At 68.4% G+C, this 57,671-nt stretch carries 49 protein-coding genes and 1 tRNA gene (2 of these 50 only partly in view); 35 read left to right on the forward strand and 15 right to left on the reverse strand.

Translation table 11 applies throughout. The annotated features are described in order from the left end of the window. Positions 1-895 carry the 5' portion of an ABC transporter substrate-binding protein gene (locus tag V7Z82_RS05355; protein ID WP_334148774.1) on the reverse strand. The gene continues 248 nt to the left of window position 1, outside the view, so only the first 895 of its 1,143 coding nucleotides appear in the window; its start codon is at positions 893-895; its stop codon lies beyond the left edge, outside the window. A 128-nt stretch (positions 896-1,023) separates the two neighbouring features. Next, positions 1,024-1,536, reverse strand: a complete 513-nt coding sequence (locus V7Z82_RS05360) for a GNAT family N-acetyltransferase (protein WP_334148777.1) — start codon at positions 1,534-1,536, stop codon at positions 1,024-1,026. Between the two features lie 107 nt (positions 1,537-1,643). Here V7Z82_RS05360 and V7Z82_RS05365 point away from each other — a divergent pair, with 107 nt between their 5' ends. Further along, a complete protein-coding gene (locus tag V7Z82_RS05365) occupies positions 1,644-2,426 on the forward strand; it encodes a sulfite exporter TauE/SafE family protein (protein ID WP_442927594.1) in 783 nt (260 codons plus the stop codon). Positions 2,427-2,571: 145 nt separating this feature from the next. Here the strand turns inward: V7Z82_RS05365 and aspS are convergent, their stop codons facing one another. Continuing rightward, on the reverse strand, positions 2,572-4,353 hold the full coding sequence (gene aspS / locus V7Z82_RS05370; protein ID WP_334148779.1) for an aspartate--tRNA ligase: 1,782 nt from the start codon (positions 4,351-4,353) through the stop codon (positions 2,572-2,574). Between the two features lie 141 nt (positions 4,354-4,494). Here aspS and V7Z82_RS05375 point away from each other — a divergent pair, with 141 nt between their 5' ends. Further along, positions 4,495-4,869: a DUF5684 domain-containing protein gene (locus tag V7Z82_RS05375; RefSeq protein ID WP_334148781.1), complete on the forward strand. Its 375-nt coding sequence runs from the start codon at positions 4,495-4,497 to the stop codon at positions 4,867-4,869. A 1-nt stretch (position 4,870) separates the two neighbouring features. Then, positions 4,871-5,500 carry a histidine phosphatase family protein gene (locus V7Z82_RS05380; protein WP_334148783.1) on the forward strand — a complete coding sequence of 210 codons (630 nt, stop codon included), beginning with the start codon at positions 4,871-4,873 and terminating at the stop codon, positions 5,498-5,500. Positions 5,501-5,528: 28 nt separating this feature from the next. Here V7Z82_RS05380 and V7Z82_RS05385 read toward each other — a convergent pair whose 3' ends face one another. Continuing rightward, positions 5,529-6,434: an NAD(P)/FAD-dependent oxidoreductase gene (locus V7Z82_RS05385; RefSeq protein WP_334148785.1), complete on the reverse strand. Its 906-nt coding sequence runs from the start codon at positions 6,432-6,434 to the stop codon at positions 5,529-5,531. A gap of 60 nt (positions 6,435-6,494) precedes the next feature. On the opposite strand from V7Z82_RS05385, the gene V7Z82_RS05390 reads away from it, so the two are divergent. From V7Z82_RS05390 to ccsB, 5 genes are all read left to right on the forward strand, one after another. After that, positions 6,495-6,899, forward strand: a complete 405-nt coding sequence (locus V7Z82_RS05390) for a MerR family transcriptional regulator (protein WP_334148787.1) — start codon at positions 6,495-6,497, stop codon at positions 6,897-6,899. Between the two features lie 64 nt (positions 6,900-6,963). Then, complete coding sequence (locus V7Z82_RS05395; RefSeq protein ID WP_442927590.1) at positions 6,964-7,632, forward strand: TlpA family protein disulfide reductase; 669 nt, start codon at positions 6,964-6,966, stop codon at positions 7,630-7,632. A 16-nt stretch (positions 7,633-7,648) separates the two neighbouring features. Next, positions 7,649-8,407 carry a cytochrome c biogenesis CcdA family protein gene (locus tag V7Z82_RS05400; protein ID WP_334148789.1) on the forward strand — a complete coding sequence of 253 codons (759 nt, stop codon included), beginning with the start codon at positions 7,649-7,651 and terminating at the stop codon, positions 8,405-8,407. Beyond that, positions 8,388-10,286, forward strand: coding sequence for a cytochrome c biogenesis protein ResB (gene resB / locus V7Z82_RS05405; protein ID WP_334148791.1), 1,899 nt, complete (start codon positions 8,388-8,390; stop codon positions 10,284-10,286). The genes V7Z82_RS05400 and resB overlap by 20 nt, the downstream gene beginning before the upstream one ends. Positions 10,287-10,290: 4 nt before the next feature. Further along, entirely contained in the window at positions 10,291-11,277 is a 987-nt protein-coding gene (gene ccsB / locus V7Z82_RS05410; protein WP_334148793.1) for a c-type cytochrome biogenesis protein CcsB, read from the forward strand. Between the two features lie 27 nt (positions 11,278-11,304). Here ccsB and V7Z82_RS05415 read toward each other — a convergent pair whose 3' ends face one another. The 3 genes from V7Z82_RS05415 to V7Z82_RS05425 all read right to left on the reverse strand — a co-directional run bounded on the left by V7Z82_RS05415 (position 11,305) and on the right by V7Z82_RS05425 (position 16,776). Then, a complete protein-coding gene (locus tag V7Z82_RS05415) occupies positions 11,305-11,901 on the reverse strand; it encodes a 2'-5' RNA ligase family protein (RefSeq protein ID WP_334148795.1) in 597 nt (198 codons plus the stop codon). A gap of 136 nt (positions 11,902-12,037) precedes the next feature. Next, positions 12,038-14,008, reverse strand: coding sequence for a YhgE/Pip family protein (locus tag V7Z82_RS05420; RefSeq protein ID WP_334148797.1), 1,971 nt, complete (start codon positions 14,006-14,008; stop codon positions 12,038-12,040). Next, positions 14,005-16,776 (reverse strand): efflux RND transporter permease subunit, encoded by a 2,772-nt coding sequence (locus tag V7Z82_RS05425; protein WP_334148799.1) that lies wholly within the window; start codon positions 16,774-16,776, stop codon positions 14,005-14,007. The genes V7Z82_RS05420 and V7Z82_RS05425 overlap by 4 nt, the downstream gene beginning before the upstream one ends. Before the next feature lie 132 nt (positions 16,777-16,908). On the opposite strand from V7Z82_RS05425, the gene V7Z82_RS05430 reads away from it, so the two are divergent. After that, positions 16,909-17,532, forward strand: a complete 624-nt coding sequence (locus V7Z82_RS05430; RefSeq protein WP_334148801.1) for a TetR/AcrR family transcriptional regulator — start codon at positions 16,909-16,911, stop codon at positions 17,530-17,532. A 1-nt stretch (position 17,533) separates the two neighbouring features. Here the strand turns inward: V7Z82_RS05430 and V7Z82_RS05435 are convergent, their stop codons facing one another. After that, positions 17,534-18,931, reverse strand: coding sequence for an MFS transporter (locus V7Z82_RS05435; RefSeq protein WP_334148803.1), 1,398 nt, complete (start codon positions 18,929-18,931; stop codon positions 17,534-17,536). 77 nt (positions 18,932-19,008) lie between these two features. Here V7Z82_RS05435 and V7Z82_RS05440 point away from each other — a divergent pair, with 77 nt between their 5' ends. The 3 genes from V7Z82_RS05440 to V7Z82_RS05450 are packed head-to-tail and all read left to right on the forward strand — an operon-like array spanning position 19,009 to position 21,706. Then, positions 19,009-19,653: a helix-turn-helix domain-containing protein gene (locus V7Z82_RS05440; RefSeq protein ID WP_334148805.1), complete on the forward strand. Its 645-nt coding sequence runs from the start codon at positions 19,009-19,011 to the stop codon at positions 19,651-19,653. Positions 19,654-19,684: 31 nt separating this feature from the next. Continuing rightward, a complete protein-coding gene (locus V7Z82_RS05445) occupies positions 19,685-20,389 on the forward strand; it encodes a TetR/AcrR family transcriptional regulator (RefSeq protein WP_334148807.1) in 705 nt (234 codons plus the stop codon). Between the two features lie 57 nt (positions 20,390-20,446). Further along, positions 20,447-21,706, forward strand: coding sequence for an MFS transporter (locus V7Z82_RS05450; RefSeq protein ID WP_334148809.1), 1,260 nt, complete (start codon positions 20,447-20,449; stop codon positions 21,704-21,706). 6 nt (positions 21,707-21,712) lie between these two features. Here the strand turns inward: V7Z82_RS05450 and V7Z82_RS05455 are convergent, their stop codons facing one another. Beyond that, positions 21,713-22,696 carry an o-succinylbenzoate synthase gene (locus V7Z82_RS05455; protein ID WP_334148811.1) on the reverse strand — a complete coding sequence of 328 codons (984 nt, stop codon included), beginning with the start codon at positions 22,694-22,696 and terminating at the stop codon, positions 21,713-21,715. 253 nt (positions 22,697-22,949) lie between these two features. Here V7Z82_RS05455 and V7Z82_RS05460 point away from each other — a divergent pair, with 253 nt between their 5' ends. The 9 genes from V7Z82_RS05460 (at position 22,950) to V7Z82_RS05500 (ending at position 31,558) form a co-directional block, all read left to right on the forward strand. Then, complete coding sequence (locus V7Z82_RS05460; RefSeq protein WP_334148813.1) at positions 22,950-23,882, forward strand: 1,4-dihydroxy-2-naphthoyl-CoA synthase; 933 nt, start codon at positions 22,950-22,952, stop codon at positions 23,880-23,882. Between the two features lie 18 nt (positions 23,883-23,900). Then, on the forward strand, positions 23,901-25,058 hold the full coding sequence (locus tag V7Z82_RS05465; RefSeq protein WP_334148815.1) for an AMP-binding protein: 1,158 nt from the start codon (positions 23,901-23,903) through the stop codon (positions 25,056-25,058). A 19-nt stretch (positions 25,059-25,077) separates the two neighbouring features. Further along, complete coding sequence (locus tag V7Z82_RS05470) at positions 25,078-25,869, forward strand: class I SAM-dependent methyltransferase (RefSeq protein ID WP_334148817.1); 792 nt, start codon at positions 25,078-25,080, stop codon at positions 25,867-25,869. Positions 25,870-25,938: 69 nt separating this feature from the next. Beyond that, the gene (locus V7Z82_RS05475; protein WP_334148819.1) at positions 25,939-27,138 is read left to right on the forward strand and encodes a sensor histidine kinase; all 1,200 of its coding nucleotides are present in this window, start codon (positions 25,939-25,941) and stop codon (positions 27,136-27,138) included. A gap of 28 nt (positions 27,139-27,166) precedes the next feature. Then, positions 27,167-27,802, forward strand: coding sequence for a response regulator transcription factor (locus tag V7Z82_RS05480; RefSeq protein WP_334148822.1), 636 nt, complete (start codon positions 27,167-27,169; stop codon positions 27,800-27,802). A gap of 197 nt (positions 27,803-27,999) precedes the next feature. Beyond that, positions 28,000-28,761 carry an ABC transporter ATP-binding protein gene (locus V7Z82_RS05485; RefSeq protein ID WP_334148824.1) on the forward strand — a complete coding sequence of 254 codons (762 nt, stop codon included), beginning with the start codon at positions 28,000-28,002 and terminating at the stop codon, positions 28,759-28,761. Continuing rightward, positions 28,758-30,215, forward strand: a complete 1,458-nt coding sequence (locus V7Z82_RS05490; protein ID WP_334148826.1) for an ABC transporter permease — start codon at positions 28,758-28,760, stop codon at positions 30,213-30,215. Before V7Z82_RS05485 ends, V7Z82_RS05490 begins: the two co-directional genes overlap by 4 nt. Positions 30,216-30,273: 58 nt before the next feature. Then, on the forward strand, positions 30,274-30,900 hold the full coding sequence (locus tag V7Z82_RS05495; RefSeq protein ID WP_334148828.1) for a 2-phosphosulfolactate phosphatase: 627 nt from the start codon (positions 30,274-30,276) through the stop codon (positions 30,898-30,900). A gap of 160 nt (positions 30,901-31,060) precedes the next feature. Continuing rightward, entirely contained in the window at positions 31,061-31,558 is a 498-nt protein-coding gene (locus V7Z82_RS05500; protein ID WP_334148830.1) for a DUF3054 domain-containing protein, read from the forward strand. 29 nt (positions 31,559-31,587) lie between these two features. Here the strand turns inward: V7Z82_RS05500 and V7Z82_RS05505 are convergent, their stop codons facing one another. From V7Z82_RS05505 to V7Z82_RS05520, 4 genes are all read right to left on the reverse strand, one after another. After that, positions 31,588-32,076 carry a SprT-like domain-containing protein gene (locus tag V7Z82_RS05505; protein ID WP_334148834.1) on the reverse strand — a complete coding sequence of 163 codons (489 nt, stop codon included), beginning with the start codon at positions 32,074-32,076 and terminating at the stop codon, positions 31,588-31,590. A 56-nt stretch (positions 32,077-32,132) separates the two neighbouring features. Continuing rightward, positions 32,133-32,660 (reverse strand): hypothetical protein, encoded by a 528-nt coding sequence (locus V7Z82_RS05510; protein ID WP_334148836.1) that lies wholly within the window; start codon positions 32,658-32,660, stop codon positions 32,133-32,135. Between the two features lie 69 nt (positions 32,661-32,729). Next, complete coding sequence (locus V7Z82_RS05515) at positions 32,730-33,590, reverse strand: spermidine synthase (protein WP_334148838.1); 861 nt, start codon at positions 33,588-33,590, stop codon at positions 32,730-32,732. Between the two features lie 32 nt (positions 33,591-33,622). Further along, positions 33,623-34,882: an LCP family protein gene (locus V7Z82_RS05520; RefSeq protein ID WP_334148840.1), complete on the reverse strand. Its 1,260-nt coding sequence runs from the start codon at positions 34,880-34,882 to the stop codon at positions 33,623-33,625. A gap of 147 nt (positions 34,883-35,029) precedes the next feature. Between V7Z82_RS05520 and V7Z82_RS05525 the strand changes: the two genes are divergently transcribed. The 5 genes from V7Z82_RS05525 to V7Z82_RS05545 are packed head-to-tail and all read left to right on the forward strand — an operon-like array spanning position 35,030 to position 40,522. Further along, entirely contained in the window at positions 35,030-36,322 is a 1,293-nt protein-coding gene (locus V7Z82_RS05525; protein ID WP_334148842.1) for a sugar ABC transporter substrate-binding protein, read from the forward strand. A 15-nt stretch (positions 36,323-36,337) separates the two neighbouring features. After that, the gene (locus tag V7Z82_RS05530; protein WP_334148846.1) at positions 36,338-37,315 is read left to right on the forward strand and encodes a carbohydrate ABC transporter permease; all 978 of its coding nucleotides are present in this window, start codon (positions 36,338-36,340) and stop codon (positions 37,313-37,315) included. Next, the gene (locus V7Z82_RS05535) at positions 37,312-38,145 is read left to right on the forward strand and encodes a carbohydrate ABC transporter permease (protein WP_334148847.1); all 834 of its coding nucleotides are present in this window, start codon (positions 37,312-37,314) and stop codon (positions 38,143-38,145) included. Before V7Z82_RS05530 ends, V7Z82_RS05535 begins: the two co-directional genes overlap by 4 nt. After that, complete coding sequence (locus tag V7Z82_RS05540) at positions 38,142-39,626, forward strand: glycoside hydrolase family 3 N-terminal domain-containing protein (protein WP_334148850.1); 1,485 nt, start codon at positions 38,142-38,144, stop codon at positions 39,624-39,626. Before V7Z82_RS05535 ends, V7Z82_RS05540 begins: the two co-directional genes overlap by 4 nt. Before the next feature lie 11 nt (positions 39,627-39,637). Then, positions 39,638-40,522 (forward strand): MurR/RpiR family transcriptional regulator, encoded by an 885-nt coding sequence (locus tag V7Z82_RS05545; protein WP_334148852.1) that lies wholly within the window; start codon positions 39,638-39,640, stop codon positions 40,520-40,522. A gap of 21 nt (positions 40,523-40,543) precedes the next feature. On the opposite strand, the gene V7Z82_RS05550 is transcribed toward V7Z82_RS05545, so the two are convergent. After that, entirely contained in the window at positions 40,544-41,464 is a 921-nt protein-coding gene (locus tag V7Z82_RS05550; protein ID WP_334148853.1) for a sugar kinase, read from the reverse strand. Between the two features lie 170 nt (positions 41,465-41,634). Here V7Z82_RS05550 and V7Z82_RS05555 point away from each other — a divergent pair, with 170 nt between their 5' ends. From V7Z82_RS05555 to rpoC, 6 genes are all read left to right on the forward strand, one after another. After that, on the forward strand, positions 41,635-43,308 hold the full coding sequence (locus V7Z82_RS05555) for an ABC transporter substrate-binding protein (protein ID WP_334148855.1): 1,674 nt from the start codon (positions 41,635-41,637) through the stop codon (positions 43,306-43,308). Positions 43,309-43,396: 88 nt separating this feature from the next. Further along, a complete protein-coding gene (locus V7Z82_RS05560; protein ID WP_334148857.1) occupies positions 43,397-44,401 on the forward strand; it encodes an ABC transporter permease in 1,005 nt (334 codons plus the stop codon). A 34-nt stretch (positions 44,402-44,435) separates the two neighbouring features. Further along, positions 44,436-45,386 (forward strand): ABC transporter permease, encoded by a 951-nt coding sequence (locus V7Z82_RS05565; protein WP_334148859.1) that lies wholly within the window; start codon positions 44,436-44,438, stop codon positions 45,384-45,386. Beyond that, positions 45,383-47,122 carry an ABC transporter ATP-binding protein gene (locus tag V7Z82_RS05570; protein WP_334148863.1) on the forward strand — a complete coding sequence of 580 codons (1,740 nt, stop codon included), beginning with the start codon at positions 45,383-45,385 and terminating at the stop codon, positions 47,120-47,122. The genes V7Z82_RS05565 and V7Z82_RS05570 overlap by 4 nt, the downstream gene beginning before the upstream one ends. 232 nt (positions 47,123-47,354) lie before the next feature. After that, the gene (gene rpoB / locus V7Z82_RS05575; protein ID WP_334148865.1) at positions 47,355-50,858 is read left to right on the forward strand and encodes a DNA-directed RNA polymerase subunit beta; all 3,504 of its coding nucleotides are present in this window, start codon (positions 47,355-47,357) and stop codon (positions 50,856-50,858) included. Between the two features lie 84 nt (positions 50,859-50,942). Then, the gene (gene rpoC / locus V7Z82_RS05580; protein ID WP_334148867.1) at positions 50,943-54,818 is read left to right on the forward strand and encodes a DNA-directed RNA polymerase subunit beta'; all 3,876 of its coding nucleotides are present in this window, start codon (positions 50,943-50,945) and stop codon (positions 54,816-54,818) included. Positions 54,819-54,895: 77 nt separating this feature from the next. Here rpoC and V7Z82_RS05585 read toward each other — a convergent pair whose 3' ends face one another. Further along, entirely contained in the window at positions 54,896-55,498 is a 603-nt protein-coding gene (locus V7Z82_RS05585) for a hypothetical protein (protein ID WP_334148869.1), read from the reverse strand. Positions 55,499-55,584: 86 nt separating this feature from the next. On the opposite strand from V7Z82_RS05585, the gene V7Z82_RS05590 reads away from it, so the two are divergent. From V7Z82_RS05590 to V7Z82_RS05600, 3 genes are all read left to right on the forward strand, one after another. Continuing rightward, positions 55,585-56,514, forward strand: a complete 930-nt coding sequence (locus tag V7Z82_RS05590) for a PfkB family carbohydrate kinase (protein WP_334148871.1) — start codon at positions 55,585-55,587, stop codon at positions 56,512-56,514. Positions 56,515-56,600: 86 nt separating this feature from the next. Next, a tRNA-Tyr gene (locus tag V7Z82_RS05595) sits at positions 56,601-56,685 on the forward strand. A gap of 309 nt (positions 56,686-56,994) precedes the next feature. After that, positions 56,995-57,671: the start of an ATP-binding protein gene (locus V7Z82_RS05600; RefSeq protein WP_334148873.1), read on the forward strand. Its footprint extends 1,150 nt past the window's final position; the window shows 677 of its 1,827 coding nt (coding positions 1-677); the start codon lies at positions 56,995-56,997; its stop codon lies beyond the right edge, outside the window.

Consider the following 57,671-nt stretch of genomic DNA (forward strand, 5'->3'; position numbering starts at 1 on the left):
CGACGTTGATGGCCTGGTTGTAGTAGCCCGCGTACCCGGTGCCGTCGAGCACGACGACCTCCCAGTTCTCGTTGTCGGCCTTGTGCGAGGCGTTCAGGTAGTCCCAGTCGAAGACAACGGGGGTCTCGCCGCTCGCGACGGTCGCCGTGGTCACGTCGACCTTGAGCAGGTTGCCGGCCTTCTGGAGCTCGGAGAAGAAGTCGATGCCGGGCTGGAAGTCGTCGAGCGTGCCCTCGGACTGGACGGTCGCGAGTCCGACAGCCGCGAAGGCCGCGCCGGCCTGCGTCGGGTCGCCGTTGATCGCGACGGCACCCTTGTAGGAGTCGCTCAGCAGGTCGACGAGCTCGCTCGGCGCGTCGAACTTCGAGGAGTCGTAGCCGATCGACATGTATCCGCCGTAGTCGCCGACGAACAGGCCGGTCGGCTCCTTGAGCGCGTCGGGGATGTCGTCCCAGGTCTCGACCTTGTAGGGAGCGAAGGTGTCGGTGTTCTGCAGCGCGACCGTGAGGCCGAGGTCGAACACGTCGGGTGCCGTGTCGAGTCCCTTGTTGGTCTCGGCAGCCTGGATCTCCTCGGCGCTGGACACGTCGGGGGATGCTTCGTTGATCGTGATCTCGGGGTACTTCTCGGCGAAGAGGTCGAGGATCTCGCCGTAGTTGGCCCAGTCGCGGGGGAGCGCGATGACGTTGAGCGCGCCCTCCTTCTTGGCGGCTGCCTCGAGGTCGGCGAAGGTGCCGAAATCGGCGACCGAGGTCGCGGCTGCGGCGTCGACCGCGTCTCCGCCGTCTGCGGGGGTGGCATCGGCCGCGGAGGCGCAGCCGGACAGGGCGAGTGCGGCCGTGGCGGCCAGGGCGATGCCGGCGCCGAAGCGCGCGCGGCGGGTGTTGCGAGCCATGTGATTCCTCTCGGGTGACCGGCGATCGCCGGTACGGGGTTGCGAGAGGAGGCTATGGGCCGGGGGTTACCGGTGATCTCGACGCGGGTGAACGCGAGATGTCCGACCGGTGGCGGGTGGACGCCGGGTCAGGTGCCGACCGAGTACTTGAAGCCGAGGTGCGAGCCGACGTAGCCGAGGCGCTCATAGAAGCGGTGGGCCTCGGTGCGGGCTGCGTCCGAGGTGAGCTGCACCATCGCGGCGCCGACGGCAGGAGCTGCGGCATCGGACACCCAGCGCATGATGGCGGATCCGATGCCGGACGAGCGCAGGTCGCTGCGCACGCGCACGGCTTCCACGAGCAGTCGTCTCGCGCCGCGGCGGGCCATGCCGGGGATCGACGTGAGCTGCAGCGTGCCGACGACCTCGCCGTCGAGCTCGACGACGAGCAGATCGTTCGACGGCTCGGCCAGGATCTCCTCGAGCGCGGCCGTGTAGGCCGGGCGGTCCTCATCGGATGCCACGTCACCGCGGGCCGCGCTGATCGGGTCGTCCGCGAGCAGGGCGATCACGGCATCCGCATCGGCCGTCGTGGCACGGCGCAGCGCCGCGCGACCGGCTCGGGAGTCGATGGGATGCGGGAGCGGGAGCGTGTCGAGCATGGTGCCAGTCTGTCACTGCCGCGGTGTCGTCCGATGCGCCGTGGGACTGGCATCCTGAACTGATGGACATCGGCGCGGTACTCGGCCTCGAGCAGCTCACCTGGGGCATGCTGCTGCTGGTGATCCTCGCGGCCTTCGGCGCGGGCTGGATCGACGCGGTCGTCGGCGGAGGCGGCTTGCTGCAGCTCCCCGTGCTGCTGCTGATCCCCGGTATGTCGCCGGTGCAGGCACTCGCCACGAACAAGTTCGCCTCGATCTTCGGCACCGCCACCAGCAGCGTCACCTACTACCGCCGAGCGAAACCCGACATCCGCACGGCGGTGCCGATGGCCGTGATCGCGCTCGCCGGATCGTTCGGCGGCGCGGCCGTCGCAACGGTGCTGCCCTCGGCGGCGTTCAAGCCGATCATCGTGGTCGCGCTGCTCGCGGTCGCCCTGTTCACCGCGTTCCGGCCGACGCTCGGAGCGGCGACGAAGCTGCGGTTCGAGGGCCGAAAGCACCACATCATGGCCGGCGCTGCGGGACTCGCGATCGGCTTCTACGACGGCATGATCGGGCCGGGGACCGGCACGTTCCTCGTCATCAGCCTCGTCGCCCTGCTCGGCTACGACTTCCTGCAGGCGAGCGCCAAGGCGAAGATCGTGAACTTCGCGACGAACGCCGGCGCGCTGCTGCTGTTCATCCCGCACGGTTCGGTGCTGTGGCTGCTCGGCGGCATCCTCGCGGTGGCGAACGTCGCCGGCAGCTACCTCGGGTCGCGCATGGCGATCGCGCGCGGCGCGACGTTCATCCGCGTGGTGTTCCTGGTCGTCGTGATCGCGCTGATCGGCAAGCTCGGCGTCGACGTGTGGAACGAGAACATCGTGCCTGCGCTCGCACTGCTCGGCTGAGCGCCTCCGCCCCTTCGACAACCTCAGGGACTCACCACGGGCTGGGGCGCGGAGCCTGTCGAAGCACCGCAGCCGACGCAGGCGCACATGACGAGACCCCGTGCTGCGGGCAGCACGGGGTCTCATCAGACGTCGATGGCGCGGGTCAGGCCTCGTCGTCCTCCGGCTCGAAGTCGACGCCGGCCTCGGCGCGCTGCGCGGGCGTGATCGGCGCCGGAGCCGAGGTCAGCGGGTCGAAGCCGTTGCCGGACTTCGGGAACGCGATGACCTCGCGGATCGACTCGGCCTTGGTCAGGTGCTGCAGCACGCGGTCCATGCCGAGCGCGATTCCGCCGTGCGGCGGTGCGCCGAACTTGAACGCGTCGAGCAGGAAGCCGAACTGCTCGTCGGCCTGCTCGTCGCTGATGCCCATGACCTCGAACACGCGCTTCTGCACGTCCTCGCGGTGGATGCGGATCGAGCCGCCGCCGAGTTCGGAGCCGTTGCACACGATGTCATACGCATAGGCGAGCGCCGAGCCGGGGTCGGTGTCGAACGTCTCCTGGAACTCGGGCTTCGGACCGGTGAACGCGTGGTGCACGGCGGTCCATGCGCCGGCGCCGACGGCCACGTCACCCGAGGCGACGGCATCCGCCGCGGGCTCGAACATCGGAGCGTCGACCACCCAGGTGAACGCGAACTCGTCGGGGTTCAGGTACCCGAGACGGCGACCGATCTCGACGCGCGCGGCGCCGAGCAGCGCGCGGCTCTCCTTCGTGGAACCGGCAGCGAAGAACACACAGTCGCCCGGCTCGGCACCGACGAACGCGGCGAGGCCCGCCTGCTCCGCCTCGGACAGGTTCTTGGCGGCGGGGCCGCCGAGCGAGCCGTCCTCGTTGAACAAGACGTACGCGAGGCCGCGGGCGCCGCGCTGCTTGGCCCAGTCCTGCCATGCGTCGAGCTGCTTGCGCGGCTGTGAGGCGCCGCCGGGCATGCGAACCGCGCCGACGTACTCGGCCTGGAACACGCGGAACGGGGTGTCCTTGAAGTACTCGGTGGCCTCGACGAGCTCGAGACCGAAGCGCAGGTCGGGCTTGTCGGAGCCGTACTTCGACATCGCCTCGGCGTAGGTCATGCGCGGCAGCGGGGTCGCGACCTCGACGCCGATCGTGGCCCACATCGCCTGGATGAGCGACTCCATGAGCGTGATGACGTCTTCCTGGTCGACGAAGCTCATCTCGATGTCGAGCTGCGTGAACTCCGGCTGGCGGTCGGCACGGAAGTCCTCGTCGCGGTAGCAGCGCGCGATCTGGAAGTACTTCTCCACGCCGCCGACCATGAGCAGCTGCTTGAACAGCTGCGGGGACTGCGGCAGCGCGTACCAGCTGCCGGGGCTCAGTCGAGCCGGCACCAGGAAGTCGCGGGCGCCCTCAGGGGTCGAGCGGGTCAGCGTCGGGGTCTCGACCTCGGTGAAGTCCTCGCCGTGCAGCACGTCGCGGATCGCCTTGTAGACGTTCGAGCGCAGACGAAGCGCGGATGCCGGGGCCGGACGACGCAGGTCGAGGTAGCGGTACTTGAGGCGCGCCTCTTCACCGACGGTCTCGCTCTCGGCGAGTGCCGTCGAGACCTGGAACGGCAGAGGAGCGGACTCGTTGAGCACCTCGACCTCTGCGGCGATCAGCTCGATCTCTCCGGTCGGCAGGTTCGGGTTCGCGTTGCCCTCGGGACGCTGCGAGACGACGCCGGTCACCTGGAGCACGAATTCGTTGCGCAGCGGGTGGGCGATCTCCTCGTCGCGGATGACGACCTGGGCGATGCCCGAAGCATCCCGAAGATCGATGAAAGCGACTCCTCCGTGGTCACGACGGCGATCGACCCAACCCGCGAGGGTGACGGTCTGACCGATGTGCTCGGCTCGCAGTGAGCCTGCCGAGTGGGTGCGAAGCACGGAGTATTCCTTCTGATCTGGGAAATGGGGAACCCGCCCATTCTACGGGGGCGCGCGGAGCCGATCCGGCGTGTTCTGCGGGGCGGGGCCGATCGTCAGTATGATCGCCACGACACAGCCATCACACAGAAAGGGTGCACCGTGGACTCCAACGGCATCTCCGATCTCTACGCATCGATCTTCTCCGGCACCACGGGTCTGATCACCCTGGTCTTCTATGTGCTCGTCGTCATCGGCCTCTGGAAGGTGTTCACGAAGGCAGGCCACCCCGGCATCCTCGCGATCATCCCGATCGTGAACGTCATCTTCCTCGTGCGCATCGCCGGCCTGTCCGGCTGGTGGTCGCTGCTGTACCTGATCCCGATCGTCAACATCGTCTTCGGCATCATCGTGGCGATCAAGCTCGGTGAGCGCTTCGGCAAGGGCGGCCTGTTCTCCTTCTTCCTGCTGTTCGTCTTCCCGTACATCGGCTACCTGATCATCGGCTTCGGGGAGTCCCGCTACAGCAGGGCCTGACATGCCCGCGAAGCGACTGCACCTCGTTCGTCACGGTGAGGTGCACAACCCCTCGCGTGTGCTCTACGGTCGGCTGCCCGACTACCACTTGAGCAAGGCGGGCCGTCGGATGGCGCAGGCCGCCGCCGATCATGTCGGCTCGCTCGAGCGGCCGGTCAGCGCGCTGTACTCCTCGCCGCTCGAGCGGGCGCAGGAGTCCGCAGAGCCGTTCGCTGCACGTTTCGACCTCGTGCCCGAGATCGACATCAGGGTGATCGAGCCGACGAACGTGTTCGAGGGCACGCAGATGCGCCGCTCGTTGATGAACCCGATGAACTGGTGGCACCTGCGGCAGCCGTCGCTGCCGAGCTGGGGCGAGCCGTACACGTCGATCGCGGAGCGGATGCTCGGAGCCATGGACGAGGCATGGACCGCGGCGGACGACGGCGACGTGGTCGTGGTCTCGCACCAGGCGCCGATCTGGATCACGCACCTGCGGGTGGCGGGTCTGCCGTTGCGGCACGACCCGCGCACCCGTCGGTGCGCCCTGTCGAGCGTGACGTCGTTCGAACGCGTCGGCGACGTCTGGCGCGAGGTCGCCTACGCCGAGCCCGCCGCGACGGACGGCGCAGTGGACGTCGGCGCGGTCTGATCTGAGTCGATGCCCAGTCCAGCCGGGCTCAGTGCCCGGCGGCCAGCAGCGACTGGATGACGCCCACCGCGGCGAACTGTCCTGCCGTGGCGGCCATCATCACCGCGGCCATCGGGCCGGGCATCGCGGCGCGGTGCGCGAGGTCGCCCGCTGCGTACACGCCTGGTTCCGTGGTGCGGCCGAAGTCGTCGATCTCGATCGCGCCGGATTCCAGCATCCCGAGGCCCAGTTGCTGAGCGAACGGCGCACGCTGTCGCATCGAGCCGGCCGCAACGAAGATGCCGGCAGCGGCATACTCGGCGTCGGCGGTGCGCACCACCACGCCGGCATCGTCGGCGGAGACGGCGATCGCAGTCGATCCGCCGACCCGTACGCCACGCGCCTCGATCGAGGTGACCTCCTCCGCCGTGAACGGGGCGTCCACCGGGATCACGGTGATCTCGCTCACGATGCGGCCCAGCATCGCGATCAGGTGCTGGGCGCGAGCGGCTCCACCGAGCACGGCGATCGGCTTGCCCGCATGCTCGTGTCCGTCGCAGAACGGGCACGCGAAGACCTTCCGCCCCCACAGCGCCGACAGTCCGTCGATCTCGGGCAGATCGTCGACGACACCCGTCGCGAGGATGATGTTCCGGGCGGATGCCGATGCGCCCCCGAGCAGCGAGACGACGAAGTCGCCCTCGACGCCGGCGATGCCCTCGACGGTGGCGTTGCGGATCTCGACGTCGTCATAGGCGGCGAGCTGGGCGCGGGCCGTGGCGCGGAACTCCGCAGGCGGGGTGCCGTCGTTCGCGATCACGTTGTGCATGTGCTGCACCGTGCCGTTGCGGTACTGGCCCGAGTCGAGGAGCAGGGTCGAGCGATGCATCCGGCCGAGCGTCAGTGCTGCCTGCAGTCCTGCGGGTCCGGCGCCGATCACGATCGCGTCATACATGGGGGGAGTCCTTCCGACGTGCGGGTTGCGTTCACCGACAGTCTGTGACTTCATGTTGACATGAAGTCAAGTGCTGAGCATCCCTGGTCCGTCGGCGACGTCGCTGCGCGCTTCGACCTGCCGACGAACGTGCTCCGGCACTGGGAGTCGGTGGGACTGCTCCGCCCGGAACGCGACACCGCAGGGCGCCGCCGGTACGGCGAGGACGAGGTCGTGCGGATCGCCGTGATCCAGCGCAGCAAGGCCGCGGGGATGAGCCTCGAGCAGATCGCCGTGCTGCTCGACGACGGCAGCGCCGGCCGTCACGTCGTGCTGCAGGCGCACCTCGACGACCTCGACCGACGGATGCAGGAGATGCGGCTCTCGCGTGCGATGACCGAGCACGCGCTGCGGTGCCGCTCGCACGACATCGCCACGTGTCCTCGGTTCCGGGAAGGCGTCGCCGACGTGCTCGCGCAGCTCTGACGGCGTCGGGTACCTGGGGGTCGTATCGGCCTACGCATAGGAAGCCGCGCGTAAGCTGGGAATCGTGTCTCCTGCTCTCTGGGTTCCCGAGCCTGTCGAAGGGCTTTCATCCCGCAGCGGCCGCTCCACCCGCATCCGACGCCCCCGTCGTGCGCTCGGAGCCGCGCTCGCCGCGGTGCTCGCGGTCGGTCTGAGTGCCTGCGCCCCTGACCCCGTCAGCGAGTCGTTCCTCAGCGGGGAGAACACCGGCTACGTCGCGGCCGATGGCGCGATCGTCGAGATCCCGGTCGCCGAACGCGGCGAGCCGGTCGAGTTCGCCGGCGTCACCGAGAACGGCGAGGACTTCGACAGCGCAGACATCGCGGGTCAGGTCGCCGTGGTCAACTTCTGGTACGCCGGGTGCGCCCCGTGCCGCGTGGAGGCGGCCGACCTCGAGAGCGTCTGGCAGGAGTACGAAGACCAAGGCGTCTCGTTCATCGGCGTCAACACCCGCGACCAGGCGGACACGGCACGCGCCTTCTCCGAGGAGTTCAAGGTCACCTACCCGAGTCTGATCGACGTCGACACCGCCGAGGCCAAGCTCGCGTTCGCGCAGGCCGTGCCGATCGCCGCGACGCCCACGACCCTCGTGCTCGACAAGCAGGGTCGCGTCGCAGCGCGCATCATCGGGCCGATCGACGGCACCTCGATCCTCTCCACGCTCGTCAAGGACGCGCTCGCGGAGACGCCGTGACCGCGGCGGGTGCGCTGTGAACGCCGAATCCATCATCGGTTCGGGCGCACTCTGGTTGGCGATCCCGGTGGCGATGCTCGCCGGGCTGATCTCGTTCCTCTCCCCCTGCGTCCTGCCACTGGTCCCGGGGTACCTCGGGTTCCTCGGCGGCGCGGTGACGCCGCGGTCGGCGAAGGGTGCCGATGCCGCAGCCCCGGGCCGCGGTCGGCTCGTGCTCGGCGTGCTGCTGTTCATTTTCGGCTTCAGCATCGTGTTCGTCGCCATCACGGCGCTCGGCGGCGCCGCGAACGTGTTCATGCTCCAGTGGGGCGAACTGATCACCCGCATCCTCGGCGCAGTGATCATCCTGATGGGGCTCGTGTTCCTCGGACTGTTCGGCTTCGCGCAGCGGGAGCTCCGCTTCCACGTCGATGCGAAGTACGGCGTGATCGGGGCACCGCTGCTCGGCATCGCGCTCGGCATCGGCTGGGCCCCCTGCCTCGGACCGACCCTCACCGCGATCTTCGCGCTCTCCTTCAACGCGGGCGACCCGGTGCGCGCCGGATTCCTCGGCCTCGCCTACTCGCTCGGACTCGGCATCCCGTTCCTGCTCGTCGCGCTCGGCTTCGGCTGGGCGACGAAGACGGTCGGATTCCTGCGCCGGCACATCCGCGTTGTGAACATCATCGGCGGTGTGCTGCTGATCCTGCTCGGCATCCTGATGGTGACCGGGCTGTGGACCGACATCATGTCCCGCCTGACGGCGGTGATGGGCAGTGTCCTCCTCCCGCTCTGACAAGAACTCCCGCCAGCAGAACCCCCAGCACCAGAAGAACAAGGATGCCGTGACCTCCAAGACCACCGACAGCAGCGATCCGCTGCGGCCGTCAGACCACGTCGACGGCGACGACTCGGTCGCCCAGCCGAGGCTCGGCTTCGTCGGCTGGCTGCGCTGGGGATGGCGTCAGCTCACCTCGATGCGCACCGCCCTGGTGCTGCTGCTCGTGCTCGCGATCGCCGCGATCCCCGGCTCGATCTTCCCCCAGCGCATGGCCGACCCCAACGGTGTCAGCCAGTGGCAGCGCGACAACCCCGACATCTTCCCGATCCTCGACGGTCTGAAGCTGTTCGACGTCTACCTGTCGCCGTGGTTCTCGGCGATCTACCTGCTGCTGTTCGCCTCGCTCGTCGGCTGCGTGATTCCGCGCATCCGTCACCACGCGAAGGCGCTCCGTGCACGTCCGCCGCGCACGCCGGCCCGCCTGCAGCGCCTCGAGGACTTCCGTTCCGTCGAGCGCATCCCTTCGACAGGCTCAGGGACCCACGGGGATGGCTCAGGGACCCAGGGGGATACCGATGCCGCAGCATCCACCTCGGTCGACATCGCGACCTCGCAGCTGAAGGCGCTCGGCTATCGAGTCGAGCGCTACGACCGCGGCCGTTCCTTCTCGGTGTCAGCCGAGCGCGGATACTGGCGCGAGACCGGCAACCTGCTCTTCCACCTCGCCCTGGTCGGCGTGCTGGTGACGGTCGGCGTCGGCGGCGGCTTCTCGTACACCGGCCAGCGCGTGCTGGTCGAGGGGGAGACCTTCGCGAACACGCTCGTCGACTACGACTCGATGAACCGCGGTCGCTTCGTCGGCGATGATGCCCTCGCGCCCTACTCGATGCGCCTCGACACCTTCGATGTGAGCTACCAGCCCTTCGGCGAGCCCGGTTCCGGGCAGGCCGGCGACTTCTCGGCCAACATGACCGTGAAGGAGCACGGCGAGGAGCGCACCGGCTCGGTGCAGGTGAACCACCCGCTCGGCGTCGCCGACGACAACGTGTTCCTGCTCGGCAACGGCTACGCCCCGACGATCACCGTGCGCAACGCCGCCGGTGACGTGGTGTTCACGAACAGCGTGCCGTTCCTGCCGCAGGACACGCAGATGACCTCGCTCGGCGTGATCAAGGTCACCGACGGGCTCCCGGAGCAGCTCGGTCTGCTCGGCTTCTTCTACCCGACGACCGGCGTGCTCAAGAGCGGTGCCTTCTTCTCCGCCTACGGCGCGCTGACGAACCCGACGCTCACGCTCGACGTGTACTCGGGAGACCTCGGCATCAACGAGGGCACCCCTCGCTCGGTCTACGTGCTCGACACCACCGACCTCACCAAGCTCACGGGACGCACGACGGACGTCGCATCGATCGAGCTCGCACCGGGCGAGACCGCCGATCTGCCGAACGGCATGGGCACCGTGACCTTCGAGGACGAGTCGCCGGCCGGCGCCACCGACGCCTCGCAGTCGGTCAAGCGGTTCGCCTCGCTGCAGATCCACCGCGACGACTCCGGCCCGTGGGTGCTCGCGTTCGCACTGCTGGCCCTCGGCGGACTCATGCTCGCATTGTTCGTCCCGCGTCGCCGCATGTGGGTCAAGGCCACCGCGACCGCCGACGGCGTCGCCCTCGAGTACGCGGGCCTCGCCCGCGGTGAGGACCCGACCATCGCGATGGCGCTCGACGACCTGGTCGCCGGCCACGCTCGACTGCTCGACGCCGAGGGCTCGACATCGGCTCGTCCCGACGCCGATGTTGAAGCCGACCCCGCCCCCGACGCTGAAGCCGAGGCGCCCGCGGCACCCGAGGCCGCAGCATCCGACAGCCCTGCATCCGACACTCCGAAAGTAGACTGACACCATGTTCGACCTCAACGTGATCTCGCCGATCCTGCTGTGGACGGCGATCGCGATCTACGCCGCAGCGTTCGTGGCCTACGCCTTCGACCTCGCACGGCGGTCGCAGCTGTCCGCGGATTCGCAGACAGCGCGTGAGGCCGAGCTCGTCGGCGCCGGTGTCGGCGCCCGTGGTCGCGCGTCGGCCGGGGCAGTGTCGGGTTCGACGACGGATGCTCCGCCGCAGCGTTTCGTGATGGCTCGCATCGGCACCTCGCTCACGGTGCTGGCGTTCTTCTTCCACTTCGGTGCGACGCTGACCCGTGGCATCGCCGCCGGCCGCGTGCCGTGGGCGAACCTCTACGAGTTCGCGATGATCGGCACGCTGCTCGTGATCGCTGTGTACCTGATCGTGCTCACCCGCATGGATCTGCGGTTCCTCGGCACGTTCATCACCGGACTCATCGTCGTGCTGCTCGGACTCTCGTCGACGAACTTCTACGTCGACGTGTCACCGCTCATGGATCCGCTGAAGAGCGTCTGGCTCGTGATCCACGTGTTCGTGGCGTCGCTCGGCACCGCGTTCTTCGCGCTGGCGTTCGCGCTCTCGGTGATCCAGCTCATGCAGTCCCGCCGCGAGCGCCTCGTGTCGGAGGGCGCAGAGAAGACCGGTCCGGGGTTCCTCCGCACCTTCCCGACCGCGGAGCGCCTGGAGAGCATGGCGTACCGCTTCACGATCATCGGCTTCATCCTCTGGACGTTCACCCTGATCGCCGGGTCCATCTGGGCGTACTACGCCTGGAGCCGCTTCTGGGGCTTCGACGTCAAGGAGACCTGGACCTTCGTGATCTGGGTGCTCTACGCGGGCTACATCCACGCGCGAGCGACCCGCGGATGGCGCGGCAACCCTTCGGCATGGCTCGCGATCGTCGGCTTCTCGGCCGTGATGTTCAACTTCACGATCGTGAACGTGTTCTTCAAGGGCCTGCACGCCTACTCGGGCATCTCCTGAGCTCAGGCGGTCACTGATCCGTCGGTGTCACCAGCGGGCCTGCGGGCCCAGTGGGACGATCTCGGCGTGCTCGACGCCGTCCTCGTACCAGACGAACTCCGCCTCGGAGATGGTCTCGGCCGGACGTGAGCCGAGCGAGCGGCGGGACTTGTGCGAGAGCTCGGTCCAAGCCGCCGGTGTGAGCGTCTTCGCGTAGAGCACGGAGAGGTGGAACGTCCAGTCCTCCACGGTCCGCTCATCGAGGCGCTGGAGGTCGGTACCCGCGAGGGCCGTGCTCAGGCTGGAGTATGCCGACACCAGGGATGCCGTGCGCGCCAGGCGCAGGATCACGACCTGCCAGGGCGAGGGGAACACGTCCACCGCCTCGGCGACGACCTCGATCGGACGCCGTGCAGCGGCCCATTCGTGGATGACGGTGCGCAGCTGCTCGCGACGCTCCGGCTCGTGGAACGCGCGCAGGGTGACGTGCTCGGTGTGCGGGTGCGGAGTGGTCATTCGGGTCAGGGCTGAGCGCTGCACGGAGCGGTAGACATCAGCTACCGCGGTCCTCGGCCGCAGCACCAGGTACTGCTGACCCTCCAGCTCGGCGAGCTGGGCGGGGGAGGACATGAAAGGTCGTCGCATCTCCTGATCGTATGCGCGTGAGGCACCTCCCGTTTGCCGCAGGCCGAAACCGGGACCGAAACGAAAGACCGCGACGTGTCCGGATGGACATGCCGCGGTCTTTCGTTGTCGTCTCCGTTCCCACGGAGACGCCGGCTCAGGCCGTGGCCAGCACCGCCTTCGTCGACGTCGTGCGACGCACGGTCACCGCGAGCGTCGTTGCGACCAGCGACAGCACGCCCCACACGACCAGGGCGGCGATCGCGGACCCGCTGCCGGCGATGAGTCCGGCGAATGCGGGAGCGGTGGGCAGCGCTGCGCCGAGGCCGGCGAGCCAGCCGGGCACGGTCGAGATCAGACCGGTCGCGACCGCCAGGACCCCGACGAGCGCGCTGATCCATCGGCCGATGCCGCCGAACAGGGCGACCAGGGCCTGGTTGACCGCGGCGAACACGATGCCGGCGAGGACTGCGGTGCCCGCGAAGGCCCACCAGGCGCCGACGTCATAGCTCGCGACGAACTGCACGATGATCGCGACGAGGAGGCCCTGGCCCGCGCCGATCAGCGCGGCCGGGGCGAACGCCCGCAGGGCCAGCCCGGCCGAGGAGCGGCGCGAGGTGAGCGTGCGCGCCGTGTGCGCCCGCATCACGATGAACGACGCCAGGCCGCCGAACCACAGCACCACGGCTGCGAGCAGCGGGATCGCGGTCGGCCCGAAGATCGTGTTCATCGAGGAGTCCGTCGACACCGGGTCGGCGATCACGGAGGCGAGCGAAGTCGACTCGGAGTCGCTGAACGAGGGGAGCGAGTCGGCTGCCGTGCGCAGGCCGCCGGCAAGATCGCCCGTCCCGGTCGCCAGGGTATCGAGTCCGCTCGCGAGCTCGGTCGTGCCGTCCGCGAGTGCGGTCGCGCCATCGGAGAGCTGCGTCGCACCGGAGGCGAGGGCGCGCGCGCCGGCGGCTGACTGGTCGATGCCCTGGCTCGCGAGCTGGTTCAGCCCACCGGCGAGCTGGGTGGCGCCGGCGCCGGCCTGCGACATGCTCGAGGCGAGGGTGCTGAGGGTGCCGGGGATGGCGGCGATGCCGCCGGCGACCTGTGGCGCGCTCAGCGTGCCGGCGGCGGTCCCTGCGGAGGTCGCCGCTGCCGCGGCGGAGGCCGCGGCGGTGCGGAGCTGGTCGCACATGCTCTCGCCGGACACTGCTGCATCGCAGGTTGCAGCCATCGTGCCGAGGGTCGTCGCCAGGTCCTTGGTCTGTGCCGCGGCCTGGGTGGCCGTGCCGGTGGCGGACTGCACGGTGCCGACGAGCTGAGTGATGCCGCCGACGTTGTCCTGCAGTTGCGTGCCACCAGCGGTCAGCCCGGCACCGATCGTGCCGGCGCCGTTCGCGGCATCCCGAGTGTTCTTGGCGATCGTGTCGAGACCGGTGGCGAGCGAGGATGCGCCGGAGCCGAGCTCCGTCGCGCCGGAGGCGAGCTTCGTCGCGCCGTCGGGGATCGCGGCGGCGCCGGTGGCGGCATCCCGTGCCCCGGTGGCGAGCTTCACCGCACCGTCAGCTGCGTCACCGATCTGGTCGCCGATCGTCGTGAAGCCGACGAGGATGTTCTCGGTCGTCGCCTCGGAGAGCATGGTGCCGAGGGTCGATGCCGCGACGTTCGCGATCTGCCCCGTGATGAGGTCGTCGGCGACGAGTCCGTCTTCCGGCGTCGTCACTTCGATCGTCGCCTGCTCAGGGTTGCCCCCGCCGTCGGCGATGGCCTGTCCGGACGACGTGGCAGCGGCCGAGAAGCTCTCGGGGATCGTGATGACCGCCTGGTACGAGCCGTCGGCCAGGCCGTCAGCTGCATCCTCCTCGTTGGAGATCACCCAGGTGAGGTTCGAGTCCAGGTCGTCGGAGCCCTCCACGAGCCCTGACGCCAGCTGGCGGCCGAGCGGCGTGACCTGTCCGTCGATGGTCACCGGGTCGTCGAGGTTGACGATCGCGGCGGTCATGGAGTCCAGGCGCTCGGTCGGGTTCTGCAGCGCCGCGACGAGGATGCCCCCGACGGCGGCGGGCAGCAGCAGGATGCCGAGGATGGTCAGCCACGTGATGGGCTTGCGGGAGCGTGCGCGCTCGATGGGGAGGGTCATGCGGTCACCTCGGTGGATTCTGCGGACGACCGGCGGGTCGAGCGCGTATCGAAGACGGCGGCGGAGGGCCAACCGGCCTCCGAGAGGATGGTGCGAGCCGCGTCGGCATCTGATGCCGTGGCGAACACCGCGAGGGGGCGGGATGCCGCTGCGTCGCGCAGCATGGCGGCCGCCTGGTCACGCTGACCGCCGGCGAGGCGGTCGAGGCCGTCGATCACGACGACCGCGGACTTCCCTCGGAGCGCCTCGGCGAGGTCGAGGAGCGCGGCATCCGGGTCGTCGACCAGGACGCAGCCGACGTGCGCCCGCACCCAGGCCGCGCGGCCGGGGAGCAGATGCCCGGCGACGCGGAGGCGTCCCTCATCTGCCGGGTTGCGGCCGGCGACGGCGAGCGCCAGCGCGCGGCGCACGCGGTGATCGGATCCGGTGGCGACGAGCGCCCCGCCCGGTGCCACGCGCAGCGTGACGCCTTCGAGCACCGGTGCGTCGGCGCTGATCGAGAGCTGGTCGGCCGCGATCACCGAGTCGTCGCCGGGCCACGAGGCCAGGTGCCGCTCGCGCTCGACCGCTTCGCCCTCGATGTCGACGCTCGGCAGGATCTTCTCCAGCCATGCCGGCAGCTGCCAGGCGCGCTCGCCGAGGATCGCCATCAGGGCGGGGATCAGCGTCATCCGCACCAGGAAGGCGTCGATCGCGATGCCGGCGGCGAGGCCGAGAGCGATCGGCTTGAGCGAGGAGTCGCCCTCGGGGACGAACGCCACGAACACCGCGAACATGATGAGACCGGCGGCCGTGACGACCTTCGCAGAGCCGGTGAAGCCGCTTCGCACGGCACGCTTGGCGGCAGCACGCCGCGTCGCGCGGTCCGGGCTCTTCGAGTCCTTGTCGTGCACGAAGTCCTCGCGCATACGGGACACCAGGAACACCTGATAGTCCATCGCCAGGCCGAACAGCACGCCCATCAGGATGATCGGCATGAAGCTGATGATCGGGCCGACCTTCGCCACATGCAGGGCATCGGCGAACCAGCCCCACTCGAACACCGCGCCGACGACGCCGAACGCCGCGACGATCGAGAGCAGGTAGCCGAGGGCCGCCGTGATCGGCACCCACAGCGAACGGAACACGATCGTCAGCAGGATGAGCGAGAGCCCGATCACGAAGATGCCGAAGGGCAGCAGCGCATTGCCGAGCTGGTCGGAGATGTCGATGCCGACGGCGGTGAATCCGGTGACCTTCAGGTCGATACCGAACTCGTCGAGCCATTCGTCATGGTGGGAGCGGAGCTCACGCACCAGGTCTGCGGTGGCAGGGTCATCGGGAGCGGTCTCCGGGATGATCTGCACGATGCCGGTGTCCGCGGTCTCGTTCGGGGTCGCGAGGGCGACCTCCTTGACACCGGGGATGTCGCCGACGGCGTCGCCGAGATCCTCCATCAGACCGAGCGGATCGGTGGAGGTGACGATCGTTCCGGTGAGGATCAGCGGGCCGTTGAAGCCGGGGCCGAACTCCTCGCCGACGAGGTCGAAGCTCTGGCGAGCCTCGGAGTCCTTCGGCAGCACGCCGGCATTGGGGAGGGCCAGGTTCAGGCTGAGCGCGGGCACCGCGACGATGCCGAGCCCGATCACCACGGCGAGCGAGACCAGGACGGGATGCTTGGTGACGCCGCCGACCCAGCGGTCGCTGAACCCGCGACGCGGTGCGGCGACCTTCTGGCCCTTCTTGGGCTTGGGTTCGCGACGCGGGCGACCGACGACCTTGCCCTTCATGAAACCGAGCAGTGCCGGGGTGAGCGTGACCGCGATGGCCACGGCGATCGCGACTGCCACCGAGGCGGCGATGCCCATGGTCGTCAGGAACGGGATGCCGGCGAAGCTCAGGCCGATCAGCGCGATCAGCACCGTCACGCCTGCGAAGACGACTGCCGAGCCTGCCGTGCCGACGGCGCGGGAGGCGGACTCCTCCGGATCGACCCCCGCTCGGACCTGGTCCTGGTGTCTCGCCATGATGAAGAGGGCGTAGTCGATGCCGACCGCGAGGCCGAGCATGAGCGCCAGGAGCGGCGTCGTGGACGACACCGTGGCGAACGCGGTGGCGGCGAAGATGCCGGCCATCGAGATCCCGACGCCGAGCACGGCGGTGAGGAGTGGGAGACCTGCGACCACGAAGGAGCGGAAGGTCACGATCAGCACGAGCAGGGCGATCAGCAGGCCGACCGCTTCGGTGAGCGTCAGGCCGGGGATCGAGGTCGCGAACAGGTCGCCGCCGAGGGCGGTCTGCGAGCCGTCGGGAAGCTCGGCGGCGAGGTCATCGGATGCAGCGCGCAGTGCATCCTTCGTCTCGTCCGAGACGTTGGTCGATTCGCCGTCGAACTGCAGGCGGATGATCGCCGCGTTCTCGTCGTCGTTCACCATGCCGGTGACCATCTCGTCGTACGGGGAGTTCGCCGCGAGGACCCCGTCGAGGTCGCCCAGCTCGTCGACCGCGTTCTCGATGTCCTCGCGGTACGGGTCGTCGGTGATCGTGTCACCGTCGGCGGCGACCACGATGATCTGCGCGCTCGTGCCGCTCACCTGCGGGAACGAGCGGGAGAGCTGCTCGAGCCCCGCCTGCGACTCGGTGCCCGGGATGGAGAACGAGTTGTCGGTGCCGGCGCCGAGCACGAGCGCGCCCGCACCGGCGATGCCGAGTGCGAGAAGCCAGGAGACGAGAACCCGCCACGGGTGCCGGAACGACCAGCGACCGAGCGAAGACAGGAGAGTGGACACGCATTCCTCCGGGGGGATGAGGTGTGGATACACAGGTGTATCCAATACATAGTTGTATCGTAAAGTGAAGCGCCCTCCGCAGTCTGTGTGCAGGGTGTGAATCATGCGAGAGTGAGGGGACAGGAGGTCTCGATGACGACACCCGCAACCCGCAGCCGAGAGAACACGCGAGCACGGCTCCTCGAGGCGGCAGCCCAGGTCTTCGCCGAGGTCGGACTCGACGGTGCATCGGTCGAGGCCGTGTGCGAGCGCGCCGGATTCACGCGCGGCGCGTTCTACTCGAACTTCGAATCCAAGGACGAGCTCTTCCTCACGCTCGCTGCGAGCGTGGCTGACGTCCGCGTGAGCGCAGTGCGCACCCGCATCGAGGAGCTCACCGCGGAGGGCGCGATCGCAGAGGGATGCGACCCGGTCGATCTGGTGCAGCAGGTGATGGAGCTCGGCGGCGACGATCGCCTCGGCGTGATGCTGATGAGTGAGATCCGCATCCGGGCCGTGCGCGACGCGCAGTTCGGCGCCGCCTACCTGGCCCAGGAGCGCGAGATGGTCGCCAGCATCGCGCAGATCATCGACGACATCGCCGAGTCCGGGTTGCTGACGCTCCGGCTTCCCGCCGAGACGGCCGGTCGGATGCTCATGATCCTCTGGGAGGGCATGACCGTCCGCGGTGCCATGGCCGGGCAGGATGACGAGACGCTGCGTCACTCCGGCAGTGAGGAACTCGGTCGTCTCGTGCAGCTGCTGATCGAGAAGTAGGTCAGCGGTGGCCTCGGTCGTGTGACCGGACCAGGGAGAGGAGCACGGCGACGGCGAGCGCTGCCGCGGTTGTCAGGAACGTGATCCGCAGCCCCGAGGTCAGCGCGTCGACGCCCGCGGCGCCGACCACGGTGGATCCGGATGCCGCGGCGAACAGTGCCGGCAGCAGTGAAGCGCCGGTGACGAGGCCGAGGTTGCGTGAGAGCCCGAGCAGGCCGGAAGTCACGCCGCGTCGATCAGCCGGAGTCGCGGCGAGCACCCCGGTGGTGTTGGCCGCGAGGAAGAGCTGGTAGCCGGGCGCCAGCAGCACGGTGCCCGTGATGTAGCCGGGAAGTCCCCACCACGCGGGCAGCAGCGCGAGCGCGAGCGCTCCGGCGATCATCGCCGAGAGGCCGGTCGTCGTCATGCGCCGTGTTCCGAAGCGGTCGACAGCGCGACCTGCACGCACGCCGGTGCAGATCGAGGCGACCGGCCCGGCGGCCATGATCGCGCCGATCGCAGCGGGGGAGAGGTCGAGGGCGCCGGCGAGGAAGAACGGCCCGACCACCAGGGTGCTCATCATGACCGTCCCGACGATCAGGTTCAGGGCGGCACCGATCGAGATAGCCCGAGTGCGCAGCAGTGCGAGCGGGAGGACCGGCTGCGCTGCGCGGCGCTCGCGCAGGACGAACAGCAGCAGGAGAGTCGCTGCGCCCCCGAGGATCGCCGCGGTCGGCCACTGGTCGCCGGTGCCAGGCGTCGTGACGCCGAGCGTATAGAGCGCGACGGCTCCGGTCAGCAACAGGACGCCGGCGACGTCGAAGGGTCGCCGTCCCGCACGAGCGGGTGCAACGTCATGGATCCGCCAGGTCAGGAGCGCCGCAAGCGTCCCGAGCGGCGCCATGATCGCGAAGATGGCGGGCCATCCGGCGACCGTGATCAGCAGACCGCCGAGCGCCGGTCCGGATGCCGTGCCCACGGCGGCCGTCGTGCCGAGCAGTCCCATGGCCGCGCCGAGGTGATCCGCTGGCACGAGATCGCGTGCGCGTGCGAGCGGCAGCGCCATCATGACGGCGGCGCCGACACCCTGCAGGGCTCGAGCGGAGATGAGGGCGCCGAGCGTCGGGGAGAGCGCGCTCAGCAGTGCGGCGCCGCTGAAGATGGCGATCCCGATCAGCAGCACCCGTCGTCGACCGAGCAGATCGCCGAGGTGGCCGACGGTGAGGCTCGTCGCGGTCATCGCAAGCAGGTAGGCGACGGCGATCCACTGCGTCTGCGCCACCGTGCCCCCGAGATCGGCCGCGATCGTGGGGAGGGCGACGTTGGCGGCGCTCGTTCCCAGCGATGCGACGAGCACGCTGAGGGCGAGGCCGCCGAGGTCGGCGCGTAGTCGAGGAGCATTCGGGTCGGTGGCTGTCATGGCCCCAGGTTGGATGCTCGAATGCCGTTACGGCAACTGCTGTTGCTGAAACCGGGATATCGTGCTGAGATGACGGGATGGACGAATCGTCATCGGCACTCGAGAGCACGCTCCGACAGATCGGTCCGCGTCTGCAGGCGCTGCGTGCCCGGCGCGGCCTCACGCTGGCCGAGGTCGCGAGCGCCACTGGGATCTCGAAGAGCACGCTGTCGCGGCTGGAGACGGGGCAGCGTCGGGCGAGTCTCGAACTCATGCTGCCGCTGGCCAAGGAATATCGGGTTCCGCTCGACGACCTCGTCGGCGCGCCGGAGACCGGTGATCCTCGCGTGCGACTGCGTCCGCGCCGCGTCAATGGTCGTACGGTCGTCGCCCTCACGCGACAGCCGGGCGAGCGCCATGCGTGGAAGATCATCGTCCCGCGGACGTTCCAGGAGCCGACGCTGACCGCGCACGAGGGTTCTTCGTGGATGTATGTGCTGTCAGGGCGCATCCGCCTCATCGTGGGTGATCGCGACGTGATGCTCGGGAGCGGCGAGGTCGCGGAGTTCGACACGCGCACGCCGCACTGGTTCGGCGCGGATGGCGAGAATGACGCCGAGATCCTCACGATCTTCGGAACGGACGCGGGGCACGGGCATCGGGATGCGGCGCTGGCGACGCGCCATCTCGCCGAGGTGCTGGGTGAATCCGAAGCGGTGAGGGCGACATCGATCGAGGATTGATTTCGAGAGTAGACTCTCATAACCTGGTGAGGTGACCCTAACTTCTTCGGCTGCACGCCCGGATCCGCGTCGACGACCGGGACGTCCGCCTGCACTGGATGCCGAGGCGATCGCGATCGCCGTCGTAGACATTGGCTTCCCAGCCCTGACCTTCGCCGCCGTCGCCGAACGCCTCGGCGTCGCGCAGGCGACCCTCTACCGTCATGCGAGCAACCGGGATGAGCTCGTGCGGCTCGGTCTCGATCGCGCCCTGCGAACGGCTGAGTGGCCGGAGCTCGATGGTGACTGGCGGTCCCTGCTGGAGCGGAGCGCCGTGGCGTCGTGGCGGGTCTGGGAGCAGCACCCCGGCGCCGTCCTCGAGGTCGCCAGGGGCATCGTGCCGTGGTCCATCGTCGCGATCTCCGATCAGGTCGGCGTCGCGCTCGTCGAACGGGGTTTCTCCGCCCGCGCCGCGGTGCTCGCGGTCGACCTCGTCTTCGATCTCACGGCCGACAGCCGACGTGGTGCGGAGACTCTCGACGCACCGACCGCAGAAGCGGAGGGTGGTATGCGCGAACGCATCGAGGAGCAGTGGCGTGACTCCTCGCGCTCGCCTGACGGCCCGGAGGCACCTGTGCATGCCGAGATGCTCCGCGCGATCACGGCCGGCCCGTTCGAGTGGTTTCACGGGAAGCTGCAGATCGTGCTCGCCGGCATCGAGCAGGAGCTCGCTGGTTCGGGAACTGCCCGCGACTAACCGAACCGACGAACCGACGACCCGACGACCAGCGCAGCATCCGACAGGAATATCCGTATGACCGAGCACGACACCGCATCCATCCCCACCGCACCACCGGCGACCCGCTCGCAGGTGCCGCTCCTGCTGGGAGCGGTGTTCCTCGCCTACCTCGCGCAGATGACCCTCAACCCGATCATCGCGCCGCTGTCGCGCGAGGTCGGGCTCGCGGAGTGGCAGATCGGCGTGACGATCAGCGTCGCCGCCGTGATGGTCGTGCTCACGAGTCAGTTCTGGGGTCGACGCTCGCAGTCCTGGGGCCGCAAGCCCGTGCTGGTGTTCGCCTTCGTGCTCGCGCTCGTCACGATGTCGTTGTTCGCGCTCACCGCCTACTGGGGCATGCGTGGGCTGCTCAGCGGCACCGTGCTCTTCCTGCTGTTCGTGCTGCTGCGCGGGATCGGGTTCGGGGCGGCGCTCGCCGCAGTGCCGCCAACCGCGCAGGCATACATCGCTGATGTGACGCGAGATGAGAAGGCTCGGGTGAAGGGCATGGCCGGCGTCGGCGCTGTGCAGGGCATCGCGATGATCGGTGGATCGATCGTCGGCGGCGTGCTCTCGGCGTTCGGGTTGATCACGCCGCTCATCGTCGTGCCGGTCCTGCTGCTCGCGGCGCTCGGCGTCGTGGCGTTCCGACTGAGGCGCGAGACTCGCACCGAGCTCATCGAGAAGCCCGGAAACGTTCGACCCTTCGACACGCGTGTCTGGCCGTTCCTCGTGGCAGGATTCGGGATGTTCACCGCGCTCGGCTTCATCCAGGTCATCACGGGCTTCATCGTGCAGGATCGGCTCGGCCTCACAGCGGCGCAGACCGGACTCGTCACCGGTGGAGCGCTGCTCTCGGCCGGCGTCGGCATGGTGACCGCGCAGGCTGTGATCGTCCCGCGGAGCGGATGGACGCCGCCCACCCTGCTCCGCGTCGGCGGACTCACGGCGCTGCTCGGTTTCGTGCTGCTTATCGCCGACCTCGGGGCTGTGCCATTGTTCGCGGCGATCCTGCTCATCGGACTGGGTCTGGGTACGGCCATGCCCGGGTACACGGCCGGCCCGACCCTGCTCGTCCGCCGCGACGAGCAGGGTGGGCTTGCCGGATTGATCGGCGCCACGACCGGGTTGACGTTCGTCGTCGCACCGACGCTCGGCACCGCCCTCTACAGCGTGTGGCACGCGCTGCCGATCATCCTCGGCGCCGTGATCATGGGCCTGGTCACGGTGTTCGTGTGGGTGCACCCGCGCTTCCGTCTGGTTCCCGCGGTGACGGAGCCACCCGTCGGGGAGTAGCCGGGGTCAGTGCGCCGCGGCGGCGAGCTCGTAGTGGCAGCGCGCGAGCCGTGCGGTCCACCATTCCCGGCGCTCATCGGATGCTGCGAGGCGCGTGAGCGCCGCGGCATCCGGCGTCACTCGACCGACCGGGATCGACCCGTCCGCCGGCCGCAGGTCGGCGACGTCGTCGAGGAAGAGCGATGCGGTGCCGAGTCCGCAGTCGAAGTCGAGCGTCGGCAGGGCTGCAGCGAGCGCGGCGCCCTGCGACAGGCCGATCGCGGTGTCGAGCGCGCTCGACACGATCGCCGGCAGGCCCGCGGCCGTCACGATCTGCAGCGCGTGGGTGACGCCGCCGAGCGGCTGCGCCTTGATCACGAGCAGGTCGGCTGCACCGGCGCGCGCGACGGCAAGGGGATCAGCCGACTTCCGTACGCTCTCATCCGCTGCGACCGGGATGCCCATGTACTTCACCCGTCTGCGCAGGTCCGCAAGCTCCGGCACGGTCGCGCACGGCTGCTCGACGTACTCCAGGTCGTACTCGCCCAGTGCGTGCACGGCGTGCTCGGCTTCGTCGACGTTCCAGAAGCCGTTCGCGTCGATGCGGATGCGGCCCTCCGGACCCATGACCTCGCGTACGGCGCGCACCCTGGCGATGTCGTCCGCCAGGGACTGGCCGGGCTCGGCGACCTTCACCTTGGCCGTGCGGCATCCGGGGAATCGTGCGAGCACCTCGGCGACGCGCTCGGCGTCGACACCGGGAACCGTGGCGTTCACGGGGATCCGCTCGCGCAGCGGTGCCGGCTGTTCGTGCCACGCGAAGTCGATCGCGGCGGCGAGCCAGGTCGCGGCCTCGGCATCCTCGTACTCGACGAACGGTGAGAACTCCGCCCAGCCCTGCGGGCCTTCGAAGAGCAGCGCCTCGCGCGTATCGACGCCGCGGAAGCGGGTGTGCATCGGGAGCGCGACCACCCTGGCCGAGTCGAGCAGGTCTTCGAGCGAGGGGAGCATGGCCCCATTCTGCTCTCTGCGGCACGTGTCGCGGCATCCGCCCTGCCGAAGTCCGGAGTTCCGGTCGCAGTTCCCGCCGCGCGCGGACGCGTCCGACGGCGCGAACTGCGACCCGAACCGAAGGACCGGGTCCTCACGGTGATCACGGGCACCTGCCTGATCGGCTTCTCGGCCTGGGACATCGTCGACGGCTGGATCAAGGCGTGGCGCGCGTCGCGGCGCGCCGCGGCGGCGCAGGAATAGGCTGGATGCCGTGACCAGCGCATTCGTCTCCGACCTGTTCGATCCCGCCGAGTGGCAGCTCGCACCCGGCGCGGAGGACTACACCGACATCACCGCTCACGTCTCGGTCGACGGCGGGGTCGCTCGGATCGCGTTCAACCGTCCGGAGGTGCGCAACGCCTTCAGGCCGCACACGGTCGATGAGCTCTACCGCGCACTCGACATCGCCCGCCAGGACTCGCACATCGGCGCCGTGCTGCTCACCGGCAACGGTCCGAGCCCGAAGGACGGCGGCTGGGCGTTCTGCTCAGGCGGCGACCAGCGCATCCGCGGCCGCGATGGATACAAGTACTCGGAGTCGGACACGGCCCCCTCGACAGGTTCAGGGGCCCAGCCGTCGGCAGCCTCGCTCGGGCGCCTGCACATCCTCGAGGTGCAGCGCCTGATCCGCTTCATGCCGAAGGTCGTGATCGCGGTCGTTCCCGGGTGGGCGGCAGGCGGCGGCCACTCGCTGCACGTGGTGTGCGACCTCACGATCGCCTCGGCCGAGCATGGGAAGTTCAAGCAGACGGATGCCGATGTCGGCAGCTTCGACGCCGGCTACGGCTCCGCCTACATGGCGCGCCAGACCGGGCAGAAGTTCGCGCGGGAGGTGTTCTTCCTCGCCGAGGAGTACTCGGCGCAGCGCGCGTATGAGGCTGGCGCCGTGAACCGCGTGGTGCCGCACGCCGAACTCGAGCGAGAGGCGCTGCAGATGGCGCGCACCGTGCTCACGAAGTCTCCGACGGCCATCCGGATGCTGAAGTTCGCCTTCAACGCCGTCGATGACGGTCTCGTCGGACAGCAGGTCTTCGCGGGTGAGGCGACGCGACTCGCCTACGGCACTGATGAAGCGGTCGAGGGCCGCGACTCGTTCCTCGAGAAGCGCGATCCCGACTGGTCGTCGTTCCCCTGGCACTACTGATCGGCCGAGGACGCAGCCATGGTCAGCCTGATCCCGACCGATGCCGAAGACCCGGCGGTCCTGCTGGGCGCCCTGCATCGCGCGCTCGACGGCGGGCCGGCGATCGGCTTCGGGATGATCACGGACACCCCCGAACGCGTCTCGGACGGCACCGCAGCCGTGATCGCGACCTCGGGCTCGAGCGGCATCCCGAAGCGGGTCGTGCTGAGTGCGGAGGCACTGCGGGCGAGCGCAGAGGCCACGGCAGGACGCATCGGGAGCGGTCGATGGCTGCTCGCCCTGCCGGCGGGCTACGTCGCGGGGCTCCAGGTCATGGTGCGATCGCTGCTGGCCGGTACCGAGCCCGTCGCGCTGCCAGGGCGCTTCTCGCCCCGATCGTTCGCCGAGGCGACGCTGTCGATGCTGCGCCCCGCGGCCCGCTCGGGAACCATCCCGGAGCTGTACACGTCACTCGTGCCGGCGCAGATCTCGACGCTGCTGGATGCGGCCGACGACACCGCCGTCCTGGCTGCGCTGCAGGCGTATCGGGCGATCCTCGTCGGGGGCCAGGCGCTGCCGCACCCGCTGCGCGACAGCGCGGCCGATCTCGGCGTCAGGCTCGTGCGCACCTACGGCTCCACCGAGACGAGCGGCGGCTGCGTCTACGACGGCGTGCCGCTCGAGACGGTCGGCGTGCGGGTCGTCGATGGTGAGCTGCGCATCGCCGGCCCCATGCTCGCCGATGGCTATCTCGACGATGACGCACGCACGGAGCGCACCTTCGTCCGGGACGAGCACGGCATCCGCTGGTATCGCACCGGCGATCTCGGCCTCGTCGAGGACGGTGTCGTGCGCGTGCACGGGCGTGCCGACAACGTCATCGTGTCCGGCGGCATCAACATCTCCCTCGACCGGGTCGAGCGCGTCGTCAGACAGGTGCCCGGTCTGCATCAGGCCGTCGTCATCGGCGTCGACGACGAGCGGTGGGGTGAGGCATCCGTCGTCGTCGCGGCCCGCGGCGAGGCCCTGCGGCGCAGCGAATCCGAGCAGCTCGCGCATGCACGGGACGCGGTCGAGGCCGAGCTCGGCAAGCCGGCGCGGCCGGCGCGGCTGATCCTGGTCGACGAGCTCCCTCTGCTGGCGTCAGGCAAGCCCGACCGCGAGGCTATCCGCGCAGCCGTCGCCGAGCTGCGCTGACCCCTGCCAGACTGATCGCGTGGCCACCTACACGCATGGACATCACGAGTCCGTCCTCCGATCGCACAACAGCCGCGGCATCGCCAACTCCGCCGAGTACCTTCGTCCCTTCCTGCAGGCATCGACGAGGCTGCTCGACGTCGGTGCCGGCCCCGGCACGATCACGGCCGAGTTCGCCGGCATCGTCGCCCACGTGACGGCGACCGAGATCAACGACGAGGCGCTGTCGCTCTCGCGAGAACTCGCCGCCGAGCGGGGCCTGGAGAATCTCGACTTCTCGATCGAAGACGTGCACGGGCTCTCCTTCGCCGATGACTCGTTCGACGTGGTGCACGCGCACCAGGTGCTGCAGCACGTCGAGGATCCGGTGCAGGCGCTGCGTGAGATGCGCAGGGTCACGGCTCCCGGCGGTATCGTGGCAGCGCGAGACGCGGACTACGCCGGTTTCCACTGGTTCCCGCTGCTGCCGGCGCTCGACCGATGGCTCGAGCTGTACCGTGCCGCGGCGCGAGCGAACGGCGGCGAGCCGGATGCCGGACGCCGCCTGCTGTCGTGGGCGCGTGCAGCCGGCTTCGAGAACGTCACCGCGACCGCCTCGACCTGGTGCTACGCCACACCCGAGCAGCGCGCGTGGTGGGGAGGCATGTGGGCCGACCGCATCCTCGAGTCCGCCCTCGCCAGGCAGCTCGTCGACAGCGGCATGGCGACGCGGGATGAGCTGCAGGAGATCAGCGACGCCTGGACCCGATGGGCGGATGACGGTGACGGCTGGTACCTCGTACCGCACGGCGAGATCCTCTGCCGCGTCTGAGCCGACCTCTCGCCGCGGATACATCCGCAGGCGGACGACCCGCGCCCGCCGCTCGCGTAGCGTGAAGGGGTGATCCGCCCCATCTCCCGCGCCTGGCTCGTCGTCGACATCATCGGCGCTGTGGTCGGGTTCGCCATCACCACGCCGTTGACGTTCGTCATGGGCGCGGCGGGGCTGAGCGCGTGGATCACGGACCCCGGCACTGCCTCCGTCGCCTACATCGTCGTCGGCGTGATCCTGTGGGGCGCCGCAGCGATCGCCCGCCTGTCGCCCGTGCTGGCGCTGGGCGTCGCCTGGTTCGGCGCGGTGCTGCAGATGTCGCTGGGCCTCCCGCCATCCGCCTTCGACCTCGGCATCCTCGTGGTGCTGTTCGCGACCGCCGCGTGGGGAACCAGCCGCCTGCTGTGGATCGGTGGGGTCTCCGCGCTCGTGGGCGGCGTGATCGGCGGCGGCTACTTCGGCGTCGTCTGGTCGGGGGAGCTGCTGACGGATGCCGCGAGCGCCATGCGCGCCGCGGCGATCGCAGCCCTGCTGGCATCCGTGTTCGTGCTCACGATGGTGATGTCCTGGGGCGCCGGATTCCTGTGGCGCGTGATCATCAGCGGTCGGGCGACGCAGGCCGCACGGATGCAGGCGGAGCTGCGCGCCGCCGAGGAGCAGGAGCGGGTGCGGATCGCGCGCGACATGCACGACATCGTGGCGCACTCGCTCGCCGTGGTGATCGCCCAGGCCGATGGTGCGCGCTACGCAGCCGCCGCCGAGCCTGCGCTCGCCGCCGAGGCGCTCGGCACGATCTCGCAGACAGCGCGCGGCGCGCTCTCGGACGTGCGGATGCTGCTCACCCAGCTGCGCCATCGGCAGGGGGACGGCCCGCAGCCGACACTCGCCGACCTCGAGAACCTCTTCGCACAGGTGCGTCATGCCGGTATCGAGCCGCGGATCACGGTCGATCCGATGCCGCCGGGGGAGCCGCCAGGAGCGATCCAACTCGCCGTGTACCGCATCCTGCAGGAAGCGCTCACGAACGCGATCAGACACGGTGACGGCGCGGTCGACGTGCACCTGGCATGGCTGCCCGACCGCGTCGAGGTTCGGGTGAGCAACACGGTCTCGACCGACACCAGGCCCGGCCAGGGCGGACACGGGCTGATCGGCATGCGCGAGCGGGCGCAGCTGGTCGGCGGTACTCTGCAGGCGGAGCGCCGAGGAGCGCAGTTCCTCGTCGACGCGTCGCTCCCGATCGGGTCGGGCCAGGTTGCTCCACGATGACCGTTTCACCAGCAGAAGGTTCCAGCACATGATCAGAGTCGTCCTCGTCGACGATCAGGCGCTGTTCCGCGCCGGCATCCGGATGCTCGTCGCATCGCAACCCGACCTCGAGGTCGTAGGAGAGGCCGGTGACGGACGAGAGGCGCTGCATGTGGTGCGCACGACGCGGCCGGACGTCGTGATGATGGACATCCGGATGCCGGTGATGGACGGCATCACCGCGACCGCCGAGATCCTCGCGCAGCCGGATCCGCCGCGCATCGTGATGCTGACCACGTTCGACCTCGATGAGGCCGCAGCGCGCGCCATCCGGCAGGGGGCAAGCGGCTTCCTGCTCAAGGATGCCGATCCGGAGTTCCTGCTCGCCGCGATCCGCACGGTGCACGCAGGTTCGAGCGTGATCGCAGCATCCGCCACCCGTGAGCTCTTCGCGCATTTCACGGATGCTCCGAAGCCGGCACCGGCCGCCTACGGGTCGCTGACCGACCGCGAACGCGAGATCTTCGCGCTCGCCGCCCGCGGGCTCTCGAACGCCGAGATCGCCGGGCGCGAGTACCTCAGCGAGGCGACGGTGAAGACGCACATCAGCCGCATCCTCGCGAAGCTGTCGCTGCGCGACCGCGTGCAGCTCGTGGTCTTCGCCTTCGAGCACGGCCTCACCTGACCCCCGCCCTCTCCTGCCGACCATTCCCCTTCCGTGCGACCCGGCCCGTTGTCGACGCACACAACGGGCCGGGTCGGTGGCAAGGGGCATGGTCGGCACAGGGGAGGGGAGCGGATGCCGGAGATCATCCCTGCGATGTATCGGTATGCTCCGGGCGGGCGACGCGCGCATGGGCGGCGCTCCGTAGCGTCGATGACATGGAGATCACGACCACCGACCTCGGGCTCGCCGCCCGCGTCCAGCACCTGAAGAAGACCTACGGCACGGGCGAAGGCACCGTGCACGCGCTCGACGATGTGAGCGTCGGCATCCGCCGCGGACAGTTCACCGCGATCATGGGGCCGTCCGGCTCGGGCAAGTCCACCCTCATGCACATCATGGCCGGCCTCGACAGCCCCACGGAGGGGCGCGCCTGGATCGGCGACACCGAGATCACCGGCCTCGGCGACCTCGACCTCACGCTGCTGCGCCGCCGTCGCGTCGGGTTCGTCTTCCAGTCGTTCAATCTGGTTCCGACGCTCGATGCGCTCGGCAACATCCTGCTGCCGTTCGAGCTCGACGGTCGGCGTCCGAGCGCGATCGAACGCGCGAGGATCGACGGCCTGATCGAGACGCTCGGTCTGACCGGCAGGCTGCACCACCGTCCGCACGAGCTCTCCGGCGGACAGCAGCAGCGCGTCGCGATCGCCCGTGCGCTCGCGACCGGCCCCGACCTCGTCTTCGCGGATGAGCCGACCGGCAACCTCGACTCGAAGACCGGCCGCGAGGTGCTGCGGCTGCTGGCGACCGCCAGCCGCGAGCACGGCCAGTCCATCGCGATGGTCACGCACGACGCCATCGCCGCCAGCCACGCAGACCGTGTCCTGTACCTCGGTGACGGCCGCATCGTCGCCGACCACCCTCGCCAGACCGCCGAGCAGATCTCGGCCTACATGCTCGCAGCCGAGGTGGCGGCATGACCGCCGTCGCGACCGTCGTCCCGCAGACCGCGGCGACCGGGCCCCGCTGGCGGTGGCTGCGCGATCGCGGCATGGGCGCCAGCATCCTGGTGGCTGCGCTCTCTGCCGCTTTCGGCGTCTTCCTCGTCGAGATCACCGCCTACATCGGCGCCGTGCTGCAGGCAGATCCGTTCATCGGCGACAGCGAGACGCTCGCGATCGTCGTCGGCCTGCTGTCGGTGCTGCTGACGGCCGTCGCGATGTACGTCGCGGCGATCGTGACAGCGAACACCTTCTCGACCATCATCGCGGGCCGCACCCGGCAGATCGCGCTGCTGCGGCTGATCGGGGCGACCGCACGCTCACAGCGGGCGGAGGTCGGCAGGCAGGGGCTCGTCGTCGGAGTGATCGGCGCGGTGCTCGGTCTGCTCGCCGGCCTCCTGATCTCGGCGGCCGGCGTGCAGCTCGGCACACAGGTGCTCGGCGCCGACGCGGCGGGGTTCACGCTCGCGCAGCCGGCGCTCGCCCTCCCGGCATTCGGTGTGGCGCTGACCACGTGGGCCGCGGCCTGGGTCGGATCCCGCCGCGTGCTCGCCGTCACGCCGTTGCAGGCGATCGGCGGCTCGGTCGAGCGGACGCACGACGATCTGTCCGGCCGTCCCGGTCGGCACATCGGTGCCTGGGTGCTCCTGATCGCCGGCGCGGCGCTGCTCGTCGGCGGCGTGCTGGTCGGGTTGATCACGCCGCTCGGCGTGGTCGTCGCCTTCCTCGGCGGCGTGCTCTCGTTCACGGGCCTCGCACTCGGCTCGGTGCTGTTCATGCCGCCGATCCTGCGTCTCGTCGGCCGCATGTTCGGGTCGAGCGCCACCGCGCGCCTGGCTGCGGAGAACGCGCTGCGGTACCCCGAGCGCTCCTCGCGGATGGCGATCGGCGTGGTCATGGGCGTCACCCTGGTCACGATGTTCGCGGTCGCCCTCGAATCTGCCAAGCGCCTGATGATGAACCAGCAGGGCGACGTGCCGGACGAGTTCTTCGCGCCGTTCGACGCCTTCGCCTCGATCATGATGGTGCTCGTCGCGGTGTCCGCCGTGATCGCTGCCGTCGGGCTGGTGAACCTGCTGACGATCGGCGTCGTCCAGCGTCGCCGTGAACTCGGACTGCTGCGCTCGATCGGCCTGTCGAACCGGCAGGTGCGCCGCATGGTGCTGCTCGAGGCGACGCACATCACGGTCGCAGCCACGCTGACCGGACTCGTGCTCGGCGTCGTCTACGGGTGGATCGCCGCGCAGTCGGTGCTCGGCTCGGTGCCGACGCTTCCCGACTTCACCCCCGCCGGACTCGTCGCCCCGCAGATCCCGTGGATCCCGGTCGCGATCATCGTCGTCGCCACGGCGGTGCTCACGCTCGTCGCAGCCGCGACCCCGGTTCGCCTCGCCACGCGGGTCGCCCCGGTCGAGGCGCTCGCCGCGGACTGAGCCGCACCCGCCCGTGCGCTGCATCCACGACGGGCGGGCGCGCGCCTAGGCTGGACGGATGCCGTCGCCGTTCGATCAGTCCACGTATCAGGTCCGCCTCGACTGGGGCCTCGCCGGCCTCGAGCGGCTCGCCGCCACGGATGTCGTCGTGATCGTCGACGTGCTGCACTTCTCGTCGCGAGTCGCGGACGCCGTCGCCGAGGGCGCGGCCGTCGATCTGGCTGAGGCCGGAGAGTGGTCGTCCGACTCCGTCGCCCCGGCGATCGCGGTGACAGCGGCCGCGAGCGGCTCGACGGTGCTGGTCGGCGGCATCCGCAATGCGAGCGCCGTCGCCCGTGCGATCCAGACCATCCAGGAGCAGCGGCAGGCGCGCACCTCGGTCGCGCTGGTCGCGACGGGGGAGCGGGATGCCTCGAACGACGTGCGCTTCGCAGTCGAGGACCAGCTCGGTGCCGGTGCGATCATCGCCGCGCTGACCGACCTCGGCATCGATCACACCGCACCGGATGCTGCCGTGGCGGCCGAGGGATTCCGCGCACTGCGCCGGGCGCTGGGGCATCTGCTCTCCGCGAGCGGCTCGGGTCAGGATGCAGCGGATGCCGAGTTCGTCGCCGCTGCCGCGAAGCTCGACGCGATCACCGCTGTGCCCGTGTTCCGCGAGCGCGGCTTCACCGCCTTCGTCTGACCTGCGCTCACCTTCCCTCTCGCGCTTCGGAGATCTGCCGAATCTCGGAGCCGCGTGGCCGAGTTCGTCCGCGATCCTGCAGATCTCCGAGATTCCGCTGCTCCCGCGGCGCGCGCGCCCGCATCCTGGCCTGCCCGGGATCCGCGCGTAGGGTCGGGGCATGAGGTACCTCCCCGCAGTGATCGTCGATGTCGTGCTGGTGCTCGTGTTCGCTGTGATCGGTCGGGCGTCGCACGATGAGAATCCCGCGGGGTTCCTGCTCACCGCCTGGCCGTTCCTGGTCGCGCTGCTCCTCGGTCATGCCATCGCGGCGCTGCTGCCAGGTCGACCGCGCCAGCCCTGGTCAGTGCTCTGGGGCCTGGTGGTGTGGGTGATCACGGTGATCGGCGGGATGCTGCTGCGCATCGCGACCGGCGATACGGCGCAGGTCGCGTTCATCATCGTCGCGACGCTGACCCTCGGTGTGTTCCTCGTGGGCTGGCGCGCGTTGACGGCGCTGCTGCGACGGCGACGCGCGGCCGCGGTCGCGCACGAGCAGGACGACCTGCCGGATGGACCGGAGACGGAGCAGTGGACGGATGCCGAGGCATCCGTGTCGCGAACGCCAGACGCCGATGCCGACGAGCAGCCATCGGATCCCGACCGCCCAGCATCCTGACCCGATCCCAGTCGGAACGGCCGTCGTGCTCAGCGGGGCATCTGCGCTGCGAGCCTCGTATCGGTCGTGATCTCGCGCCGCGTCCAGTCGAAGAGATACCTGGCGTCGTACGACCGCGAGCAGCGTGCGCATGACGTCGGACGCGTGGGCCGCCGATGCCGGTACGTCAGGTGCCCTGCTGGGCACCGGCCCACCCATGGCGCCAGCTCGACCGCCGTTTCGCCGTGATGCGTCGTGCCGCCGACGTAGCCGAGCTCTCGGGCCGTGCGCTTCCAGGCCGCGCCGTGCGCAGCCGCATGTCCGGCGAGCGCGTGCGCGACCTCGTGCAGGAGCACCTGATGGATCTCGTCGTCGTCGAAACGCGCTGCCAGGTACTTCGACACCGTGATGCGCTTCTTCGAGTAGTCGCACTGTCCTGCACGACGCTTGGCATGGTCGAAGCCGAAGCTCCAGGACGCATCGAGATGCATCTTGATGAGTGCCTCGCCCCAGATGCGCACACGGTCAAGTTCGGCCATGCGATCAGGCTAAGCCATGCCACCGACACCGGCGCTCGCGACGCCGCCGAGTGGGGTCAGCCCGCGATCAGCTGCCCGCTCCTGCGGCGCTCCGCCGCTTCGATCGCCAGCAGGACGACCTCGAGGTCGCGGTCGGCCGCACCGGCTTCCCTGCGCAGGAACAGCGAGCGCTTGAAGCTCTCGCGCGCCACGTCGTAGTCGCCGGCGTCGTAGGCGTTCTTGCCGTGGTGGTGGTGCGCGAACGCGGCGATGGAGACCCACCGCTGCCCCTCGGCCTCATCCGCGCACGTGGCGAGCTCCTGCTCGGCGGCGGCGTATGCCCCGCGGTACTGCAGGATCGTCGCGTGCAGCACGCGGGCACGCAGCACGTCCTTGCGGGTGCCGGCCATGCGTGCCTGGCGCACGGCCTCATCTGCGAGCGTGAGTGCCTCGTCGAGGCGTCCGAGCACCTTCAGCAGCCACACGCGCTCCAGCAGCGCCGGCAGGCTGCGCTGGTTCTCGATCTCCTCGAGTCGTGCCGCGCACTCAGTGACATCGACCAGTTCGCGGAGGTCCTCCTGGTCGTATCCCCGGATGAAACTCATTGCTCTCCTTCCGCAGCGCCCTCGTCCAGTCTGCCTGGCACTCGCGCCCTCGCCGAGACGGCGCGCCCGTCAGCGCAGGAACAGCGAGGCGTCCGGTCGAGGGGAAGCGACGGCATCCGCATCCGTCACGACCCTGGCCCCCTGGGTGAATGCCTGCACTTCTGCGCCCTGGGCGATCTTCGCCGGGTGCGGACCCGCCGCGAGCATGCGCGGCAGCCACTCGGTCGGCAGCGGAGCGGCCGAGGCGGCGATCACGAGGTTGCCGAACCTTCTCCCCTTGAGCACCTGCGTGTCGGCGAGGATGCCGACCTCTGGCAGCACCTCGGCGATCGTCGCGACCTGTCGTCTGGCGAAGGCGAGCCCAGGGCCGTCTGCGACGTTCACGAGCAGCACGCCGCCGGGAGCGAGGAGTGCCGAGAGCTCGCGGTAGAACTCGACGCTGGTCAGGTGCGCTGGCGTCTGTGCGCCGGAGTAGACGTCGGACACGACGAGATCGCAGCTCTCCGTGAGCGCTCCGGGCAGGCGACGGATGCCCTCACGGGCATCGCCGATGCGGATGCGGATCGACGCACCCTGTGGAAGCGGGAGGTTGTCGCGGACGAGCTGCACCAGCGGCGCCTCGAGTTCGATCACCTGCTGCCGGGACCCGGGTCGTGTGGCGTCGATGTACCGCGGGATGGTCATCGCTCCGGCACCGAGGTGCACAGCGGTCAGCGGGCCCGCCGCGAGCTGGTCGATGACCGCGCCCATCCGCACGATGTACTCGAAGTGCAGGTGCGTCGGGTCGTCGAGGTCGACGTGCGACTGCGGGGTGTCGTCGACGATCAGCTCGAACCCGCTCGTGAACTCCGAGGGGATGACCCGTGCGATGCCGCCGTGGTCCAGTCGGGCCTGCGGGTGCTCGGTGTCTCGTGTTCGCGTCCGGCCCATGGCACGAGCCTACGGCGTCACGCGGGCGAGGATCAGTCCTGCCTGCCGTTGGCGCAGGTCTCCTGGTCGGCCGTCTGTCCGGAGATGTTGGGGGAGAGGGTGGCGCGCACATCTGGAGCCTCGGTCGACGGGGCTTCGGTCGACGGGGCCTCGGTCGACGGAGGCACTGCCGGGTCGGGTGCAGGTTCGACGAGTTCCACTCCGCCGTTGTTCGTCACATCGCCGGTGAGCTGCAGGGACTGCCCCGCTCGCAGCGCATCCCAGATGGTGGCCGCCGCATCCCAGTCCGGCACTCGCCTGTTGCTGTCATCCGGATCCTCGAACACGGGGTACTGCAGGAATGCGAAGTCGGAGAACGGCACGTTCTTGATCGAGAGCGCCAGCTGCGCGAGGCGGATCGGGTTGCCCAGCTCATCGCTCGGCTCGATGTTGTCGGCGATCGTGTTCGCGAGGCCGATCACCTTGCCCGGGTCGGTGAGCACCTCGTCGCTCATGATCTTCTTGACGAGGCGCGACATGTACTGCTGCTGATTCGAGATACGAGCGAGGTCGCTGCCGTCGCCGACGCCGTGGCGGGTTCGGATGAACTGGAGCGCCTCGACTCCGGACACGGTGCGCATGCCAGCCGGCCAGTCGATGCCGGTCTGCCCGTCGCGGATGCCGTCGCCTCCGATGCAGACGTCGACGCCGCCGATCGCGTCGGTGACCTCCATGACGCCGTCGAAGCCGATTTTCGCGGCGAAGGGGATCGGGATGTCCGTGAGGTCGGTGATGGTCTTGGCGACACAGGAGAGTCCGGCGCGCTGGTAGATCGCGTTGATCTGCGTCTTGCTCGTCGCGGACACGACGGAGCCGTCCGGACGCGTGCATTCCGGCGTCTCGAGCATCAGGTCGCGGGGGAAGGAGACGACGGTGACGGTGCGAGGCTCTGCCGAGACGTGCACCAGGAGGTTCACGTCGTTGAGCACCGAGCCGTCCGCCTCGGAGCACCGCTTGCCGAGCAGGCTCGTCGAGACCTCACCGCACTCGTCGGTGCCGAGGATGAGCATGCTGAACTCGCCGGGGTACGCATCGATCGTCGGCGGCTCGACCTCTGGCGCGTCCTCGAGGGTGACCGCGCCGTCGTTCACGCGATTGAAGAGGTCGACCACGATGAACGCTCCGACCGCGATGGCCGAGACGACCACGACTGCGAGGCCGATGCCCAGGAAGCGGAGGAACGTGGAGAGGGCGCTTCTGGTCGGGAGCGGCGCGTGTCGTGCGACCGTGTCCCGCTTGTGACTGCGGACCATGCCCGCGAGCCTACCGTTGGAAAGAGTTGTCACGACCGGGTGACGATTCTGAGAAGAACTTGCAGATAATTAGTTAGTCGTAAATACTTTTCCTACTGGCGAGCACCCGATGCCCGCGAACGTCATTTCAAAGAGGAGATCTTCCTGATGCACAAGCGCATTCTTCCGGCCCTGGCGCTCGGCGCCGCGGCCACGCTCGGTCTGGCCGCCTGCGCGGGTGGCGGCAGCGACGCCGGCAGCACTGACGGAGAGGGCCAGGAGCTCACCGTCTGGATCATGAAGGGCACGAACCCCGACGCATCCGCCTTCTACGACGAGGTCTCCACGGCCTTCGAGAAGGAGACCGGCGCCACGGTCAAGATCGAGGAGATCCAGTGGGCCGACGCGCACGATCGCTTCGTGACGTCGATCGCCGGCGGCACCACGCCGGACATCGCGGAGACCGGCACCACCTGGACCGCTGAGTTCGCCGACGCCGGCGCGCTCGAGCCGCTCGACTCCTACGTCGACGCCGAGAAGGGCCTGCGCGACGACCTCGTCGAGGGCCTCGCGGTCGCCGGCACCTACGACGACGAGCTCTACGGCATGCCGTGGTACGCCGGCGTCCGCTCGATCGTCTACCGCGCCGACGTGTTCGAGGAGCTCGGACTCGAGGCTCCGAAGACCTGGGACGACATCGTCGCCGCAGGCGAGGCCATCAAGGCCGCCCACCCCGAGATGATGCCGTTCCCGGTCGCGGGCGACGCCGAGTTCCAGGTCTACCCCTGGGTCTGGGGCGCCGGCGGAGAGATCGCCACGAAGGACGGCGACACCTGGACCAGCGAGCTCGACAGCAAGGAGTCGCAGGCCGGCATCGAGTTCTACACCGGTCTCGCCACCGAGCACGGCTTCTCCTCCGCGGGTGCGACCACCTGGAAGGAGACCGACCTCCGTGACGCGTTCACGCAGGGCAACGTCGGCATGATGCTCTCGGGCTCCTGGACCCCGAAGACGCTCATCGAGGCCAACCCCGACCTCGAGGGCAAGATCGGCGCGGCGGTCATCCCCGGCGAAGACGGCGGCATCGCTCCGTCCGTGCTCGGCGGATCGCACCTCTCGGTCTTCAACACGACGAAGAACGCCGACCTCGCGTGGGAGTTCGTCAAGCTCATGACCACCGGCAAGTTCGCCGAGCAGTGGTCGAACGAGACCGGATACTTCCCGGGCGTCCAGTCCGCGATGGAAGAGGCCCTGGCCTCGACCGATCCTCTCGTCGCGCCGTTCGCCGAGCAGATGGTCGACGGCGGAGCATCCGTCCCGGTCACCCCGAACTTCGGAGCCGTCCAGGCGAAGAAGACGACCAACTCCATGATGCAGGCCATCCTCAGCGGGCAGAAGGACGTCGCCACCGCGACGAAGGACGCCGCAGCCGAGATGACCGAACTGCTCAACCAGAAGTAAGGAAGCCTTCCTTCCATGTCGATGGTGCAAGCGCCTCTGCCGGCCACGAAGACGGAGTCGACCTCCGCCTCCGTGGCCGGCGGCCGGCCGCGCAAGCGAGGCCTCTCGCTCGTCGCGGCCCGCCCCTGGCTCCTCCTCGCCCCCGGGCTGATCATCCTCGCGGTGCTCATGCTCTGGCCGCTCGTGCAGGTCTTCATCTACTCGCTGCAGGACTACGGTCTTCGCGAGATCAACACGGGTGAGAGCAACTGGATCGGGTTCCAGAACTACATCGAGGCGCTCACCAATCCGACGCTCTGGACGGTGGTGCTCCCGAACACCGTCGGGTTCGCCGCGGTGGCCGTGTTCGTCACGGTCGCCGTCGGCACGCTGGTGGCGCTGCTGCTGGCGCGACTCGGCACGGTCTGGCGCACCATCGTCTCCAGCTGCATCATGGTCGCGTGGGCGATGCCCGCCGTGACCGGCACGTACGTCTGGACCTTCATCTTCGATGCCGACCGCGGCATCTTCAACTCCGTGCTGCGGGACCTCGGTCTGATGGACGGCTCGGTCAACTGGTTCACGAACCAGTGGTCGTTCTACGCCATCGTGCTCCTGAACGTCGTCCACCACGGCTTCCCGTTCGTGGCGATCACGGTGCTCGCCGGCCTCCTCGGCGTCTCGAAGGAGATGCTCGAAGCTGCAGCCCTCGACGGCGCAGGCGCCTGGCGCCGCTTCTGGAAGATCATCTTCCCCACGCTCAAGCCCGTGTTCTCGGTCGTGATCATCCTGTCGACGATCTGGGACTTCAAGGTCTTCGCACAGGTGTACCTGATGCCCGGCGGTGGCGGAGGCAACCGCTCGGTGCTGAACCTCGGCGTGTGGTCCTACGTCGAGTCGTTCGGTCAGAACCGCTACGGCTTCGGCGCAGCGCTCGCGGTGCTGCTCACGCTCGTGCTGATCGGCATCACCATCGTGTACATCCGATCCCTCATGAAGGAGGACGAGCTGTGAACCCCCGCGCCTCTCTCCGTTCCCGCATCGGCATCGGGATCGCGGTCGCGGCCGTCCTGATCTTCACGCTGTTCCCCGTCTACTGGATGGTCTCCAGCGCGTTCGACAAGAAGGCCTCCAGCGGTGGGCAGTCGCTGCTCCCGCAGGAGTTCACCTTCGACAACTTCGCCTTCGTGCTGACGGAGGGCGGCTTCGGCACCTTCCTGCGCAACTCCGCCATCGTGGCAGTCGTCACGGTGCTCGTGAGCGCCCTGGTCTGCCTGCTCGCCGCGGTCGCCGTCGCCCGGTTCCGCTTCAAGTTCCGCACCACGGTGCTCATGATGATCCTCGTGGTGCAGATGGTGCCGCTGGAGGCACTCGTCATCCCGCTGTTCCTCCAGGTCAAGAGCCTCGGGCTGCTGAACAGCATCCTCGGGCTCATGGTGGTCTACATCGCGCTCTCACTGGCGTTCGGCATCTGGATGCTGCGCGGCTTCGTCGCCGCCGTCCCGGTCGAGCTCGAGGAAGCCGCCTACATCGACGGCGCAAGCTGGTGGCGGATGTTCCGCTCGATCCTGCTGCCGCTCGTGATGCCCGGTCTCGTCGCGACGAGCATCTTCAGTTTCATCACGGCCTGGAACGAGTTCATCTTCGCCATGACGATCCTGGGCGCGGAGACCGACCAGTACACGGTCTCGATCGGTCTCAAGTCGTTCTTCGGCCTGTTCGCGAACGACTGGGGCAGCATCATGGCCGCGTCGACGATCATCACCCTGCCGGTCATGGTCTTCTTCATCATCGTCCAGCGCCGCCTCTCGGCCGGCATGGTCGCGGGTGCGGTGAAGGGATGAGCGACGACCTCACCCGTCTCGCGAACGGTGTGCTGTGGCCCGGCTTCTTCGGCACCGAGGCTCCGGCCTGGCTGCTCGAAGAACTGCGCGACGGCCTCGCGGGCGTCGTCTACTTCGGGCAGAACATCGGCGATGGTCTGCCCGCGCTGAGCGCGTCGATCCTCGCGGCCAACCCGGATGCCCTGATCGGGGTCGACGAAGAAGGCGGCAGCGTCACCCGGCTCGAGTCGGCCGAGGGATCGACGATCCCCGGGGCGGCGCAGCTCGGACTCCTCGACGACCTGATCGCGACCGAGCGCACCGGAGCGGAGCTCGCTCGCCGGGTGGCCGCGGTCGGCGCCAACGTCGTGCTCGGTCCGGTCGCCGACGTCAACACCGACCCCCGCAACCCGGTGATCGGCGTCCGCGCCTTCGGCGACGACACCGAGCTGGTCACGCGTCATGCCATCGCGGCGATCGACGGCATCCAGGACGGCGGGGTCGCGGCGTGCGTCAAGCACTTCCCCGGCCACGGCGACACCCACATGGACTCGCACCACGCGCTGCCCGAGATCTCCCTCGACATCGAGGAGTACGAGCGGGTGCACCTCGAGCCGTTCCGTGCCGCGATCGAGGCCGGTGTCGACTCGGTCATGACCGCGCACATCGTCGTCCCCGCGTGGGGCGAGGCGCCGGCGACATTGAACCCCCGAGTGCTCGGCATGCTGCGCGACTGGGGCTTCGAGGGCGTCATCATCACGGATGCGCTCGACATGGCCGCGATCCGCGAGACGGTCGGCATCGGCGGGGGAGCAGCACTCGCCCTCGCCGCCGGAGCCGATCTGCTCTGCATCGGCAACCCGACGAACCCGGGAGACGCCGCCCTGCCCGACCAGGACCTGCGCGACTTCCTCGCAGCCCGTGACGGCATCGTCGAGGCGCTGCGTGACGGCTCGCTCACACGAGAGCGCGTCGAGCAGGCCGCCGCCCGGGTGGCGGCACTCGCGGCGAAGCTGCGTGCGACGGCCTCGGATGCCATCCCGACTGCCGATGACTTCGACGCAGCGTCGATCGTCCGACGCATGATCTCGGTGACCGGCGACGAGCCGGACACCGCATCCTCGCTCACCGTGGTCGACGCCCGTCGCCGGTCAACCCTCGCTGTGGACAGTGCGGCGTCGTATGTCGCAGGCTCCCTCGCCGGCGACGACCGGCGCGTGCGCCTCGACGTCGCGAGCACCGAGGTCGCAGAGCAGGACCGCATCCTCGACGAGATGACCGCCGCCGCCGGCACCACGGTCATCCTGATCGATCGTCCGGACACCGACGCCGCGCAGCGTGCGCTGGTCGAACGGGCGGCCGTCCGCGATCCTCGTGCTGTCGTCGTGAACGTCGGTCTGCCGACCAGGACGCCGCTGCCGCTGCCGACGGTCGAGGTCGCTGCGGCGAGCCGCGTCGGCGCGCAGGTCGCGCGCGAGAGACTGCTCGGCAGGACAGGCTGAACGGACCCTCGGTGGACGCAGACGTACTCGCACTGGTGCGACGCTCGGTCTCACGACTGAGCGCCGCAGAGGCGCGCGTCGCGGAGACGATCCTCGCCGATCCCACGCTGGTGATCGACCTGGCGATCAACGACCTGGCGAAGCTCTGCCGGACCTCGTTGTCGACCGTCGCGCGCTTCGCCCAGTCGCTCGGCTTCAGCGGCTACCGCGAGCTGCGGGTCGCGGTCGCCCGAACGGTCACGCTGGAGCAGGCGCAGCAGGCGCGGTTCAGTCTCGACACCACGGCGATCGACCCTGAGGACGAGCCGATGGCGATCGCCGCGAAGCTCGCGGCCCAGGAGATCGATGCGATCGAGCGGACGGCCCTCGGGCTCGACGCGGTCGCGCTCGATCGGGTCGCCAGGGCCGTCGTCGCCGCGCGCCACATCGATCTCTTCGGGCAGGCGGCGTCATCGCTGACCGCGCAGGACCTGCTGCTGAAGCTCTCGCGCATCGGCTGCTCCGTGACGCACTCGGCTGACCCGCATCTCGCGGTGACCACTGCCGCGTTGCGCGGGGGCGACGATGTCGCGATCGCCTTCTCGCACAGCGGCGAGACCGTCGAGACGCTGCGGGCGCTCGAGGTCGCCAGGGATGCCGGCGCGCTCGCGGTCGCGGTCACGAGTGTCGGCGAGTCATCGCTCGCATTGGCCGCCGACGTCGTGCTGCTCACCCACGCGCACGAGTCGCCCTTCCGGATGGCCGCGATGTCGAGCCGGATCGCTCAGCTCGCGCTGGTCGACGTGCTGTTCGTCCGTGTCGTGCAGCACCGCGGTGAGCCCGTGGTGATCTCGCTGCAGCGGACGCATGATGCTGCGGTGCCGCGTCAGCGCGCGCAGCCGAGCGTCGAGGGCTGACCGCAGGCTCGAACGGCGTGCTCAGCCGATGTGATCGCGGGTGCTCGCGAGCGCTCGTGCCGCGATGCGATGCGCGCGGGCCAGGCTGCCGGTGAGCGAGAGCCCGGTGAGGATGCCGGCGAGGAATCCGGCAGCGAAGGCATCGCCGGCCCCGACGGTCTCGACCACCGGGGTGTCGACGGCATCGCTGTCAGCGCGCTCGGCTCCGTCGAAGGCCACCGCGCCGCGTGGATCGGTGAGCACGAGGTATCGAGGCTCCGCGAGCAGCCCGCGGAGCTCCTGCGGGTCGGCGGTGCCGAACACGGCCTCGGCATCCGACCCGGTGCAGAACACGACGTCGGCGCGATGGGCGAAGTCGGTGAGCACCGCCCGACCCTCGGCTTCGCGGCCGCGCCACAGCACGGGTCGCCAGTTGAGGTCGAAGCTGAGCACCTGATGCGCCCGACGTTCGGCGAACAGCGTCTCCTGCGCAGCCAGCGCGGAGTCGGACAACGCTGGCGTGATCCCGGAGACGTGCACGAGTGCGGCGGACTCGAGCACAGCGGATGCCGCCGGTGCGGCGAGGGTCGCCGGCGACATCGCCGAGGCGGCGGAACCGGTCCGGTAGTAGTGCATGGCGCCGTCGACCGCGCCGTCCGGACGCGGCACCAGCTCCTTGACGTACAGGCCGGTCGGCGCATCCGGATCGATCTCGACCGCGGTGTCGTCGACCCCGTGCCGACGCAGCTCCGCGGTGAGGAAGCGCCCGAAGCCGTCATCGCCGACGCGGGATACGACGGCGGTGCGGACGCCGGCGGATGCGAGTGCGATGGCGGTGTTCCATTCGGCTCCGGCGAGGGACCGATGGAAGGTGCGGCAATCCTGCAGGGGCCCCGCGGTCGCGGCCACCAGAGAGATGAGGCCCTCGCCGATGCAGACGGCGATCGGGGCGGAGTCCGGCACGTTCTGGACACTACCGGATCGCGAACAGGCGATTCACGTCGATACCGGATCGAGATACGCAGGTGGTTGGTATCTGTGGATCAGCTGGGTAGCGTCGAGGCATCACCGTGACCCGAGGCGCAACGGCTTCGGGCACGCGCAACGAAGCGCCCGACAGGGAAGGTCACACAATGCACCAATCAGTCACGCGTCGGCGAGGTCTCATCGCCGTCACCGGAGCGACACTCGCCGCTCTCGTCCTGGCAGGATGTGTCGCCAGCGAACGGAACGACGATGCAGGAGAGGGCTCCGGTGATGTCGACGGCACGTTCGTCTTCGCCGCATCCTCGGATCCGGCCAGCCTCGACCCCGCATTCGCGCAGGACGGCGAGACGTTCCGCGTCTCCCGCCAGATCTTCGAGGGTCTGGTCGGCACCGAGCCGGGCACCGCGGACCCGGCTCCGCTCCTCGCAGAGAGCTGGGAGTCGTCGGAGGACGGCATGTCGCACACGTTCGCGCTGAAGGAGGACGTGACCTTCCAGGACGGCACGCCGTTCAACGCCGAGGCCGTCTGCGTCAACTTCGACCGCTGGTACAACTGGACCGGTCTTGCCGCCTCCGAGGCGTTCGGCTACTACTACAACAAGCTCTTCAAGGGGTACGCCTCCACGCCGGAGGACGCCGTCTACAAGTCGTGCACCCCTGATGGCGACTACTCGGTCACGATCGAACTGAACAAGCCCTTCGCCGGCTTCGTCGCCTCGCTGTCGCTCCCGTCCTTCGCGATGCAGAGCCCCTCTGCGCTGCAGGAGTTCGGTGCGGATGAGGTCAGCGGCTCCGCCGAGGCGCCGGTGCTCTCCGAGTACGCGATGGGCCGCCCGGTCGGCACCGGCCCGTACCAGTTCGAGGAGTGGGCTCCGGGCGAGCAGGTCAGGCTGAAGTCGTACGACGGCTACTGGGGTGACAAGGGACAGGTCTCCGAGATCATCTTCCGCACGATCGACGACCCGACCGCACGCCGCCAGGCGCTCGAGTCCGGATCGATCGACGGCTACGACCTCGTCGGTCCCGCCGACACCAAGGCGCTCGAGGACGACGGCTTCACGATGGTCTCACGGCCGCCGTTCACCATCCTCTACCTCGCCTTCAACCAGGCGGTCCCCGAGCTGCAGGACCCGAAGGTGCGCGAGGCGCTCTCGTACGCGATCGACAAGGACGCCCTGATCACCCAGGTCCTGCCTGAGGGCACCGAGAAGGCGATCGAGTTCGTGCCGCAGGTCGTCAACGGATACAACCCCGACGTCACGACCTACGACTTCGACCAGGACAAGGCCAAGTCGCTGCTCGCCGAGGCCGGCTACACCGAGGCCAATCCGCTGAAGCTGACCTTCAACTACCCGGTCAACGTCTCGCGTCCCTACATGCCGGACCCCGAGCAGATCTTCACGGTGCTGTCGTCGCAGCTGGCCGAGGTCGGCGTCGAGACCACCCCGGTCTCGGAGGAGTGGGTCGAGTACCTCGACCGCACCACCGGCACCTCGGATCACGGCATCCACCTGCTCGGCTGGACCGGCGACTACAACGACACCGACAACTTCGTCGGCGTCTTCTTCGGTCAGCAGAGCTCCGAGTGGGGCTTCGACAACCCGGAGCTCTTCCAGAAGCTGACGGAGGCGCGCGGCGTCTCCAACCTGGATGAGCAGACCGCGCTCTACGAGGAGATCAACGAGGATGTCGCGCAGTTCATCCCCGGCGTCCCGCTCGCGCACCCGGCGCCGACCCTGGCGTTCGACCCGCGCGTGAAGAGCTACCCGGCCAGCCCCGTGAACGACGAGGTCTTCACCGACATCGTCCTCACCAAGTAGGTCTGACCATCTGAGGTGCCGTGTTCCGGTCCCCGCGCATGTCGTGGGGACCGGAGCACGGCGTACCTTCCGATCATCGGAGATCTCTTTGCTGCGCACCATCAGCAGACGTCTGCTGTTCCTCATTCCCACCCTGTTCGGCCTCAGCGTCCTGCTGTTCGCCTGGGTCAGGGCCCTCCCCGGTGGACCGGCGGTCGCACTTCTCGGTGAGAAGGCGACACCGGCGGCCATCGCCAGAGTCAACGAGCTCTACGGCTTCGACAGGCCGCTGCTCGAGCAGTACTTCGTCTGGATCGGTCGCCTCCTGCAGGGTGACTTCGGCACCTCGATCCAGACGAACCGGCCCGTCGTCGACGAGTTCCTCCGTCGGTTCCCCGCGACCCTCGAGCTGAGCGTCATGGCGTTGATCTTCGCGATCGGCGTCGGCATCCCGCTCGGCTACTGGGCAGCACGCCGGCACGGCAAGTTCAGCGATCACGCATCCGTGGTGCTGAGTCTGGTCGGCATCACCATCCCGGTGTTCTTCCTGGCGTTCATCCTGAAGTACGTCTTCGCGGTGCAGCTCGGCTGGCTGCCGTCGGACGGCAGACAGAACCCGCGAATAGACGCCACCCATCCGACGGGGTTCTATGTCTGGGACGGGCTGATCACCGGCGAGTTCGACGCGGCATGGGATGCGATCCTGCACCTCGTGCTGCCGGCACTCGCGCTGGGCACGATCCCGCTCGCGATCATCGTCCGCATCACCAGGGCCAGTGTGCTCGAGGTGCAGAACGCGGACTATGTGCGGACGGGACGCGCGAAGGGCGTCGGATCGAGCACGCTGCGCAACCGCTTCATCCTGCGCAACGCCATGCTGCCGGTGATCACCACGATCGGTCTGCAGACCGGACTGCTGATCTCCGGAGCAGTGCTCACCGAGACCGTGTTCGCCTTCCCGGGCATCGGATCGTTCCTCGCGAGGGCGATCTTCACCCGAGACTTCCCGGTGCTGCAGGGCTTCATCATCTTCATCGCGATCGCGTACGCCCTCATCAACCTCGCGGTCGACGTGTCGTACAGCTTCATCGACCCGAGAGTGAGGGTGCAGTGATGTTCCTCATCGATGCTCGAAAGGAGGTCGTGTCATGAGCGTTGCACTTCCACCCGCACAGGGCGGCGAGATCATCGACACCGTCGCCATCGCCCAGTCCGACCTGAAGGACGGGCCAGGCGGGTTCTGGCGCGATGTGTTCCGCAGGCTCCGGCGCAACCCGACCGCCTGGATCGGCGCCGCCATCGTGCTGCTCTTCATCCTGGTCGCGGCACTCGCACCGGTGCTCTCCCCGTATCCGGAGACCGCACTCCCCGGCGCGAAGTTCATCACCCCGACCCACATCCCCGGTCCAGGCGAGCTGGCGCAGTTCCCGCTCGGCCTCGACCGGTTCGGCGGCGACGTGCTGTCGAAGCTGATCTGGGGCGCGCAGGCGTCGCTCCTGGTCGGCGTGATCTCGACAGCGCTCGGTCTGGTCGGCGGCATGATCCTCGGGTTGCTCGCCGGCACCTTCGGCGGCTGGGTCGACACGCTCATCATGCGCATCGTCGACATCATCCTGTCGGTGCCGAACCTGCTGCTCGCGGTGTCGATCGCCGCGATCCTCGGTCAGACGCCGTTCGCGGTGATGATCGCGATCGGTGCATCGCAGGTGCCGATCTTCGCCAGACTGCTGCGGGCTTCCATGCTGCAGCAGCGTTCGAGCGACTACGTGCTGTCGGCGCAGACCCTCGGTCTCGGCCGCGGGCAGATCACCATGTCGCACGTGCTGCCGAACGCGATCGGACCGGTGATCGTGCAGGGCACCCTGACGCTCGCCACCGCCGTGATCGATGCGGCAGCGCTGTCGTTCCTCGGACTCGGCGGAGGCCGACCCGAGACGGCGGAGTGGGGGCGCATGCTCACGTATGCGCAGGCCGAGCTCGCGATCGCTCCATGGCTCGCGTTCCTCCCCGGCATCTGCATCGCCGTCACCGCGCTCGGCTTCACGCTGTTCGGTGAGGCGCTGCGCGAGGCCATGGACCCGAGGACGAGGGCACGATGAACGTCACGAAGGAGAACCAGATGTCCGGCGCACCGCTGCTGTCGGTCCAGGGCCTGGCGGTGGACTTCGCCACGATGGACGGCGTCGTGCACGCCGTCGAGGGCGTCGACCTCGAGATCGAGCCGGGTCAGACGGTCGCGATCGTCGGCGAGTCCGGCTCGGGCAAGTCGACGACCGCGATGGCGATCATCGGGCTGCTCGCCGGGGGAGGACGCATCGCCTCGGGCAGCATCCGCCTCGACGGCCGCGAGATCTCGCACGCTCCGGAGCACGAGCTGCGTGCGATCCGCGGGCGCGACATCGGTCTCGTTCCGCAGGACCCGATGTCGAATCTCAACCCGGTCGCGAAGATCGGCACGCAGGTCGCCGAGACGCTGCTCGCGCACGGGCTGGCCACCAGGCAGAACGTGCAGGAGAAGGTGGTCGAGGCGCTGACGGCGGCAGGTCTGCCCGATCCGGAGCGCCGTGCGAAGCAGTACCCGCACGAGTTCTCGGGCGGTATGCGCCAGCGCGCGCTCATCGCGATCGGACTCGCCTGCAAGCCGCGCCTGCTGATCGCCGATGAGCCGACGAGTGCGCTCGACGTCACGGTGCAGCAGACGATCCTCGACCAGATCGGGGCCATGACGCGCGAGCTCGGCACTGCGGTGCTGCTCATCACGCACGACCTGGGTCTTGCCGCCGAGCGTGCGGAGCGAGTGATCGTGATGCACCGCGGCAAGGTCGTGGAGCAGGGCGATGCGCGGCAGATCCTGGAGGATCCGCAGCACCCGTACACGCAGTCCCTGGTGAAGGCCGCGCCGTCGGTCGCCGTCGCGCGTCTGCAGCCGGCAGCATTCCAGACGAAGGATGCTTCGACAGGCTCAGCAACCCAGGCAACCGGCTCAGCACCCGAGGCGGCCGTGACCAGCGAGCGCACGCCGGTCCATGAGCAGACCGCAGCGCCGGTCGACGCCATCGTCGAGATCGAGAACCTCACCAAGGTGTACCCGGTGCGGGGTCAGAAGGAGGACTTCGTCGCGGTCAAGGACGTGTCCCTCGCGATTCCGCGCGGCGAGACGGTCGCCATCGTGGGGGAGTCGGGCTCGGGAAAGACCACGACGGCGCGCATGCTGCTGAAGGTGATCGAGCCCACCAGCGGCCTGATCCGTTTCGAGGGCAAGGACATCTCCTCGCTCAGCAGGGCGGACACCAAGGACTTCCGGCAGCGCGTGCAGCCGATCTTCCAGGATCCGTACTCGAGCCTGAACCCGATGTTCACGATCGAACGGCTGATCGCCGAGCCCCTCGACTTCTACAAGCGGGGGAGCGGTGCCGAGCGGCGCAAGCGCGTGCGGCAGCTGCTGGACGACGTGGCGCTGCCGCAGTCGATGCTGCGGCGGTATCCCTCCGAGCTCTCCGGCGGTCAGCGTCAGCGCGTCGCGATCGCCAGGGCGCTCGCCCTGTCGCCCGATCTGATCGTGTGCGACGAGCCGGTGTCGGCGCTCGACGTGCTGGTGCAGGACCAGATCCTGCGGCTGCTCGGCGATCTGCAGCGGGAGTACGGGCTGAGCTACCTGTTCATCTCGCATGACCTCGCGGTGGTGCGCCTGATCAGCGACTACGTGTGCGTCATGAAGGACGGCGCGCTCGTCGAGGCGGCCTCCTCCGAGGAGATCTTCACGAATCCGCGCGACCCGTACACACGTCGTCTGCTCGCGTCGATCCCGGGGAACGAGCTCAACATCGCTTCCTGACACGGCCGGGCCGAGGCAGCTCGGCCCGGTCCCCGGATGCTTTTACCGCAGCATCCGACATTGGTCAAGGACTGCGCTTGCCATGTCGCAGAATCACACGTATAGTTGGTAGTTGCGCTCGCTTCTCCCTGCCCTCATATGGTGGTCGGCATTCGTTGAGGTCTTCGAGCGCACACTCCACCTGACGACAAAGGAATCGAGAAGCCCTGCGGGGCTCACGGAGGTTATTCCCTTGGCTGCTGCTCGCAACGCATCCACATCCACCACCACGAAGAACGGACGCGGAGCTTCCCGCCTCTCGTTCGCCAAGATCTCCGACACGCTGACGGTCCCTGACCTTCTCGCACTGCAGACCGAGTCCTTCGGTTGGCTGGTCGGCAACGACGCCTGGAAGGCGCGCGTTGCCGAGGCCAAGAAGGCCGGCCGCACCGACGTGAACGAGAACAGCGGCCTCGGCGAGATCTTCGAGGAGATCTCTCCCATCGAGGACCTCGGCGAGACGATGCAGCTGTCGTTCACGAACCCGTACCTCGAGCCGGAGAAGTACTCGATCGAGGAGTGCAAGGAGCGCGGCAAGACCTACGCCGCTCCGCTGTACGTCGAGGCCGAGTTCATGAACCACCTCACGGGTGAGATCAAGACCCAGACGGTCTTCATGGGCGACTTCCCGCTGCAGACCGACAAGGGAACGTTCATCATCAACGGTTCCGAGCGCGTCGTCGTCTCGCAGCTGGTGCGTTCTCCCGGTGTCTACTTCGACAAGACCCCCGACAAGACGTCCGACAAGGACATCGTGTCGGCGCGCGTCATCCCGAGCCGTGGTGCATGGCTCGAGTTCGAGATCGACAAGCGCGACCAGGTCGGCGTGCGCGTCGACCGCAAGCGCAAGCAGTCGGTCACCGTGTTCCTCAAGGCGCTGGGCATGACCAGCGAGGAGATCCTCGCGGAGTTCGCCGGCTACACCTCGATCGAGGAGACGCTCGCGAAGGACACGATCGTCACGAAGGAAGATGCGCTCCGCGACATCTACCGCAAGCTGCGTCCGGGCGAGCAGGTCGCCGCCGAGGCAGCCCGCGCGCTGCTCGACAACTTCTACTTCAACCCGAAGCGCTACGACCTCGCGAAGGTCGGTCGCTACAAGATCAACCACAAGCTCGGTCTCGACCAGCCGTTGACCTCGTCGGTGCTGACCGTCGAGGACATCGTCGCGACGATCAAGTACCTGGTCCGTCTGCACGCGGGCACCGAGGAGACCTTCTCCGGCATCCGCTCGGGCAAGAAGGCCGAGATCCGTCTCGCGACCGACGACATCGACAACTTCGGCAACCGCCGTATCCGCGCTGTCGGCGAGCTCATCCAGAACCAGGTCCGCACGGGTCTGTCCCGCATGGAGCGCGTCGTCCGCGAGCGCATGACCACGCAGGACATCGAGGCCATCACGCCGCAGACCCTGATCAACGTGCGCCCCGTCGTCGCCGCGATCAAGGAGTTCTTCGGAACCTCGCAGCTGTCGCAGTTCATGGACCAGAACAACCCGCTCGCGGGTCTGACGAACAAGCGTCGTCTGTCCGCGCTCGGCCCCGGTGGTCTCTCGCGTGACCGTGCCGGCGTCGAGGTCCGTGACGTCCACCCCTCGCACTACGGCCGCATGTGCCCGATCGAGACGCCTGAAGGCCCGAACATCGGTCTGATCGGTGCGCTCGCGACCTTCGCGCGCATCAACTCGTTCGGCTTCATCGAGACCCCGTACCGCAAGGTCACCGACGGTGTCGTCACCGAGCACATCGACTACCTCACGGCTTCCGAAGAGGTCGACTTCAACATCGCGCAGGCCAACGCCCCGCTCGATGCCAAGGGTCGCTTCATCGAGAGCCACGTCCTGGCCCGCCCCAAGGGCGGCAGCGGCGAGGTCGACATGTTCCTGCCGGAGGACATCGGCTACATCGACGTCTCCCCGCGCCAGATGGTGTCGGTCGCGACCTCGCTCGTGCCGTTCCTCGAGCACGACGACGCACAGCGCGCCCTCATGGGTGCCAACATGCAGCGTCAGGCTGTGCCGCTGCTCCGCAGCGACTCGCCGCTCGTCGGAACCGGTATGGAGGGCTACACGGCCATCGACGCCGGTGACGTGCTCACCGCCGACAAGGCCGGTGTCGTCTCCGAGGTCTCCGCAGACCGCGTCGTCGTCATGCTCGACGAGGGCGGAACGCAGGAGTACCACCTGCGCAAGTTCGACCGCTCGAACCAGGGCACGTCGTACAACCAGAAGGTCGTCGTCAACGCCGGTGAGCGCGTCGAGGTCGGAGAGGTCATCGCCGATGGCCCCGCCACCGAGAACGGTGAGCTGGCACTCGGAAAGAACCTCCTCGTCGCGTTCATGACGTGGGAGGGCTACAACTTCGAGGACGCGATCATCCTGAGCCAGGACCTGGTGAAGGACGACACCCTCTCCTCGATCCACATCGAGGAGTACGAGGTCGACGCCCGCGACACGAAGCTCGGCAAGGAGGAGATCACCCGTGACCTCCCCAACGTCAGCCCCGAGCTGCTGAAGGACCTCGACGAGCGCGGCATCATCCGCATCGGCGCCGAGGTCCGCCCCGGCGACATCCTCGTCGGCAAGGTCACGCCGAAGGGCGAGACCGAGCTGTCGGCCGAGGAGCGTCTGCTCCGCGCGATCTTCAACGAGAAGAGCCGCGAGGTCCGCGACACGTCCCTGAAGGTGCCTCACGGCGAGCAGGGCACGATCATCGCGGTCAAGGAGTTCAACGCCGAGGACGGCGACGACGAGCTCGGCTCCGGTGTCAACCGCCGCGTCGTGGTCTACATCGCCCAGAAGCGAAAGATCACCGAGGGTGACAAGCTCGCCGGCCGTCACGGCAACAAGGGTGTCATCGCGAAGATCCTCCCGATCGAGGACATGCCGTTCCTTGCGGACGGAACCCCGGTCGACATCGTGCTCAACCCGCTCGGCATCCCCGGTCGAATGAACTTCGGCCAGGTCCTCGAGACCCACCTCGGGTGGATCGCGAAGCAGGGCTGGAAGGTCGAGGGCACCCCGGAGTGGGCAGCTCGTCTGCCGGAGCAGGCCTTCGAGGCGGCTCCCGGCACGAAGGTCGCCACCCCGGTGTTCGACGGTGCGAGCGAGGAGGAGATCGCAGGTCTCCTCGACGTGACCACCCCGACGCGTGACGGTGTCCGTCTCATCGACTCGACCGGAAAGACGCAGCTCTTCGACGGTCGTTCGGGTGAGCCGTTCCCGGCGCCGATCTCCGTGGGCTACATGTACATCCTGAAGCTCCACCACCTGGTCGACGACAAGATCCACGCACGCTCCACCGGTCCGTACTCGATGATCACCCAGCAGCCGCTCGGTGGTAAGGCGCAGTTCGGTGGCCAGCGCTTCGGTGAGATGGAGGTGTGGGCTCTCGAGGCCTACGGTGCCGCGTACGCGCTGCAGGAGCTCCTCACGATCAAGTCCGACGACATCCTCGGCCGCGTCAAGGTGTACGAGGCGATCGTCAAGGGCGAGAACATCCAGGAACCCGGCATCCCCGAGTCCTTCAAGGTGCTCATGAAGGAGATGCAGTCGCTCTGCCTGAACGTCGAGGTCCTCTCGGCAGACGGCACGCTGGTCAACCTGCGTGACACCGACGACGAGGCCTTCCGCGCTGCGGAAGAGCTCGGAATCAACATCTCCAGCCGCTTCGAGGCAGCCTCGATCGACGAGATCTAATCCGCAGGCAAGCTCAGGGACCCGCAGGGCGACTGAGCTTGCCGGCGACAGACTTCTCAAAAGAATTCCGACACAGGAGAATTAGTGCTCGAGTCAAACACTTTCGACGAGCTTCGCATCGGCCTGGCCACTGCGGACCACATCCGCGCGTGGTCGTACGGTGAGGTCAAGAAGCCCGAAACCATCAACTACCGCACGCTGAAGCCGGAGAAGGACGGTCTCTTCGGAGAGCAGATCTTCGGCCCGTCCCGCGACTGGGAGTGCGCCTGCGGCAAGTACAAGCGTGTCCGCTTCAAGGGCATCGTCTGCGAGCGCTGCGGCGTGGAGGTCACCAAGAGCTCCGTCCGTCGTGAGCGCATGGGTCACATCGAGCTCGCCGCTCCCGTCACCCACATCTGGTACTTCAAGGGCGTTCCCTCGCGTCTCGGCTACCTGCTCGACATGGCGCCGAAGGACCTCGAGAAGGTCATCTACTTCGCCGCCTACATGGTCATCTCGGTCGACGAGGATGCTCGTCACCGCGACCTGGGCACGCAGGAGAACAACATCCGTCTCGAGCTGAAGACGCTCGGCGACCGTCGTGACGCGAAGATCGCTGAGCGCCTGGCTCGTCTCGAGGAGGAGCTCGCTGCTCTCGAGGCCGAGGGTGCCAAGGCCGACGCCAAGAAGAAGGTCAAGGACGCCGCCGAGAAGGAGATGACTCTCACCCGCAAGGGTGCCGACGAGGCCATCGCCAAGCTCGAGCGCGTGTGGGAGGACTTCCGCACGCTCGAGGTGGGCGCACTCCGCCCCGAGGACGACGTCTTCCACGAGCTGCAGGACCGTTTCGGTCAGTACTTCGAGGCCTACATGGGCGCCGAGTCGATCCAGCGTCGCCTCGCTGCGTTCGACCTCGCCGGCGAAGCCGAGAACCTGCGTCTGCAGATCTCCGAGGGCAAGGGTCAGCGCAAGATCCGCGCGATCAAGCGCCTGAAGGTCGTCAGCTCGTTCCTGGAGACCGGCATGAGCCCGGCCGCCATGGTCCTCGACGTCGTCCCGGTGATCCCGCCGGAGCTGCGCCCGATGGTGCAGCTCGACGGTGGCCGCTTCGCGACCTCCGACCTGAACGACCTCTACCGTCGTGTGATCAACCGCAACAACCGTCTTCGTCGTCTGATCGACCTCGGTGCCCCCGAGATCATCGTCAACAACGAGAAGCGCATGCTGCAGGAGGCCGTCGACGCACTGTTCGACAACGGTCGCCGTGGTCGTCCCGTCACCGGTACCGGCAACCGCGCCCTGAAGTCCCTCAGCGACATGCTGAAGGGAAAGCAGGGTCGTTTCCGCCAGAACCTGCTCGGCAAGCGAGTCGACTACTCCGGCCGTTCGGTCATCATCGTCGGCCCGCAGCTGAAGCTGCACCAGTGCGGTCTGCCCAAGCAGATGGCGCTGGAGCTCTTCAAGCCGTTCGTGATCAAGCGTCTGATCGACCTCGGTCACTCGCAGAACATCAAGGCCGCGAAGCGCGCCGTCGAGCGCACCCGTCCCGAGGTCTGGGACGTGCTCGAGGAGATCATCCGCGAGCGCCCCGTGCTGCTGAACCGTGCACCCACCCTGCACCGTCTCGGCATCCAGGCGTTTGAGCCCCAGCTCGTCGAGGGCAAGGCCATCCAGCTGCACCCGCTCGTCTGCGCGGCGTTCAACGCCGACTTCGACGGTGACCAGATGGCTGTGCACCTGCCGCTCTCGGTCGAGGCTCAGGCCGAGGCCCGCGTGCTGATGCTCGCGTCGAACAACATCCTGAAGCCGTCCGACGGCCGTCCGGTCACCCTGCCTTCGCAGGACATGATCATCGGTCTGCACCACCTGACCACGGTCAAGGCCGGTGCCGCCGGTGAAGGACGCGCGTTCGGCTCCGTGGGCGAGGCGATCCTGGCCAAGGACGAGGGAACCCTCGACCTGCAGGCGAAGATCCGCATCCGCATCCCCGGCCTGACGTTCCTCGAGGGCGAAGCGCCCGAGAACTACGACCGCCACGGTCTCGTCGACGCCTCGCTGGGTCAGGCGATCTTCAACGACACGCTGCCGAAGGGCTACCCCTTCGTCCGCGAACAGGCTGACAAGAACAAGCTGTCGCAGATCGTCAACAAGCTGGCCGAGGAGTACCCCAAGGTCGAGACGGCTGCATCGCTGGACCGCATCAAGGACGCCGGCTTCTACTGGGCGACTCGCTCCGGTGTGACCGTCGCCCTGAGCGACATCCTCACGCCGCCGAACAAGGCCGAGATCGTCGCGGGCTACGAGAAGCAGGCCGCGAAGGTCCAGTCGCAGTACGAGAAGGGTCTGACCACCGACACCGAGCGTCGCCAGGAGCTCATCAAGATCTGGACCGAGGCGACCGACGAGGTGCAGGCGGCCATGAAGGCCAACTTCCCCGAGGACAACACCATCAACCGCATGGTGTCGTCGGGTGCTCGTGGTAACTGGCTGCAGATCCGGAACATCGCCGGTATGCGTGGTCTGGTGAACAACCCCAAGGGTGAGATCATCCCGCGTCCGATCATCTCCTCGTACCGCGAGGGTCTGTCGGTTGCGGAGTACTTCATTGCGACGCACGGTACCCGTAAGGGTCTGGCCGACACCGCTCTGCGTACCGCCGACTCGGGTTACCTGACCCGTCGTCTGGTGGATGTCTCGCAGGACGTCATCATCCGCGAAGAGGACTGCGGCACGTCGAAGGGCCTCGAGCTCCCGATCGCCTCGCCGAACTCGCAGGGTGAGCTCGTCCGCGACGCGAACGTCGAGAACTCGGTGTTCGCTCGCACGCTGGCCTCCGCTGTCATCGACAGCAAGGGTGAGGTCCTCGCCGAAGCCGGTGAGGACGTCGGCGACGTGCTCATCGACAAGCTCGTGGGTCTTGGCGTCGAGACGATCAAGGTTCGCTCGGTCCTGACCTGCGACTCCGCCGTCGGTGTCTGCGCGCAGTGCTACGGACGTTCGCTCGCGACCGGCAAGACGGTCGACATCGGCGAGGCCGTCGGCATCATCGCGGCCCAGTCGATCGGTGAGCCCGGTACCCAGCTGACGATGCGTACCTTCCACACCGGTGGTTCGGCATCTGCTGATGACATCACGCAGGGTCTGCCCCGTGTGCAGGAGCTGTTCGAGGCCCGTACCCCCAAGGGTGCGTCCCCGATCGCCGAGGCAGACGGTCGCATCACGATCGACGAGACCGACAAGGGCAAGAAGGTCATCCTGACGCCCGACAGCGGCGACGAGCCGGTCGTCTACCCGGTGCTGAAGCGTGCGACGCTTCTCGTCGAGGACGGCCAGCACGTCACGGTCGGTCAGCCGATCCTGGTGGGAACGCTGGACCCCAAGGAGATCATGCGCGTCATGGGTGCCCGCGAGGTGCAGCGCTACCTCGTCGGCGGCGTCCAGGGCGTGTACCGCTCGCAGGGTGTGCCGATCCACGACAAGCACATCGAGGTCATCGTCCGTCAGATGCTCCGCAAGGTCACCGTCGTCGATCACGCCGACACGACCCTGCTCCCGGGTGAGATGGTCGACCTCAAGCGCTACCAGACGATCAACCGCGAGGCCGTGGCAGAGGGCAAGCGCCCCGCGTCCGGTCGCCCGGAGCTGATGGGTATCACGAAGGCGTCGCTCGCGACGGAGTCGTGGCTGTCCGCTGCTTCCTTCCAGGAGACGACCCGCGTGCTCACGCAGGCCGCCATGGAGGGCAAGCGCGACCCGCTGGTCGGTCTCAAGGAGAACGTCATCATCGGAAAGCTCATCCCCGCCGGAACCGGTCTCTCGAAGTACCGCGACGTCACGGTCGAGGCCACCGAGGAAGCCAAGAGCGAGCGCTACCCGAACCGGATCTTCGCATCCGACGGTGCGTACGCCGACGGCGACTTCGGCTACGTCGACTTCGACGCGTTCTCGACGGACGACATCACCCCCGGTACCTACAACTGAGGTGTGACTGAATGAAGAAGGCCCCGGGGTTCTCTCCGGGGCCTTCTTCGCGTCTGCGGCTGCTCTCGACGCCGGGATCAGCCGAACAGCGCGGCCACGATGGCCGAGGTGTACCCCGCTGGGGCGAGATTCGAGTACTGGGTGTCGATGAGGACATCGTCGCGCCAGAACAGCGTGCGCCCGTCGGTCACCGGGTACTGCGTGTTCGGCCAGGTCTTCTCGCAGCGGGTGCCGCCGTCGGGGGTGAAGCAGGAGAAACCTTCGTCATTCGCCAGCGCGTTGAGCATGTCGAGAGCCGGCCCACGATTCATTTTCGAGACGGTCGTGATGAGCCTGGTGGTGTCTGCGCCCGGATCCCCCCAGATGCAGGTGAGCGTGCCGTTCGCGCCCACGCCGGAGGGCCCGAAGGCGGCGTCGTTGAGCGGTGTGTCGCCGAGTTCGGCGAGCACCGGCTCGGACAGGATCGCGCGGCAGTCGGTCGGCAGCGCGATGGCCTTCGTCGTGGCCGTCGGGGTCGGTGAGGGGCTGCCGCTGGCGTCGGGTGACGGGGTCCCGGATGAGGATGCAGATGCCGACGGGGTGGTGGTCGAGTCAGCTCCATCACCGGACACGGGGCCGCACGCGGTCAGGGCGACGGCGAGCACGAGGAGGGCGGCAGCAGTGACGGGTCGCGCGTTCATGGCCAACACCGTACTGCGCCCTGTGCATCGAGCGCGAGCGGATCGCCGATCGTCATCGGACGGTGCCGGCGCGATACTCTCAGCGAGTGAACATTGAGACTTCCTCCTCAGGAACCGTGGTCGTCATCGGAGACGCCCTGATCGACGAGATCCGCGATGATGCCGGCGTGCGCGAGCTCGTGGGCGGCGCTGCGCTGAATGTCGCGGTCGGCCTCCGCCGACTCGGCGTCGAGACCACGCTGATCGCGATGGTGGGCGACGACGAACCAGGAGCGCACATCCGCGAGTACCTCGCCGATCATGGCGTGCGGCTGATCGCCAGCGCTGCGCCGCACGGTTCGTCGCGCGCGATCGTCGAGCGTGCGGCGAACGGTGAGCCGCAGTACGTCTTCAACGAAGCCGCGCAGCGGCGCAGCATCCGCTATTCCGGTGACGCACGGCAGGCGATCGCGGATGCCGGGCTCGTCGCGATCAGCTGTTTCCCCTTCGACGTGCCGGAGGAGGTCGATGCGCTGGTCGATGCGCTGGGCGATGCCCGTGTCGCCGTCGATCCGAACCCGCGCACTGGGATGCTGAGCGATCGCGACGAGTTCGTCCGCGGCTTCGAGCGCCTGGCAGCGGATGCCGAGATCGTGAAGGTCGGGGCGGATGACGCGACGATCCTCTACGGCGGTGATCTCGATGCGCTCCGGACTCGTCTGCGTGATCTGGGGGTCGGCGCCGTCCTGGCGACCGCCGGCGCGGACGGTGCCACCATCGATGTTGAGGCCGGCGTCGCATCGGCACCGATCTCGGTACTCCCCGGGCCGATCGCAGACACGGTCGGTGCGGGCGATGCCACCCTCGCCGCGGTCTCGGCCGGGCTCGTACAGGGCTCGCCGACTGCGCTGGGGGAGTGGCGTGCGCTGCTCGAACGAGCCATGGACATCGCGGCGGCGACCTGCCGTGCCGAGGGCGGACTCCTGCGCACTCCTGAGTCGCTGGCGGACGCCGGTCGTGGTGTGCACGGGAGCTGACAGCTCGATTTCTTGACCCTGCCTCCGACCCGTATACTTATTCTTCGTGCCCCCGGTTGGCTGTTCAAGTCGGACGGGTGCGCTCTGGCGAGTTACCCAAGCGGCCAAAGGGATCTGACTGTAAATCAGACTGCATCGCATTCGGGGGTTCGAATCCCTCACTCGCCACCACGGGATGTTCTCGGTTCTAGAGCTCGTATGTTCTCGGATCTAAAGTCCACGCGAAGGGCCACCGACATTCTCGGCGGCCCTTTCGTGTGCCGGGCGTCCGTGGCTGATGCCGGTTCTGTTCGCGAACTTTTCCACGCAGCCGACAGCAATCCCAGGTTCCTTCTCAGATGCGTCGGTCCCGCGCCCGAGCCTTCGGCAACGCGGCGGAGGCAGGGCCTTCGAGTTACGCGGCGCAGAGTTTTGCGATAGTTTTGCACTACCCTTCACTGTGAAGGGTTTGTTAAAACTCGCGCAAAACTGGAGAACGTCGTGAATGCTGAGACGGTGGAGCAGGTTCTAGGGAAAGTCCTCAACGAAGGTCTCACCCCGAACGAGCTCGAATCGCTCGACGTCGAGTTCAAGACGGACGGCCGTTCCGGGCACGACGATCTCGCGAACATCGCCCATGCCGCCACGTGCTTCGCCAACGCGAACGGCGGCAACGTCATCATTGGTGTCAACGACAAGGCTTCGGGTGCCGCAGCTTTCGTCGGAACCCGCTTGGACCCGGAACAGGTTCGGCACAGAATCTACGAGATCACTCGGCCTCCGCTGCTTGTCGAGGTTGAGGCGGTCTCTGGATACCCGGCGGCTGTGCTGGTGATCAATGTCCCGGTGAGTACTCAAGTTCACAGCGCCAATGGGAAGATTCCCACCGAACGAATCGCTGACAAGTGTGAACCAATGGACAGCGCCCGTATCGCTGTGGTTACGGCGCATAAGACTGGGCGGGACTGGAGTGCTCAGTCCAGCACAGTGAGCGCCTCGGACGTGGATCCTGTGGCAATGCAGGTTGCGCGCGGCATGCTGACGCGCGCTCGGAACGCTGGGTCGCAACGGCTTGCTGACGCCTCGGACATTGACATTCTTCGAGCGACCGGGGTCGTTCTCGACGACCAGTCGCTCACCAACGCCGGGGCGCTGCTCTTCACCCGTGCGTACGCGGA

The organism is Microbacterium sp., assembly GCF_036823965.1.
Classification (GTDB): Bacteria; Actinomycetota; Actinomycetes; order Actinomycetales; family Microbacteriaceae; genus Microbacterium.

What these genes read in the sequence shown, in the direction of transcription:
- V7Z82_RS05360 (WP_334148777.1), bottom strand. Translation starts at nt 1,536, where the DNA reads ATGCTCGACACGCTCCCGCTCCCGCATCCCATCGACTCCCGAGCCGGT.
- V7Z82_RS05365 (WP_442927594.1), top strand. Translation starts at nt 1,644, where the DNA reads ATGCTGCTGCTGGTGATCCTCGCGGCCTTCGGCGCGGGCTGGATCGAC.
- V7Z82_RS05380 (WP_334148783.1), top strand. Translation starts at nt 4,871, where the DNA reads ATGCCCGCGAAGCGACTGCACCTCGTTCGTCACGGTGAGGTGCACAAC.
- V7Z82_RS05385 (WP_334148785.1), bottom strand. Translation starts at nt 6,434, where the DNA reads ATGTATGACGCGATCGTGATCGGCGCCGGACCCGCAGGACTGCAGGCA.
- V7Z82_RS05390 (WP_334148787.1), top strand. Translation starts at nt 6,495, where the DNA reads ATGAAGTCAAGTGCTGAGCATCCCTGGTCCGTCGGCGACGTCGCTGCG.
- ccsB (WP_334148793.1), top strand. Translation starts at nt 10,291, where the DNA reads ATGTTCGACCTCAACGTGATCTCGCCGATCCTGCTGTGGACGGCGATC.
- V7Z82_RS05415 (WP_334148795.1), bottom strand. Translation starts at nt 11,901, where the DNA reads ATGCGACGACCTTTCATGTCCTCCCCCGCCCAGCTCGCCGAGCTGGAG.
- V7Z82_RS05420 (WP_334148797.1), bottom strand. Translation starts at nt 14,008, where the DNA reads ATGACCCTCCCCATCGAGCGCGCACGCTCCCGCAAGCCCATCACGTGG.
- V7Z82_RS05430 (WP_334148801.1), top strand. Translation starts at nt 16,909, where the DNA reads ATGACGACACCCGCAACCCGCAGCCGAGAGAACACGCGAGCACGGCTC.
- V7Z82_RS05435 (WP_334148803.1), bottom strand. Translation starts at nt 18,931, where the DNA reads ATGACAGCCACCGACCCGAATGCTCCTCGACTACGCGCCGACCTCGGC.
- V7Z82_RS05440 (WP_334148805.1), top strand. Translation starts at nt 19,009, where the DNA reads ATGGACGAATCGTCATCGGCACTCGAGAGCACGCTCCGACAGATCGGT.
- V7Z82_RS05450 (WP_334148809.1), top strand. Translation starts at nt 20,447, where the DNA reads ATGACCGAGCACGACACCGCATCCATCCCCACCGCACCACCGGCGACC.
- V7Z82_RS05455 (WP_334148811.1), bottom strand. Translation starts at nt 22,696, where the DNA reads ATGCTCCCCTCGCTCGAAGACCTGCTCGACTCGGCCAGGGTGGTCGCG.
- V7Z82_RS05465 (WP_334148815.1), top strand. Translation starts at nt 23,901, where the DNA reads ATGGTCAGCCTGATCCCGACCGATGCCGAAGACCCGGCGGTCCTGCTG.
- V7Z82_RS05480 (WP_334148822.1), top strand. Translation starts at nt 27,167, where the DNA reads ATGATCAGAGTCGTCCTCGTCGACGATCAGGCGCTGTTCCGCGCCGGC.
- V7Z82_RS05485 (WP_334148824.1), top strand. Translation starts at nt 28,000, where the DNA reads ATGGAGATCACGACCACCGACCTCGGGCTCGCCGCCCGCGTCCAGCAC.
- V7Z82_RS05490 (WP_334148826.1), top strand. Translation starts at nt 28,758, where the DNA reads ATGACCGCCGTCGCGACCGTCGTCCCGCAGACCGCGGCGACCGGGCCC.
- V7Z82_RS05495 (WP_334148828.1), top strand. Translation starts at nt 30,274, where the DNA reads ATGCCGTCGCCGTTCGATCAGTCCACGTATCAGGTCCGCCTCGACTGG.
- V7Z82_RS05500 (WP_334148830.1), top strand. Translation starts at nt 31,061, where the DNA reads ATGAGGTACCTCCCCGCAGTGATCGTCGATGTCGTGCTGGTGCTCGTG.
- V7Z82_RS05505 (WP_334148834.1), bottom strand. Translation starts at nt 32,076, where the DNA reads ATGGCCGAACTTGACCGTGTGCGCATCTGGGGCGAGGCACTCATCAAG.
- V7Z82_RS05510 (WP_334148836.1), bottom strand. Translation starts at nt 32,660, where the DNA reads ATGAGTTTCATCCGGGGATACGACCAGGAGGACCTCCGCGAACTGGTC.
- V7Z82_RS05515 (WP_334148838.1), bottom strand. Translation starts at nt 33,590, where the DNA reads ATGGGCCGGACGCGAACACGAGACACCGAGCACCCGCAGGCCCGACTG.
- V7Z82_RS05520 (WP_334148840.1), bottom strand. Translation starts at nt 34,882, where the DNA reads ATGGTCCGCAGTCACAAGCGGGACACGGTCGCACGACACGCGCCGCTC.
- V7Z82_RS05525 (WP_334148842.1), top strand. Translation starts at nt 35,030, where the DNA reads ATGCACAAGCGCATTCTTCCGGCCCTGGCGCTCGGCGCCGCGGCCACG.
- V7Z82_RS05530 (WP_334148846.1), top strand. Translation starts at nt 36,338, where the DNA reads ATGTCGATGGTGCAAGCGCCTCTGCCGGCCACGAAGACGGAGTCGACC.
- V7Z82_RS05540 (WP_334148850.1), top strand. Translation starts at nt 38,142, where the DNA reads ATGAGCGACGACCTCACCCGTCTCGCGAACGGTGTGCTGTGGCCCGGC.
- V7Z82_RS05555 (WP_334148855.1), top strand. Translation starts at nt 41,635, where the DNA reads ATGCACCAATCAGTCACGCGTCGGCGAGGTCTCATCGCCGTCACCGGA.
- V7Z82_RS05565 (WP_334148859.1), top strand. Translation starts at nt 44,436, where the DNA reads ATGAGCGTTGCACTTCCACCCGCACAGGGCGGCGAGATCATCGACACC.
- V7Z82_RS05570 (WP_334148863.1), top strand. Translation starts at nt 45,383, where the DNA reads ATGAACGTCACGAAGGAGAACCAGATGTCCGGCGCACCGCTGCTGTCG.
- V7Z82_RS05585 (WP_334148869.1), bottom strand. Translation starts at nt 55,498, where the DNA reads ATGAACGCGCGACCCGTCACTGCTGCCGCCCTCCTCGTGCTCGCCGTC.